54 protein-coding genes and 1 pseudogene (2 of these 55 running past the window's edge) are annotated in these 55,469 nt (G+C 69.8%); 27 read left to right on the top strand and 28 right to left on the bottom strand.

What is annotated here, in order from left to right; translation table 11 throughout:
- From ACZ6MZ_RS11695 to ACZ6MZ_RS11680, 4 genes are all read right to left on the bottom strand, one after another.
- Positions 1-135, bottom strand: the 5' portion of a protein-coding gene (locus ACZ6MZ_RS11695; RefSeq protein WP_384190310.1) for an RlpA-like double-psi beta-barrel domain-containing protein. Its footprint begins 69 nt before the window's first position; 135 of the gene's 204 nt are visible here — the first part of the coding sequence; the start codon lies at positions 133-135; the stop codon falls past the left edge of the window.
- Between the two features lie 410 nt (positions 136-545).
- A complete protein-coding gene (locus ACZ6MZ_RS11690; protein ID WP_469351320.1) occupies positions 546-1,157 on the bottom strand; it encodes a TetR/AcrR family transcriptional regulator in 612 nt (203 codons plus the stop codon).
- 8 nt (positions 1,158-1,165) lie between these two features.
- The gene (locus tag ACZ6MZ_RS11685; RefSeq protein WP_384337148.1) at positions 1,166-1,528 is read right to left on the bottom strand and encodes a DUF1304 domain-containing protein; all 363 of its coding nucleotides are present in this window, start codon (positions 1,526-1,528) and stop codon (positions 1,166-1,168) included.
- Positions 1,529-1,629: 101 nt separating this feature from the next.
- Complete coding sequence (locus ACZ6MZ_RS11680; protein WP_469351318.1) at positions 1,630-2,346, bottom strand: TetR/AcrR family transcriptional regulator; 717 nt, start codon at positions 2,344-2,346, stop codon at positions 1,630-1,632.
- 161 nt (positions 2,347-2,507) lie between these two features.
- On the opposite strand from ACZ6MZ_RS11680, the gene ACZ6MZ_RS11675 reads away from it, so the two are divergent.
- A complete protein-coding gene (locus ACZ6MZ_RS11675; RefSeq protein WP_469351316.1) occupies positions 2,508-3,464 on the top strand; it encodes an NAD-dependent epimerase/dehydratase family protein in 957 nt (318 codons plus the stop codon).
- Positions 3,465-3,608: 144 nt separating this feature from the next.
- Here ACZ6MZ_RS11675 and ACZ6MZ_RS11670 read toward each other — a convergent pair whose 3' ends face one another.
- On the bottom strand, positions 3,609-4,439 hold the full coding sequence (locus tag ACZ6MZ_RS11670; RefSeq protein WP_469351314.1) for an endonuclease I family protein: 831 nt from the start codon (positions 4,437-4,439) through the stop codon (positions 3,609-3,611).
- A 374-nt stretch (positions 4,440-4,813) separates the two neighbouring features.
- On the opposite strand from ACZ6MZ_RS11670, the gene ACZ6MZ_RS11665 reads away from it, so the two are divergent.
- The 4 genes from ACZ6MZ_RS11665 (at position 4,814) to ACZ6MZ_RS11650 (ending at position 10,794) form a co-directional block, all read left to right on the top strand.
- Positions 4,814-6,094, top strand: coding sequence for a ricin-type beta-trefoil lectin domain protein (locus ACZ6MZ_RS11665; RefSeq protein WP_469351312.1), 1,281 nt, complete (start codon positions 4,814-4,816; stop codon positions 6,092-6,094).
- A complete protein-coding gene (locus ACZ6MZ_RS11660) occupies positions 6,091-7,488 on the top strand; it encodes a ricin-type beta-trefoil lectin domain protein (RefSeq protein ID WP_469351310.1) in 1,398 nt (465 codons plus the stop codon). The genes ACZ6MZ_RS11665 and ACZ6MZ_RS11660 overlap by 4 nt, the downstream gene beginning before the upstream one ends.
- Positions 7,489-7,586: 98 nt before the next feature.
- Positions 7,587-9,749 carry an RICIN domain-containing protein gene (locus ACZ6MZ_RS11655; RefSeq protein WP_469351778.1) on the top strand — a complete coding sequence of 721 codons (2,163 nt, stop codon included), beginning with the start codon at positions 7,587-7,589 and terminating at the stop codon, positions 9,747-9,749.
- Positions 9,750-9,909: 160 nt separating this feature from the next.
- Positions 9,910-10,794 (top strand): NAD-dependent epimerase/dehydratase family protein, encoded by an 885-nt coding sequence (locus tag ACZ6MZ_RS11650; RefSeq protein ID WP_469351308.1) that lies wholly within the window; start codon positions 9,910-9,912, stop codon positions 10,792-10,794.
- Positions 10,795-10,884: 90 nt separating this feature from the next.
- Here the strand turns inward: ACZ6MZ_RS11650 and ACZ6MZ_RS11645 are convergent, their stop codons facing one another.
- Positions 10,885-11,367, bottom strand: a complete 483-nt coding sequence (locus ACZ6MZ_RS11645; protein WP_469351306.1) for a hypothetical protein — start codon at positions 11,365-11,367, stop codon at positions 10,885-10,887.
- Between the two features lie 179 nt (positions 11,368-11,546).
- Between ACZ6MZ_RS11645 and ACZ6MZ_RS11640 the strand changes: the two genes are divergently transcribed.
- The 9 genes from ACZ6MZ_RS11640 (at position 11,547) to ACZ6MZ_RS11600 (ending at position 22,952) form a co-directional block, all read left to right on the top strand.
- Positions 11,547-12,566, top strand: a complete 1,020-nt coding sequence (locus ACZ6MZ_RS11640; protein ID WP_384190289.1) for a LacI family DNA-binding transcriptional regulator — start codon at positions 11,547-11,549, stop codon at positions 12,564-12,566.
- Positions 12,567-12,891: 325 nt separating this feature from the next.
- Complete coding sequence (locus ACZ6MZ_RS11635) at positions 12,892-14,250, top strand: ABC transporter substrate-binding protein (RefSeq protein WP_469351304.1); 1,359 nt, start codon at positions 12,892-12,894, stop codon at positions 14,248-14,250.
- A 171-nt stretch (positions 14,251-14,421) separates the two neighbouring features.
- Positions 14,422-15,360 (top strand): carbohydrate ABC transporter permease, encoded by a 939-nt coding sequence (locus ACZ6MZ_RS11630; RefSeq protein ID WP_469351777.1) that lies wholly within the window; start codon positions 14,422-14,424, stop codon positions 15,358-15,360.
- Between the two features lie 29 nt (positions 15,361-15,389).
- Positions 15,390-16,277 carry a carbohydrate ABC transporter permease gene (locus tag ACZ6MZ_RS11625; RefSeq protein WP_389792681.1) on the top strand — a complete coding sequence of 296 codons (888 nt, stop codon included), beginning with the start codon at positions 15,390-15,392 and terminating at the stop codon, positions 16,275-16,277.
- A gap of 57 nt (positions 16,278-16,334) precedes the next feature.
- Entirely contained in the window at positions 16,335-18,845 is a 2,511-nt protein-coding gene (locus ACZ6MZ_RS11620) for a CBM35 domain-containing protein (protein ID WP_469351302.1), read from the top strand.
- A 71-nt stretch (positions 18,846-18,916) separates the two neighbouring features.
- Positions 18,917-20,548, top strand: coding sequence for a glycoside hydrolase family 13 protein (locus tag ACZ6MZ_RS11615; RefSeq protein WP_469351300.1), 1,632 nt, complete (start codon positions 18,917-18,919; stop codon positions 20,546-20,548).
- A gap of 617 nt (positions 20,549-21,165) precedes the next feature.
- Positions 21,166-21,939, top strand: coding sequence for a polysaccharide deacetylase family protein (locus ACZ6MZ_RS11610; protein WP_469351297.1), 774 nt, complete (start codon positions 21,166-21,168; stop codon positions 21,937-21,939).
- 143 nt (positions 21,940-22,082) lie between these two features.
- Positions 22,083-22,502, top strand: a complete 420-nt coding sequence (locus ACZ6MZ_RS11605; RefSeq protein ID WP_384190273.1) for a MerR family transcriptional regulator — start codon at positions 22,083-22,085, stop codon at positions 22,500-22,502.
- A gap of 132 nt (positions 22,503-22,634) precedes the next feature.
- Complete coding sequence (locus tag ACZ6MZ_RS11600) at positions 22,635-22,952, top strand: UBP-type zinc finger domain-containing protein (protein WP_384337162.1); 318 nt, start codon at positions 22,635-22,637, stop codon at positions 22,950-22,952.
- A gap of 78 nt (positions 22,953-23,030) precedes the next feature.
- On the opposite strand, the gene ACZ6MZ_RS11595 is transcribed toward ACZ6MZ_RS11600, so the two are convergent.
- The 7 genes from ACZ6MZ_RS11595 to ACZ6MZ_RS11565 all read right to left on the bottom strand — a co-directional run bounded on the left by ACZ6MZ_RS11595 (position 23,031) and on the right by ACZ6MZ_RS11565 (position 29,840).
- Positions 23,031-23,801 (bottom strand): VOC family protein, encoded by a 771-nt coding sequence (locus ACZ6MZ_RS11595; RefSeq protein ID WP_384192513.1) that lies wholly within the window; start codon positions 23,799-23,801, stop codon positions 23,031-23,033.
- Positions 23,802-23,958: 157 nt separating this feature from the next.
- A complete protein-coding gene (locus tag ACZ6MZ_RS11590) occupies positions 23,959-24,480 on the bottom strand; it encodes a DUF4232 domain-containing protein (RefSeq protein ID WP_469351295.1) in 522 nt (173 codons plus the stop codon).
- 186 nt (positions 24,481-24,666) lie between these two features.
- Positions 24,667-25,776, bottom strand: coding sequence for an ABC-2 transporter permease (locus ACZ6MZ_RS11585; protein WP_469351293.1), 1,110 nt, complete (start codon positions 25,774-25,776; stop codon positions 24,667-24,669).
- A gap of 88 nt (positions 25,777-25,864) precedes the next feature.
- Positions 25,865-26,689 (bottom strand): sulfite exporter TauE/SafE family protein, encoded by an 825-nt coding sequence (locus tag ACZ6MZ_RS11580; RefSeq protein ID WP_469351292.1) that lies wholly within the window; start codon positions 26,687-26,689, stop codon positions 25,865-25,867.
- Between the two features lie 89 nt (positions 26,690-26,778).
- A complete protein-coding gene (locus tag ACZ6MZ_RS11575; protein ID WP_384330005.1) occupies positions 26,779-27,990 on the bottom strand; it encodes an MFS transporter in 1,212 nt (403 codons plus the stop codon).
- Positions 27,991-28,052: 62 nt separating this feature from the next.
- Positions 28,053-29,240 (bottom strand): PLP-dependent cysteine synthase family protein, encoded by a 1,188-nt coding sequence (locus tag ACZ6MZ_RS11570; RefSeq protein WP_469351775.1) that lies wholly within the window; start codon positions 29,238-29,240, stop codon positions 28,053-28,055.
- A 186-nt stretch (positions 29,241-29,426) separates the two neighbouring features.
- The gene (locus tag ACZ6MZ_RS11565) at positions 29,427-29,840 is read right to left on the bottom strand and encodes a hypothetical protein (RefSeq protein WP_389677844.1); all 414 of its coding nucleotides are present in this window, start codon (positions 29,838-29,840) and stop codon (positions 29,427-29,429) included.
- Positions 29,841-29,977: 137 nt separating this feature from the next.
- Between ACZ6MZ_RS11565 and ACZ6MZ_RS11560 the strand changes: the two genes are divergently transcribed.
- Both ACZ6MZ_RS11560 and ACZ6MZ_RS11555 read left to right on the top strand, forming a co-directional pair.
- Positions 29,978-30,781, top strand: coding sequence for an SAM-dependent methyltransferase (locus ACZ6MZ_RS11560; protein WP_384192500.1), 804 nt, complete (start codon positions 29,978-29,980; stop codon positions 30,779-30,781).
- Positions 30,782-30,803: 22 nt separating this feature from the next.
- A protein-coding gene (locus tag ACZ6MZ_RS11555; protein ID WP_469351289.1) for an IS5 family transposase occupies positions 30,804-31,693 on the top strand; the annotation gives its coding sequence in 2 pieces (ribosomal slippage) (positions 30,804-31,161 and positions 31,161-31,693; 891 coding nt in all).
- A 603-nt stretch (positions 31,694-32,296) separates the two neighbouring features.
- Here the strand turns inward: ACZ6MZ_RS11555 and ACZ6MZ_RS11550 are convergent.
- The 3 genes from ACZ6MZ_RS11550 to ACZ6MZ_RS11540 form a co-directional block, all read right to left on the bottom strand.
- Complete coding sequence (locus ACZ6MZ_RS11550) at positions 32,297-33,139, bottom strand: hypothetical protein (RefSeq protein WP_469351287.1); 843 nt, start codon at positions 33,137-33,139, stop codon at positions 32,297-32,299.
- Between the two features lie 98 nt (positions 33,140-33,237).
- Entirely contained in the window at positions 33,238-33,723 is a 486-nt protein-coding gene (locus ACZ6MZ_RS11545) for a hypothetical protein (RefSeq protein ID WP_469351285.1), read from the bottom strand.
- A 370-nt stretch (positions 33,724-34,093) separates the two neighbouring features.
- Positions 34,094-35,119: a chitinase gene (locus ACZ6MZ_RS11540; RefSeq protein WP_469351283.1), complete on the bottom strand. Its 1,026-nt coding sequence runs from the start codon at positions 35,117-35,119 to the stop codon at positions 34,094-34,096.
- A 310-nt stretch (positions 35,120-35,429) separates the two neighbouring features.
- On the opposite strand from ACZ6MZ_RS11540, the gene ACZ6MZ_RS11535 reads away from it, so the two are divergent.
- Positions 35,430-35,999, top strand: a complete 570-nt coding sequence (locus ACZ6MZ_RS11535; protein ID WP_469351281.1) for an NUDIX hydrolase — start codon at positions 35,430-35,432, stop codon at positions 35,997-35,999.
- A 47-nt stretch (positions 36,000-36,046) separates the two neighbouring features.
- Here the strand turns inward: ACZ6MZ_RS11535 and ACZ6MZ_RS11530 are convergent, their stop codons facing one another.
- Complete coding sequence (locus ACZ6MZ_RS11530) at positions 36,047-36,748, bottom strand: YoaK family protein (RefSeq protein WP_469351280.1); 702 nt, start codon at positions 36,746-36,748, stop codon at positions 36,047-36,049.
- A gap of 259 nt (positions 36,749-37,007) precedes the next feature.
- On the opposite strand from ACZ6MZ_RS11530, the gene ACZ6MZ_RS11525 reads away from it, so the two are divergent.
- The 3 genes from ACZ6MZ_RS11525 to ACZ6MZ_RS11515 all read left to right on the top strand — a co-directional run bounded on the left by ACZ6MZ_RS11525 (position 37,008) and on the right by ACZ6MZ_RS11515 (position 39,954).
- Positions 37,008-38,270 carry an FAD-binding protein gene (locus ACZ6MZ_RS11525; protein WP_469351278.1) on the top strand — a complete coding sequence of 421 codons (1,263 nt, stop codon included), beginning with the start codon at positions 37,008-37,010 and terminating at the stop codon, positions 38,268-38,270.
- A 362-nt stretch (positions 38,271-38,632) separates the two neighbouring features.
- Positions 38,633-39,385 (top strand): serine hydrolase, encoded by a 753-nt coding sequence (locus ACZ6MZ_RS11520; protein ID WP_469351774.1) that lies wholly within the window; start codon positions 38,633-38,635, stop codon positions 39,383-39,385.
- A gap of 74 nt (positions 39,386-39,459) precedes the next feature.
- On the top strand, positions 39,460-39,954 hold the full coding sequence (locus ACZ6MZ_RS11515) for a DUF5954 family protein (protein WP_384192486.1): 495 nt from the start codon (positions 39,460-39,462) through the stop codon (positions 39,952-39,954).
- A gap of 24 nt (positions 39,955-39,978) precedes the next feature.
- Here ACZ6MZ_RS11515 and ACZ6MZ_RS11510 read toward each other — a convergent pair whose 3' ends face one another.
- Positions 39,979-40,707, bottom strand: coding sequence for a class I SAM-dependent methyltransferase (locus ACZ6MZ_RS11510; RefSeq protein ID WP_469351276.1), 729 nt, complete (start codon positions 40,705-40,707; stop codon positions 39,979-39,981).
- A 185-nt stretch (positions 40,708-40,892) separates the two neighbouring features.
- On the opposite strand from ACZ6MZ_RS11510, the gene ACZ6MZ_RS11505 reads away from it, so the two are divergent.
- From ACZ6MZ_RS11505 to ACZ6MZ_RS11495, 3 genes are read left to right on the top strand one after another with little or no spacing between them, the layout of a single operon-like run.
- Positions 40,893-41,774 (top strand): ABC transporter substrate-binding protein, encoded by an 882-nt coding sequence (locus tag ACZ6MZ_RS11505; protein WP_389792743.1) that lies wholly within the window; start codon positions 40,893-40,895, stop codon positions 41,772-41,774.
- On the top strand, positions 41,771-42,667 hold the full coding sequence (locus tag ACZ6MZ_RS11500; protein ID WP_469351274.1) for an amino acid ABC transporter permease: 897 nt from the start codon (positions 41,771-41,773) through the stop codon (positions 42,665-42,667). The genes ACZ6MZ_RS11505 and ACZ6MZ_RS11500 overlap by 4 nt, the downstream gene beginning before the upstream one ends.
- Complete coding sequence (locus ACZ6MZ_RS11495) at positions 42,664-43,446, top strand: amino acid ABC transporter ATP-binding protein (RefSeq protein ID WP_469351273.1); 783 nt, start codon at positions 42,664-42,666, stop codon at positions 43,444-43,446. The genes ACZ6MZ_RS11500 and ACZ6MZ_RS11495 overlap by 4 nt, the downstream gene beginning before the upstream one ends.
- An 83-nt stretch (positions 43,447-43,529) precedes the next feature.
- Here ACZ6MZ_RS11495 and ACZ6MZ_RS11490 read toward each other — a convergent pair.
- Positions 43,530-43,646: pseudogene (locus ACZ6MZ_RS11490) on the bottom strand (cytochrome P450); the annotation flags it as partial.
- Positions 43,647-43,671: 25 nt separating this feature from the next.
- Positions 43,672-43,944: a hypothetical protein gene (locus tag ACZ6MZ_RS11485; RefSeq protein WP_469351271.1), complete on the bottom strand. Its 273-nt coding sequence runs from the start codon at positions 43,942-43,944 to the stop codon at positions 43,672-43,674.
- Between the two features lie 421 nt (positions 43,945-44,365).
- Between ACZ6MZ_RS11485 and ACZ6MZ_RS11480 the strand changes: the two genes are divergently transcribed.
- Positions 44,366-45,472 (top strand): DUF475 domain-containing protein, encoded by a 1,107-nt coding sequence (locus ACZ6MZ_RS11480; RefSeq protein WP_469351269.1) that lies wholly within the window; start codon positions 44,366-44,368, stop codon positions 45,470-45,472.
- A 9-nt stretch (positions 45,473-45,481) separates the two neighbouring features.
- On the opposite strand, the gene ACZ6MZ_RS11475 is transcribed toward ACZ6MZ_RS11480, so the two are convergent.
- From ACZ6MZ_RS11475 to ACZ6MZ_RS11455, 5 genes are all read right to left on the bottom strand, one after another.
- Positions 45,482-46,204 (bottom strand): VOC family protein, encoded by a 723-nt coding sequence (locus tag ACZ6MZ_RS11475; protein ID WP_469351267.1) that lies wholly within the window; start codon positions 46,202-46,204, stop codon positions 45,482-45,484.
- A 165-nt stretch (positions 46,205-46,369) separates the two neighbouring features.
- Positions 46,370-47,179, bottom strand: coding sequence for a SigB/SigF/SigG family RNA polymerase sigma factor (locus ACZ6MZ_RS11470; protein WP_469351265.1), 810 nt, complete (start codon positions 47,177-47,179; stop codon positions 46,370-46,372).
- 148 nt (positions 47,180-47,327) lie between these two features.
- Complete coding sequence (locus ACZ6MZ_RS11465) at positions 47,328-49,241, bottom strand: glycoside hydrolase family 15 protein (protein ID WP_469351263.1); 1,914 nt, start codon at positions 49,239-49,241, stop codon at positions 47,328-47,330.
- Between the two features lie 63 nt (positions 49,242-49,304).
- The gene (locus ACZ6MZ_RS11460) at positions 49,305-50,075 is read right to left on the bottom strand and encodes a beta-glucanase (protein ID WP_469351261.1); all 771 of its coding nucleotides are present in this window, start codon (positions 50,073-50,075) and stop codon (positions 49,305-49,307) included.
- A gap of 164 nt (positions 50,076-50,239) precedes the next feature.
- Complete coding sequence (locus ACZ6MZ_RS11455; RefSeq protein ID WP_469351260.1) at positions 50,240-50,902, bottom strand: DUF6629 family protein; 663 nt, start codon at positions 50,900-50,902, stop codon at positions 50,240-50,242.
- 587 nt (positions 50,903-51,489) lie between these two features.
- On the opposite strand from ACZ6MZ_RS11455, the gene ACZ6MZ_RS11450 reads away from it, so the two are divergent.
- The 3 genes from ACZ6MZ_RS11450 (at position 51,490) to ACZ6MZ_RS11440 (ending at position 54,100) form a co-directional block, all read left to right on the top strand.
- Entirely contained in the window at positions 51,490-51,840 is a 351-nt protein-coding gene (locus ACZ6MZ_RS11450; protein ID WP_389792759.1) for a helix-turn-helix domain-containing protein, read from the top strand.
- A gap of 303 nt (positions 51,841-52,143) precedes the next feature.
- Positions 52,144-52,347, top strand: coding sequence for a cold-shock protein (locus tag ACZ6MZ_RS11445; protein WP_033176054.1), 204 nt, complete (start codon positions 52,144-52,146; stop codon positions 52,345-52,347).
- 160 nt (positions 52,348-52,507) lie between these two features.
- On the top strand, positions 52,508-54,100 hold the full coding sequence (locus ACZ6MZ_RS11440) for a DEAD/DEAH box helicase (protein ID WP_469351259.1): 1,593 nt from the start codon (positions 52,508-52,510) through the stop codon (positions 54,098-54,100).
- Positions 54,101-54,179: 79 nt separating this feature from the next.
- Here ACZ6MZ_RS11440 and ACZ6MZ_RS11435 read toward each other — a convergent pair whose 3' ends face one another.
- From ACZ6MZ_RS11435 to ACZ6MZ_RS11425, 3 genes are all read right to left on the bottom strand, one after another.
- Positions 54,180-54,557 carry a hypothetical protein gene (locus ACZ6MZ_RS11435; RefSeq protein ID WP_384193444.1) on the bottom strand — a complete coding sequence of 126 codons (378 nt, stop codon included), beginning with the start codon at positions 54,555-54,557 and terminating at the stop codon, positions 54,180-54,182.
- Positions 54,558-54,640: 83 nt separating this feature from the next.
- Positions 54,641-54,949: an SCO5918 family protein gene (locus ACZ6MZ_RS11430; RefSeq protein ID WP_389785514.1), complete on the bottom strand. Its 309-nt coding sequence runs from the start codon at positions 54,947-54,949 to the stop codon at positions 54,641-54,643.
- A 162-nt stretch (positions 54,950-55,111) separates the two neighbouring features.
- A protein-coding gene (locus tag ACZ6MZ_RS11425) for a DUF6056 family protein (protein ID WP_469351257.1) crosses the window boundary here: on the bottom strand, positions 55,112-55,469 show its 3' portion. It continues 1,148 nt past the right edge of the window; the window shows 358 of its 1,506 coding nt (coding positions 1,149-1,506); its start codon lies beyond the right edge, outside the window; the stop codon is at positions 55,112-55,114.

Below are 55,469 nucleotides of genomic sequence, written 5' to 3'. Positions count from 1 at the left end.
CAGGTCCAGGACGCGGTTGGTGCGGCACGCGCCGTTGCAGCACGCGGCCTCCCCGCACCACTCCTTGGTGCGCGGTCCGCAGTCGGTGATCGTGATGCACACCGTCGCACCGGAACACTGGTGCTTGACGTTCATCACGGCACCGCAGCCTCTTCGGGGGATGTTCTCGCCGCACAGGTCGGGCCGGGTGATGTCCCAGCAGGCCTGTGACGCGTTGGGCCAGGCGCCGTGGTTGGCGCTGGACCGGCAGTTGCCGCAGGCGCCGCCTCCGGCGCTGCCGCACGGACCCCACGAGGATCCGCAACAGAACCAACTCGTTTCACCAGCCCACAGGCTGGTCGATCCGCAAGCCATCGTGTCGCCTCCATTTGACGAGAGCATGACAAAAATGCGCGAAGGTCGTGCGCCGAAACAGCCCAATGATGAGGGTGTCTACGCGCGTTGGCTAGAGGGCCCGGAAGTCGGGGGTGGGACGATCTCGCTGATGCGGAAGGAAAACGGCTCCGGCCGTTCCTGCCCGTCGGCCCGCCGCGATGTCCGGCGCCCTACTCCGTGGGCAGGCGGTGGAGCGCCACCAGCAGCCGCCAGATCCGCACCGCGATTCCATCCGGGGTGTCCTCGATCAGACCGTGCAGCCAGTCCGCCAGCACCCCCGTGAAGGTGGCGGCCACCGCCGAGGCGATCAGCTCCGGGGCGGGCGCCCCGGCCAGGGCGCGCTCGGCGCGGCTGCGCTCGCGCAGTTCGCGGTGGAGCAGTTCGCCCAGTGGGCCGCCGCCCCCCGGTCGCAGCAGCGACCGGTAGAGCGCGGCGTGCGGGGTCAGGCCGGTGAAGAACGAGCCGAGCGCGGGCGGCGGTACGCGCGGATCGGGGACGCCCCGCCACGCGTGCAGGGCGTCCACCGCGTCCCGTACCACCTCCGCACAGGCGTCGACGGCCAGCGCCCGCAGATCGGTGTAGTGCAGATAGAACGTGGCCCGGCCCATCCCCGCGCGGCGCACCAGCTCGGCCACACCGACCTCTTCGAGCGGCCGCTCCGCGCAGGTGTCGAGGAGCGCCTGCCGCAGTCTGGCCCGGGTCCTGGCCGTACGGGGATCGCCCGCGGGTCCGCCGCCCCCGCCGGGTGTGTCCGCCGGCGCGCCGTTCAATTCGCCGCTCATCCCGTCGCTCATCCCGCCGCCAGGACGGCGGCCAGGGTGATCGCGCCCGGCAGCGCCTGGACGAGCAGGATGCGCCGGTTCGCGGTGACCCCGCCGTACACCCCGGCGACGACCACGCAGATCAGGAAGAATATCTGGACGCGGTACCCCGTCGGGTCGGCGGCGATCAGGCCCCAGAACAGACCGGCGGCCAGGAAGCCGTTGTAGAGACCCTGGTTGGCCGCGAGGGGCGCGGTCGCGCGGGCCATGTCGGCGTCGAATCCGGAGAGCCCGCGACCGGGCTTCCGCTCCCACAGGAACATCTCCAGCACCATCACGTAGACGTGGAACACGGCCACCAGGCCGACCAGGATATTCGCGGCTGTCTGCATGATCGGATCTCCTACGCTCGCTCAACTGGACAGGTGTCCATGAAGTATAGACACCTGTCCAGAAGATGGAAGCCCGCAGCCGGGCACCCCACGGACAGGGCCTACGGCAGCCGGAAGGCGTCGGCCAGCGCGTCGAGTTGGGCCGTCAGCAGCGTCCCGGCCCGATGTCCCATCCCCGCGTACTGGCCGGACACCTCCAGGCTGACCGCGCCGTGCAGCTGGGTCCAGGTCAGGACGGCTCCGGCGAGCGCCGTGCCGGAGCCCGGGTCCTGCGCCCCCAGCCCGGTGTGTTCCCCGAGCCAGTCGGCGACCGCCCCGTCCCGGCGTACCCACGCGTCCATCTCGGCGACGACCGGGCGTACGGCATCGGTGGGCGAGGCCCCGGCGAACACCCGCAGGAGCGGCCCCAGGGCGGCCCGCGCCCGCAGCAGGGTGTCCGGGGGAGCGGCGTATCCCGGGACGGGTGTGCCCTGGATCAGCTGGTAGCGGTGCGGCTCGGCCACGGCCCAGTCGCGGTACGCGCCGGCGAGGACATGCAGCGCGGCGCGGGCGTCCTCGCGCGGCGCGCTGTCCGCGGCGTGCTCGATGGCCAGGGCCACCTCGTCGTACGCGTCCCTGATCAGGGCGCTGAGCAGATCGTCACGGCCGGCGAAGTACCGGTAGAGGGCGGGGCCCGAGAGGCCCATGTCCTTGGCGATGCGGGTCAGCGCCACCGACTGCACACCCCCCTCGGCGAGCTGCTGGAGCGCGGCCGCCTTGATCTCCGCGCGGGTCTGCTCGCGGTAGCGCGCCCGGGGGGTCTGAGCCTGGCCGGCCATGGCGTCCTCCTGTGTCCGTGACGGTGTCTAACGGATGTTACAGGTCATAGTTCAGCCACTTGCAATGCACCGTAGCAAGAGTTACGGTCCATAACAGAAGCGAGGGTGTGTCAGCCCACCAGGGTTTGCGCGCCACTCCGTCCGATCGAGAGGGAATCGCCATGTCTGCCGCCGAAAACAACCTCCATGTCGTGCTGGGCGCCGGCCCCGCCGGCACCACACTCGCCGCCGAGCTCGCCCGCCGCGGTCACGCCGTACGGCTGGTGGATCGCGCGGGGTCGGGCGACGCCCCGGAAGGCGTCCAGCGGTTCGCGGCCGATGTGAGCACGCCGGAAGGGGCACTGGCCGCCGTGGCGGGCGCCGCCGTCGTGTACCACTGCGTGAATGTCGGCTATCACCTCCAGGTCGAGGTGATGCCCCGGATCCAGCGGGCGGTGCTGGCCGCGGTGGAGAACACCGGCGCGCGCCTGGTCGTCCTGGACTCCCTGTACCCGTACGGCGAGACGCGGGGCGACGTGATGACGGAGGACACCCCCTGGCGGGCGACGACCCGCAAGGGCCGGATGCGGGCACGGCTCGACGAGGTCTATCTCGCGGCGCACCGCGAGGGGCGGGCCCGGGTCGTCCTCGGCCGCTCTGCCGACTTCGTCGGTCCCGGAGTGCTCAACTCGACGCTGGGCGGGGCGGTCTTCCCGGCCGCTCTGACCGGCGGCGAGGTCCTTGGTCTCGGTGATGTCGACCTGCCGCACAGCTATACGAACATCGGCGATGTGGCGGCCGGGCTGGCCACGCTCGGTGAGCGCCCGGAGGGCGACGGGCGGGTCTGGCATCTGCCCACCGCGCCCGCGGTCACCACCCGCGAGATCCACACGATGATCCAGGAGCGGGTGGGCGGTCCCTTCACGACGGTCGTGCTCGCCGAGGCCCGCCCCTTCGGGCCGTTCGACGACGTCTTCATGAATGAGTACGCGGAGATGTTCTACCAGCACACCGAGCCGCAGATCGTGGACTCGTCGGCTTTCGAGCGGACCTTCGGCGTACGGCCCACCCCGCTGTCCGTGACTCTGGACTCCACGCTCGACTGGTACCGCGGCCTGCTCGCCCTCCCACGGGGCTGACGCGGCGTGCCGGGGCAAGCCGAAGCCCCCAGGAGAAGCGCGTCCTGGGGGCTCGGGCCAGCATTTCCCCGGTGGGGGCGCTTGGAGTTAACCCGGCACAGTCTGGCACCGGGGATGATCAGGTACGGGCGTGCCGCGCCGCGCTCACCAGATGGACTCGACCCATTCGGGGTGGTCGATGAACGGGTTGCGGTTGTGCTGGTACTGGTCGAATATGACCTGGTTGCGGCGCTGCTCGAAGGAGTCCGGCGGGTCTTCGTCGTTCCACTGCTTCAGCACGGACAGTTTCCCCATGGCGGGGCTGGAGCCGTTGTTGACCCTCTCGTTGGGCTCGAGGTTGGCCCAGGAGTCGTCGCCCTCGTACCGCACGGCCATGTAGAGGATCATCCGGGCGACATCGCCCTTCACCGCGTCGCGCGGCTCGAAGGAGTCGGAGTCGGTGTAGTTGCCGGGCGCCCCGGAGACCGAGCTCCCGCCGTTGTCGAAGTCCTTGTTCCCCCGGATGGAGTTCACCTGGACGTCTTCCGGCCGCAGGTGGTGGATGTCGGTGCCCGGGCCGGCCGAGGTGCCGAAGTTGCCGTGGGACTGGGCCCAGACGTGCTCACGGTTCCACTGGCCCACGTTGCCGCCGTTGCTCGACTTCGACTGGGACCTGCCGGTGTACAGCAGGATCACGTTCGACGAGTTCGCGGGGTCCTGGTCCGTGACCTTCAGCGCATTCCAGACCTGGTCGTAGCTGATCTTCGACTGGGTCTTGATGATCGTGTGCAGGCTCGCCTTGAGCTGCGGTCCGGTCTTGCCGAGGGCGGCCTGGTAGTACGTGTCGTCCAGAGCGGCCGTGGCCGAGGCCGAAGCCGTGGGGGCGGCCGCGGACGGGGTGACGGCCGGTGCGGCGGCCGCGGTGGTGGCGAGCACCGCGGTGGCCGCGCAGACGGTCAACAACGTGCGTCGGGTGAGACGTTGGCGACGGGCCATGTGAGGGCTGTCCTCTCCGGGGGACCATCTCGGCGCGCGGTCACGGGGTGGGGACGGGCGCTGTCGTGGTCGTGAGGTAACGGTTCAGCGGGAGCCTTCCACAGGACCCGTGGAGCTTGTGTGAACATCAGGCGTCAGTCATGTGCAGGTCAAGTCAAGGCGGAGATCGGTGGCCGGTCGCCCGGTTGCGGAGGGTCTGCGTTCATATGGATGAGCGGCGGACACAAATCTGCCCAACTTTGGTCCATACCAGCTTCTTGACGGCCCCTTGGACCCTTACTTAAATCAAGTATTGAATTAAGCGCCTGAGATGGTCCCCCTGGATGTCTCGGCGTGCAATGTCATGCGCATGACCCCCCATGTGAAGTGATGTGATGACTGTGCGAACCCCCCTGGGGCGCCGACTGGCCCTGTCCGCTCTCGCTCTCCTGTGCTGTTCCGGTGTGCTGGCAGCCGTGCCGGCAGGAGCCGCCGCCGCGCCTGAGCCGCGTACGAAAGCGGCCGCCGCGGCCGCCGCGGTGACGTTCACCGACGACTTCAACGGTCCCGCGGGATCGGGTGTCGACGGCGGCAAGTGGCAGATCGAGACCGGCGACAACGTCAACAACCACGAGCGGCAGTACTACACCGCCGGCAACAACAACGCCGCGCTCGACGGCCAGGGCAACCTGGTCATCACCGCGCGCAAGGACAACCCCGGCAACTACCAGTGCTGGTACGGGCGGTGCGAGTACACCTCGGCGCGGCTGAACACCTCCGGCAAGTTCACCTCGACGTACGGACGGGTCGAGTCGCGGATGAAGATCCCGCGCGGCCAGGGCATCTGGCCCGCGTTCTGGATGCTCGGCAGCGACATCGGCAACGTCGGCTGGCCCAACAGCGGTGAGATCGACATCATGGAGAACGTCGGCTTCGAGCCCGGCACCGTCCATGGCACCCTGCACGGCCCCGGCTACTCCGGCTCGGGCGGCATCGGCGCCGGCTACACCCTGCCGGGCGGACAGGCGTTCGCCGACGCGTTCCACACCTTCGCGATCGACTGGTCGCCCAACTCCATCAAATGGAGCGTCGACGGCAACGTCTACCAGACCCGGACGCCCGCCGACCTCGGCGGCCGTCAGTGGGTCTTCAACAAGCCGTTCTTCATCATCCTGAACCTCGCGGTCGGCGGCTACTGGCCCGGCGACCCGAACGGCAGCACCCCCTTCCCGTCCCAGCTCGTCGTCGACTACGTGCGCGTCAGCACGAACGACGGTGGATCGGGCGGATCGGGCGGCATGATCACAGGTCTGGGCGGCAAGTGCGTGGACGTGGCGGCGGCCAGTTCGGCCAATGGCACTCCGGTGCAGCTGTACGACTGCAACGGCTCCGCCGCCCAGCAGTGGAGCGTCGCCGCCGACGGCTCGCTCCGTGCGCTCGGCAAGTGCCTCGACGTCAAGGACAACAGCACCGCGGACGGCGCGCAGCTCCAGATCTGGGACTGCAACGGGAGCGCCAATCAGCGCTGGGCCCTCCCGGACGCCCGTGACGTCGTGAACATCCAGGCCAACAAGTGCATGGACGCGACCGGCAACAGCTCCGCCAATGGCACCCGTCTGCAGATCTGGACCTGCACGGGAGCCGGCAACCAGAAGTGGACGGTGAACCGCTCATGACCTCCGTACGCAGACCCTGGAAGCGCCTCAGATCCCTCGCCCTGCTGGCCGCGCTGCCCCTCGCGCTCGGCGCCTCCCTCCTCACCACGCCCACCCCCGCCACCGCGGCGGTCGCCGCGGTCGGCACGATCACGGGCCTGGGCGGCAAGTGCGTGGATGTGGCGGCGGCCAGTTCGGCCAATGGCACTGCGGTGCAGCTGTACGACTGCAACGGCTCCGCCGCCCAGCAGTGGGACGTCGCTTCCGACGGCTCGATCCGCGCGCTCGGCAAGTGTCTCGACGTCAAGGACAACAGCACCGCGAACGGCGCCCAGCTCCAGATCTGGGACTGCACCGGCAGTGCCAACCAGCGCTGGAGCGTCTCGGCGGCGCGGGACATCGTGAACACGCAGGCCAACAAGTGCGTGGACGTGACCGGTAACAGCTCCGCGAACGGCACCCGTCTGCAGATCTGGACCTGCACGGGAGCGGCCAACCAGAAGTGGACCGCGCCCTCGGGCGGCGGCGGCAACCCCGGGCCCAGCGGACCCATGGCCGTCGCGCCGTACCTCTACAACGGCTGGGGCAGCCCGCCGAACCCGACCACGGTCATGAACGCGACCGGCGTCAAGTGGTTCACGCTGGCCTTCGTGCTCAGCAACGGCTACTGCAACCCCCAGTGGGACGGTGGACGGCCGCTGACCGGTGGTGTGGACCAGCAGACCATCAACACCGTGCGCGGCGCGGGCGGCGATGTCATCCCGTCCTTCGGCGGCTGGAGCGGCAACAAGCTGGAGAGCTCCTGCTCCAGCGCGGGTGAGCTGGCCGCGGCGTACCAGAAGGTCATCAACGCGTACGGCCTCAAGGCGATCGACATCGACATCGAGGCCGCGGCGTACGACAGCCCCACCGTCCAGCAGCGGACCGTGGACGCCCTGAAGACCATCAAGGCCAACAACCCCGGCATCAAGGTGTACGTCACCTTCGGCACCGGCCAGAACGGCCCGGACACCAGTCTGATCAATCGCGCGGCCTCCGCCGGCCTGACCGTCGACAGCTGGACGATCATGCCCTTCAACTTCGGCGGCGCCGGGCAGAACATGGGCACCCTCACCACCCGTGCCACCGAGGGTCTGAAGACCGCGGTCAAGAACGCGTACGGGTACAGCGACGACCAGACGTACCGCAGCATCGGCATCTCGTCGATGAACGGCATCACCGACAACAACGAGACGGTGACCGTCGCGGACTTCCGCACCATCCTCGCCTACGCCCAGCAGCACCACCTCGCCCGGCTGACCTTCTGGTCGGTCAACCGCGACCGGCCCTGCACCGGCGGTGGAGCCGACACCTGCTCCGGCGTGAGCCAGCAGGCGTGGGACTTCACCCGCGTCTTCGCCCAGTACACCGGCTGACCGGGCGAGGAGACACCGTGAACACACTCTCGTACGGCGGCGGAACCCTTCGCCGCCGCCGCTACCGGCGCCTGTCGCCGGTCACGCTCGGGCTGACCGTGCTGGCCCTGGTCCTGTCGCTGGTCTCTCTCGACCAGCGGGAGGCCGCGGCGGGTACGGCCGCCGCCGCGGCCCTGCCCACCGGGTGGGTCACCGTCACCAACAAGGCGAGCGGCAAGTGCGTGGACGCCCGCGCCGCCGCGACCGGCAACGGCACCGCGGTGCAGCAGTACGCCTGCAACGCCAGCCTCGCCCAGAACTGGAGCCTCACCGCGACCAGCGGCGGCTATGTCAGGTCCGGCAACCGCAACGCCGATAGCCAGGTCTGGGACGTCAAGGACGTCTCGGTCGCCGATGCCGCCGCGATCCAGCTCTGGACGTACAGCAACGGCAACAACCAGCAGTGGCTGCCGGTGGCGGAGGCCGACGGCGCGTACCACTTCGTCAACCGGAACAGCGGCAAGTGCCTCGATGTGCCGAGCGCCTCGACCGCCGACAGCGTCCAGCTCCAGCAGTACACCTGCAACGGCTCCACCGCCCAGTCCTTCCGGGTGGAAGCCGCGGACCCGGCGCCGCCCGCGGGCACGCCGGATCTTGGCCCCAATGTCGTCGTCTTCGATCCCTCGATGCCGGCCGCCTCGATCCAGAGCCGGGTGGACGCCACCTTCCGGCAGCAGGAGACCAACCAGTTCGGCACCCAGCGGACGGCCTTCCTGTTCAAGCCCGGTACGTACGACGCCAATGTGAATGTCGGCTTCTACACCCAGGTCGCCGGCCTCGGGCTCTCCCCGGACGACGTCAACATCCGGGGCGCCGTCCATGTCGAGGCCGACTGGTTCCCGCCGCAGAACGCCACCCAGAACTTCTGGCGCAGCGCCGAGAACCTGTCCGTCACTCCCACCACGGGCACCGACCGGTGGGCGGTCTCGCAGGCCGCCCCGTACCGCCGGATGCATGTCCGCGGCGATCTCGCGCTGGACGACGGCGGCTGGGCCAGCGGCGGATTCATGGCCGACACGAAGGTGGACGGTCAGGTCAGGTCCGGCAGCCAGCAGCAGTGGCTGTCGCGCAACACCGAATGGTCGAGCTGGAACGGGTCGAACTGGAACATGGTGTTCGTCGGAGCGCAGAACGCGCCCGCGAACAGCTTCCCCAGCCCGCCCTACACCACGGTCGACCAGACCCCGCAGATACGGGAGAAGCCCTTCCTGTACGTCGACGCGGCCGGCGCCTACAAGGTGTTCGTCCCCGCGCTGCGTAACAACTCCAAGGGAACGACCTGGTCGGCCGGTGCTCCGGCGGGTACGTCGATCCCGCTGGACCAGTTCTACATCGCCAAGCCCGGCGCGACGGCCGCGGACATGAACGCCGCACTGGCACAGGGCAAGAACCTGCTCGTCACGCCCGGTGTCTACCACCTCAACCAGACCCTGAAGGTCACTCGGTCCGACGCCGTCGTCCTCGGGCTCGGCCTCGCCACACTCATCCCGGACAACGGCATCACCGCGATGTCGGTCGCCGATGTGGACGGAGTGAAGGTGGCGGGTCTGCTCATCGACGCGGGCCCGGTGAACTCCCAGCGGCTGATGGAGGTGGGCCCCGACGGCTCGAACCAGAGCCACGCGGCCAACCCGACCTCGCTGCACGATGTGTTCTTCCGCATCGGCGGCGCGGGCGTAGGCAAGGCGACCACCAGCCTGGTGGTGAACAGCCGCAATGTGATCGGTGACCATATGTGGATCTGGCGCGCCGACCACGGCAGCGGGGTCGGCTGGACCACCAACACGGCGGACACCGGTCTGGTCGTGAACGGCGCCGATGTCACGATGTACGGCCTGTTCGTCGAGCACTACCAGAAGCATCAGACGATCTGGAACGGCAACGGCGGCAAGACGTACTTCTACCAGAACGAGATGCCGTACGACCCGCCCAACCAGGCGGCCTGGATGAACGGAAGCACTCAGGGATACGCCGCCTACAAGGTGGCCGATTCCGTGACCAGTCACCAGGCGTTCGGACTCGGCAGCTACTGCTTCTTCAACGTCAACAGCAGTGTGACGGCGGAGCGCGCGTTCGAGGTGCCCAACAATCCCAATGTCCGGTTCCGCAACATGGTGTCGGTGTCCCTGGGCGGCACGGGGACCATCCGGCATGTCATCAACGACAGGGGAGGTCCGTCGAACTCGGCCACGAACGTGGCCAATCTCGTCAGCTACCCCTGACGGATGATCCGCATGCCCCGGGCACCCGCGCGACGTGGGGTGCCCGGGGCATCCGGCGTTCCGTGGCTCCCCGCGGAGCGTGCCCGGGCGAGCCGGGCCCGCTCCGCGGGGTGAAGCTGGAGGAGTCACCACACTCCGCGCCCGGCTTCAGGAGGCAGCTATGCCAGTCACCAAGGTCTTCGTCACGGGCGGCTCCGGCTATGTCGGCCGCCACACCGTCGCGGCGCTGCTCGGGCGCGGTATCACCGTCACCGCTCTGGCCCGCAGCGACCGGTCCGCCGAGACCCTCTCCCGGCTGGGCGCGGAGCCCGTACGCGGCACGCTCACCGACACCGAGGTCCTGCGTGAGGCGGCATCCCGCGCGGACGGCGCGATCCACCTCGGCGTGGACTATTCGGAGGGGACGGCGGCCGCCGACCGCATGGCCGCCGACGCCCTGCTGGACGGCGTGGGCGGCGGGCCGTACGTACACACCGGCGGGGTCTGGGTGTACGGGGACACGGACGGCGTAGTCGACGAGGACGCGCCGAAGAACCCGCCGGCGGTCACCGCGTGGCGGCTCGCCACCGAGAAGCACATCCTCGCGCGCGCGGCCACCGGGGCGCACCCGGTGATCGTGATGCCGGGCGTGGTGTACGGCGACGGCGGCGGGCTCGTCGAGATGTACTTCGCCGGCCCGGCGCGGGAGACCGGGGCGGTGCCTCTGATCGGCGACGGCGGCAATCACTGGGCGGTCGTCCATGTCGAGGACATCGCCGAGCTGTATGTCCTGGCCCTGGACGCGGCCGCCGGATCGCAGTACGCCGGCGTCAGCGAGGAACACCCCACCCTGGCCGGGATCGTGGAGGCCATCGGCCACTCCGCGGGCTGCCCCGGCCGTACGGAACCGCTGACGCCGGCTCAGGCGGCCGACCGGATGGGCCCGATCGCTGAAGCCTTCGCGCTCGACCAGCGGATGACCGGAGCCCGCGCCCGCCGCGAACTCGGCTGGAAGCCCCGGCACACGGACGCGCTCACAGAGCTGGCCCGCCCGCTCCCCGCCTGACCCCGCGGGGAGGACGGACTCGCTTCACAGGGGAGTGCGATCCGGGTGTCCAGCGGTGCGTAGCGTTCTCCAGGGGGCCGGCGGAGGCGTTCACTCAGGGGCCGGTTCGACCTCCAGGAAGCGCCGTCGCCGGGGGCCGCGGTACAGGAGCGCTTCCCAGCCCAGGCGCTCCAGTGCGGCCGCGCACCCGGTCAGCGCGCGTTCCTCGTCCTGGGCGGCTCCGCTGCCGTGCGGGCCGAGCCACTCCACGTGTACGGCTCCGGCCCGCTCACCGGGACGTACGCGGAAGCCGGTGGCCGTCCGCTGCCCGGCCTCGTCCGTGGCCGACGGCGCCAGGCCGGACGCCTCCAGCGCGAGCGCGACGGCCCGTACCGGTCGCTGCCGCTCCCACTGCGCCGGAACGGTCGCCGGATCACCGGCCCCGGTGTTCGTCAGACGGCGGATCTGCAGCAGCCCTTCGAACGCGACCCGGACCTCCGCGGCCCGCGCCCGCGCCGTCACACCGGACACCGGACCGTCGCCGGTCGCCGCCCGGAAGCCGCCTGACCGTTCCGTCTCTTCTTCAGCTGCCATCGTCGGTGCCGCCGTCGCCTCTCCGCCGCGCGGGCCCTGTCCCTGTCCGTCTGTCCCTGTCCGGCCTGTCCCCCGAAGACTCTCTCAGCCGGCCGGTGTTCCGGGTGCCCGCCAAGGAATGTCTGCAATTTGCGTAACTGATCTTCATTTTTTGCGTGGTCGGTTGGTAGGTTGGTGGTGTGAAGAAAAGACTCTCTCAGGTGGCCGAGTTCGCCGGCGTCAGCGAGACAACAGCGCGACGGGTGCTCAACGGGGCGACGGATGTGGCGCCCGCGACCCGCGACGCGGTGCTGACCGCCATGGATGTCTGCGGTTTCGAGCGGCCGCGCCAGTTGCAGCGGGAGCGGGCCGCCTTGGTCGGGCTCGTGGTGCCCGACCTGCAAAATCCGATCTTCCCCGCGTTCGCGGAAGCGCTGGCGGGGCTGCTGAACAAGCGCGGTCTCATCCCGGTGCTCTGTACGCGGACGGCCGACGGGGTCTCGGAGGCGCACTACATCGACATGATCCTCAAGCAGAACATCGGCGGGATCATCTTCGTCGGGGCCAGTTACGCGGACGCGGGACCGGAGCAGGGCCGGGCCCTGCGCGAGCGCCAGGTGCCGATCGTGCTGGTCAACGCGGCGGACGAGAACTTGGGTGTCGCCCAGGTGTCGATCGACGACGCGGCCTCGGCGGAGCAGGTGCTGGGTCATCTCGCGTCGCTGGGCCATGAGCGGATCGGCATGATCCTGGGCCCGGTCGGCCATGTCCCCTCGGCCCGCAAACTCGCCGGCTATCAGGCCTTCTACGGTCGCGGGAACGGCCTGGAGGGGGACTGGCGCAGGCTGGTCGCGCACGGGCTGTTCTCGATGGAAGGTGGCGCGACGGCGCTTCCCCGGCTGCTGGCCGCGGGGGTCACGGCGGTGGTCTGCGCGAGCGACGCGCTGGCTCTCGGCGCGATCAGGGCCGCCCGCCGCCAGGGGCTGCGCGTGCCGCAGGACCTGTCCGTCGTGGGATTCGACGACTCCCTGTACATGGTGGCGACCGACCCGCCGCTGACCACGGCCCGCCAGCCGGTCCAGGCGATGGCCGCCGCCGCGGTCGCCTCGCTGACCTCCCAGATGAAGGGGCACGCGACGGTGGGGGAGCTGATGCTGTTCGACACCGAACTGATTGTGCGCAGCTCAACGGCGCCCCCGGCCCGTCCCGGGCGCGATTGACGACACCGGCGGCGGCGCTCGCCGCCGCCGGCCGCCACTGAGGGGCCCGGCCGTCCGCCGGGCCCCTCTTCGCTGTCCGCGACCACGGTGGGCGAAGCCCCGGCCGTCTCCGGTTCTGTGACGGTGTGTTACGGGCGCAAGCGTCAGAGATTAAGTTCTTGCGCAGAGTCATTGACTTCTTGCGGCGGGAACTTTTACTGTCAGCGCCGTTGAGACGACGCAGGGCACCAGCCCGTCGCACGTCTCACGCAAACCGTTTGCAGACCTCGCTGCCCGCGACCGGGCGAGGCGTCTGCTGTCGTTGTCAGGAAGGCATGGGATCCCCATGGTTGGCATAGCAAGACGTCAAGCGCTCGGCCTGGCCGTGGCCACCGCGCTGTCCCTCGGTCTCGCCGCCTGCGGCAGTCCGGCGGAGCCCTCGGGGGTGGGCAAGGACGGCGTGGTGACCATCAGCGTCAACGGCATGCCCACGAAGACCCAGCCGGCCGACCGCAAGGACTTCGAGGACCTCGTCAAGGAGTTCGAGGCGAGCCATCCGAAGATCAAGATCGATGCCCGTGAGGGCCAGATGGATCCGAAGACCTTCGCGGCGAAGCTGGCCGGCGGCCAGCTGGAGGACGTCTTCTACGTCTACTTCACCGACCCGGCCGGTCTGATCCAGCGTCACCAGGCCGCCGACATCACCCCGTACCTGAAGGGCGTGCCGTACCTCCAGGACGTCCGCCCCGAGCTGCAGGACGTCTTCAAGGGCGCCGACGGCAAGATCTACGGTCTGCCGACCGGCAACTACTCGCTCGGTCTGCTCTACAACCGGGAGCTGTTCAAGAAGGCCGGGCTCGACCCGGACCGGCCGCCGGCCACCTGGGACGAGGTGCGTACGGCCGCCAAGAAGATCAGCGGACTCGGCGACGGCACCGTCGGCTACGCCGACTACAGCAAGAACAACCAGGGCGGCTGGCACCTCACCTCGTGGATCTACTCCATGGGCGGCGAGGTCGCGACGCAGCAGGACGGCACATGGAAGGCCGCGTTCAACAGCGACGCCGGCCGTAAGGCGCTGCAGGCGCTGCACGACATGCGCTGGACCGACAACAGCATGGGAACCCGCCAACTGCTGGAGATCGGCGACGTCCAGAAGATGATGGGCGCGGGCAAGCTCGGGATGTACATGGCCGGCCCGGACAACATCCCCACCATCGTCAAGCAGTTCGAGCGGGAGTACGACGAGTACGGTCTCGCCGCGCTGCCCGGCACCGCGACCCTCGGCGGCGGCGACGGCTTCATGTTCAACCCCAAGGCCTCGCCGGAGAAGATCAAGGCCGGTCTTCAGTGGATCCAGTGGAAGTACCTCAACCCGGACCGCGAGGAGAAGAACGTCAAGAAGTTCTCCGGCCTCGGCGTCCCGGTCGGCCTGCCGCAGCCGAACCTCTTCGGCGGCGCGGCGCAGGCCAAGAACGACGCCATCCACGCCAAGTACGCCAATGTGCCGCAGCAGAACTACAAGCCGTTCGTCGACCGCAGCCCGGAGGTCGCGGTGAAGGTCGAGCCGCCGAACGCCCAGCAGCTCTACACCGTTCTGGACGGCGTCATGCAGGCCGTGCTGACGAAGAAGGACGCGGACCTCGACGAGCTTCTCGCGACCGCCGCGAAGAAGGCCGACACCATCCTCGCGACGGTCAGGTGAGCTGACCGACCCGGCCGGGGCCGGCGGAGCACAGCCCCGCCCGCCGGCCCCCCATCCGGACCCCCGCACCGGCCCGCAGGAATCGAGTTCACCATGACGGCCCACCCGCTGACCCCCGCACGCGACGCGTCCGCCCCGGCGGCGGACACGGAGAGCGAGACGCCCGGGACCATGAAGCCCCGGAGCACGGCGCCCCGTAAGGGGACACCCCGGAAGACGACCGCACCCGCCGCGCCCGGCCGCAGGTCACGCCGTATCCGCGAGAACCTGGTCGCGTATCTCTTCCTGGCCGCCGGCCTCGTCTGCTTCGCGCTCTTCGCCTGGTACCCCATCGTGCGCGGCGTGCTGCTGGGCTTCCAGCAGGTCACCTTCGCGGAACCCGCCCGGTGGGTGGGCCTCGACAACTTCCAACGGCTCTTCGAAGACCCGCTGTTCGTCACCGCCTGGCAGAACACCGGCTGGTTCACGCTGCTCGCGCTCGTCTTCGGGTTCGCCGCGCCCTTCGCCACCGCCGTCGTCCTGAACGAGCTGCGCCACGGCACGGCGTATCTCCGGATGACCGTCTATCTGCCGGTGATGCTGCCCCCGGTCGTCACCATGCTCCTGTGGCGCTGGTTCTACGATCCGGGACCGGGGCTCTTCAACAGCGTCCTGGAGGTCTTCCACCTCCCCGCCCAGCAGTGGCTGGAGTCCGAGAACCTGGCGATGGTCTCCCTGGTCCTGGTATCGACCTGGGCCAACATGGGCACCACCACGCTGATCTACCTCGCCGCGCTCAGCGGTATCCCCGGCGAGCTGTACGAGGCCGCCGAACTCGACGGGGCGTCGATCCGGCAGCGCCTGTGGCACGTCACCGTCCCGCAGATGCGCTTCATCCTGATGATCACGCTGCTGCTCCAGATCATCGGCACGATGCAGGTCTTCGTCGAGCCGTTCGTGCTCACCGGCGGCGGTCCCGACGACGCCACCGTCACCGTCCTGCTGCTGCTCTACCGCTACGCGTTCGTCTACAACGACTTCGGCCTGGCCAGCGCCATGAGCACGCTGCTCTTCGTGGTGCTGGGTCTCTTCGCGGGCGTCTATCTACGCCTGACCCGCACCAAGGGCTGACCCGCATCAAGGGCTGAAAGGAACCTCCCATGGCCGCCGAGACCGCCGTACGCACCCTGATAGCGCCGACCGAGATGAACCGCCGCACCGGCAGGTTCCTCCACCGCTTCGTCCTCACCGCGACGCTGACCGGATTCACCCTCGCCTTTGTCTTCCCCCTCTACTGGATGGCGACCGGCGCGCTGAAGTCGTCCGCCGAGCTGGCCGACCCGGACCCCGGCCTCCTGCCGCAGACCTGGCATCCGGAGAGCTATACCGAGGCCTGGACGAACGTCGGACTCGGTCAGTACTTCCTCAACACCTTCGTGCTCGCCGCCGGCGCCTGGCTGTTCCAGCTGGTGGTGGACGTCGCCGCCGCCTACGCGCTCTCGAAGCTGCGCCCGGCGCTGGGGAACGTGGTCCTCGGCATGATGCTGGCGACCCTCATGCTGCCGGTCTCGGCGCTGCTCGTGCCCACCTATCTGACCGTCGTCGATGTCCCGCTGGTCCATCTCAATCTCATCAACACGCCCTGGGCGGTCTGGCTCCCCGCCTGCGCCAACGCCTTCAACATCTTCATTCTGAAGCGGTTCTTCGACCAGATCCCCGCCGAACTCCTGGACTCCGCGCGCATCGACGGCGCGGGCACACTCCGGGTCCTGGTCTCCGTCGTGCTGCCGCTCTCCCGCCCGGTGCTCGCCGTGGTCTCCATCTTCGCGGTCGTGGGGGTCTGGAAGGACTTCCTCTGGCCGATGCTCGTCCTGCCCGACCCGGCGAAACAACCGATCACCGTGGCGCTCAACCGGCTGTCCCTGGACATGCCCGCCAACCAGCTGCTCGCGGGCATGGTCATGGCCAGCATCCCGCTCCTCGTCCTCTTCCTGATCTTCCAGCGCAGCATCATCGCGGGACTCACGGCGGGCAGCCTCAAAGGCTGATCCCCGCCCCCGGATCCCGCCTCCCCCCTCATGCCCCTCATGGAAGGACACACCGTCGTGTCATCTGCACCGAGAACGCGACCGCCATCCCTACGACTGATCCCGGCTCTGCTCCTGTCCCTGCTGTGCGCCCTGCTGTACGGGCCGCTGGCCGCGTCCGCCCACGCCGCCGACGCCACGCTCGAAGCGGAGTCGGCGGCGCTCTCCGGCGGCGCGGCCGTCTCCACCGAGCACCCCGGCTACACCGGCAGCGGATTCGTCGGCGGCTACACCGACGGCAACAAGGGCCGCGCCTCCACCTCGTTCACCGTCCGCTCGGCGGCGGCCGGCGCCGGATCCGTCGCGATCCGGTACGCGAACGGCACCACGGCCACCATGACGCTCAGCCTGTACGTCAACGGGGCCAAGGTCCGTCAGATCAGCCTCCCGGCCACCGCCAACTGGTCCACCTGGACCACGCGCGACGAGCCGCTCACCTACCAGCAGGGCGCCAACAGCGTCGCCCTGACCTTCACCACCGCCGACAGCGGCAACATCAACCTCGACAACATCACGCCCACCACCCCCACGGGCACCACGGACCCGCCGCCCTCCACCCTCACCCATCAGGCCGAGAGCGGCTACTTCTCCGGCGGCGCCGCCGTCGCGACCAGCGCCACCGGCTATGACGGCAGCGGCTACCTCACCGGCTTCACCACCGCGGGCGCCCGCTCCGTGTTCTCCGTCAACGCGCCGTCCGCCGCGACCTATCCGGTGGTCGTGCGCTACCGGACCCCCGACAGCGCCGCCGCCACCATCAGCCTCACCGCCAACGGCACCAAGGTCCGCCAGCTCTCGCTGCCCGCCACCGCGGGCGCCTGGAAGTCCGTCTCCACCGACGCGCCGCTGCGCGACCGGCTCAACACCCTGACCCTGCGCACCGAGCCGGGCGACAACGGCAATCTGCAGCTGGACGGCATCACGGTCACCGGCTCGTCCGCGAACAGCTCGCGCGGCGCGACCGTCCCGTACACGGCGTACGAAGCGGAGAGCGGCTCCACCAACGCCTCCACCATCGGCCCCGACCGCACCTACCTCACCGTTCCCTCCGAGGCCTCGGGCCGCAAGGCCGTCGTCCTCGACCAGACCGGCGAGTACGTCCAGTTCACCCTGACGAAGCCCGCCAACGCGCTCACCCTGCGCTACTCGGTGCCCGACAACACGCCCGCCGCCACCCTGAGTGTCTACGCGGGCGCCAGCCATGTCCGTGATCTCGATCTGACGTCCAAGTACAGCTGGGTGTACGGCGCGTATCCGTACACCAACGATCCATCCCAGGGCTCGGGCCACCACTTCTTCGACGAGGCCCGCGCGACGATCGGGAGCTTCCCGGCCGGCACCGTACTGAAGTTCCAGAAGGACGCGGGCGACACCGCCGCCTCGTACACCCTGGACCTCGTCGAGACGGAGACCGCACCGGCCGCCCTGGCCATGCCGGCCACCGGCTTCGTCTCCGCCACCACCCTGGGCGTCACCGCCAACGACGGCAGCGACGACACCGCCGCCCTCAACTCGGCCGTCTCCACCGTGAAGTCGCAGGGCAAGGGGCTGTGGCTGCCCGCCGGTACGTACAACATCTCGGCACACGTCAACCTCACCGGGATCGCGCTGCGCGGCGCCGGCGAGTGGTCCACCGTCCTGCGCGGCAGCAACGGCAAGGGCGGACTCTTCGGCCGGGGCGGCACCAGCACCGTCCAGGACCTGACCATCGCGGGCGATGTCAGCTACCGCGACGACGCCAACTTCGACGCGGCGATCGAGGGTGACTTCGGCAACGGGTCGACGTTCCAGAACATCTGGATCGAGCACACCAAGGTCGGCCTCTGGATCGACGCCCCCACCAACGGCCTGTACGCGAGCGGCCTGCGCATCCGCGACACCTTCGCTGACGGGGTCAACCTCCACAAGGGCACCGCCAACACCGAGCTGTGGAACTCCAGCATCCGCAACACCGGCGACGACGGTCTGGCGATGTTCTCCGAGGGCCAGGCGGTCAGCAACAGCGCCTTCCGCTTCAACACCGTCCAGGTCCCTCTGCTCGCCAACACCGTCGGCATCTACGGCGGCAACGCCAACCGGGTCGAGGACAACATCCTCGCCGACACGGTCACCGCCTCTGCGGGCATCGCGATCAGCAGCCGCTTCGCGCCCGTTCCGTTCAGCGGCACGACCTCGGTCCAGCGCAACACCCTCCAGCGCACGGGCGGGTTCGAGCCCAACTGGCAGAGCAAGTTCGGCGCGCTCTGGATCTACGCCGACTCCTCCGACATCACCGCCCCGGTCCTCGTCCAGGACATCGACATCCTCGACAGCACCTACAGCGGCGTCCTGCTCTCGTACCAGAAGACGATCAGCAATCTGACGCTGAAGAACATCAAGATCCAGAACACCGGCGCCTACGGCATCGAGATCATCTCCGGCGGCTCAGGCACCTTCTCCGGTGTCACGGTCACCGGCGCGGCCTCCGGCGGCCTCAGCAGCACCGGCGGCTTCACCATCACGCGCGGCGCGGGCAACAGCGGCTGGTAGCCACCCCCACGCGCGCCTCGGTGCGGGCCCGCACGGACGGGCCCGCACCACCCATCGAGCAAGGAGCTCCTGTGACCCACTGGTGGCGGCATGCCGCGATCTACCAGATCTACGTACGCAGCTTCGCGGACGGCAACGGCGACGGCATGGGAGACCTGGCCGGCGTCCGGGACCGGCTGCCCTATCTGCGGGAACTGGGCGTCGACGCCCTGTGGTTCACCCCCTGGAACACCTCCCCGATGGCCGACGGCGGTTACGACGTCGCCGACTACCGGGACATCGACCCCCTCTTCGGCACCCTCGCCGAGGCCGAGCGGCTCATCGCGGAGGCACACGACCACGGTCTGCGGGTACTGGTCGACCTGGTCCCGAACCACTGCTCCGATCAGCACATCTGGTTCCAGGAGGCAGTGGCGGCAGGCCCCGGCTCACCGGCCCGTGAGCGCTTCTGGTTCGTGCCGGGCCGCGGCGAGGACGGAAACGAGCCGCCCAACGACTGGCAGTCGTACTTCGGCGGCCGCGCCTGGACCCGGATCACCGAGGCGGACGGCACGCCAGGGCCCTGGTACCTGCACATGTTCGCGCCTCAGCAGCCCGATCTGAACTGGGAACACCCGGAGGTACGGGCCGAGTTCGAGGACATCCTGCACTTCTGGCTGCGGCGCGGGGTCGACGGCTTCCGTATCGACGTCGCCCACGGCCTGGCAAAGAAGGCGGGGCTGCCCGACGTCGGCCACGCCCCCGACGTCACCGACCTGCCGTACCAGGACTGCGACGACGTCCACGACATCTACCGCTCCTGGCGCAAGATCCTCGACGGCTACGACGGCGACCGGATCTTCGTCGGGGAGGTGTGGCTGCCCACGGCCGAACAGTTCGCCCGCTATCTGCGCCCCGACGAGCTGCACTCGGCCTTCAACTTCGACTTCCTGTGCTGCGCCTGGGACGCCACCGCCCTGCGCGGCGTCATCGACTCGACCCTCGCCGCGCACGGTCCGGTCGGAGCGCCCCCCACCTGGGTGCTCTCCAACCACGACACCATCCGGCACGTCACCCGCTACGGCCGCGAGGACACCTCCTTCGACATGGGTGACAAGCGCCTGACCGACCCGAGCGACCGGGCCCTGGGCCGCCGCCGGGCGCGGGCCGCCGCGCTGTTGACCATGGCGCTGCCCGGCGGGGTCTACGTCTACCAGGGCGACGAACTGGGACTGCCGGAAGTGCAGGACCTTCCCGACGAGCTGCTCCAGGACCCGACCTTCGTACGCTCCGGGGGAGCGGACCGGGGCCGGGACGGATGCCGTATCCCGCTCCCGTGGCGCGGCGGCAGCGACTCGCTCGGCTTCTCACCCGACGGTGCCACGGCGGATCCCTGGCTTCCGCAGCCGGGCGACTGGGCCTCGCTGACGGCCGACGCCCAGGAGGGCGATCCCGAGTCCTTCCTCACGCTCTACCGTGCGGCCCTGGCCCTGCGCCGGGCGCGGCTGACCGGTCTCCCGGAGACGCTGTCCTGGGTGGAGACCGGTCCGGGGACGGTGTGCTTCGACCGGTCCGACGGCTTCCGCTGCCTGGTCAACACCGGTGCGGCGGCGCTCCCGCTGCCGGCCGGGGCGACCGTACTGCTGAGCAGCGCGCCGCTGGACCGTACGGCGGACGGCGTGACCATGCCCGGGGACAGCTGTGTGTGGCTGAGCATGGCGTAGGGCGCGGCAAGAGACCCCGACCGGACGGGGGGCGCCGATCGGGGCCGTTGAGGAAGGGTGCGGATGGCGGTCGCCTCGCGGCGGTAGGCTCCGTGGGGCTTCAGCCTAACGATCTTCCCCACAGGCAATTCTTATGTGGGGCCCGGGGACACAGTTCCATCCACACCCTCACACCCTTCAACGGTGTGCGACGGGCGAATGTTCCCGAATGTCGCTGTCGGCCACGTGTCCGACGACCAGTGCCGCGCGGGGTGACGGTTCCCCCGCCGGCACCGGTCACCGGGTCGGCATCGAGCCGCGGAGTGGCGGCGGGATAACGGGGAGCCGGGCCGGTGGGCCCGATGACATTGATGAGCTGCGGGTTTGGCTCCAGGCGGCTTCGTCCGAGCCGCTATACACGCCGTGTATACGTCGTGTGTATAGTGCGGGTTATGCCATGCGGCCATGCCCTGTCCGGGCCACTGATCCGCGTGGCATAGCGGCCGACCGACCCTGTGCCGCTCTCACCGGCGGCGCCCGTGTGCCCGCCGGCTCCCACACACGCCCCGCGCCGGGCTCCGTGCTGCCCCTGTGCGGCCCTCGCGGCGGTGGCTCACCCGTCGGAAGAGGGATGTGTCATGCCATGGAAGATATCGACGGTCCGGCGCCGGACGGCCGCCGCTCTGGTGGCGGTCGCGTCATGGAGCCTGGCGCTGAGCGGCTGTACGTCGTACGACACCACCTCGCCCCGTGACGCCAGGAGCCACCCCTCGGACGACGCGAAGGGGGAGAGGGGCGCGGTCGACTGCGGTAAGGAGCGCTGTATAGCCCTCACCTTCGACGCAGGGCCGGCCAAGGACACGCCCCGGCTGCTGGACATACTCAAGGAGAAGAAGGTGCCCGCGACCTTCTTCCTGCTCGGCAAGAACCATGTGGTCAAACACCCCGACCTCGTCCGCCGGATGGCGGCGGAGGGACATGAGGTGGCCAACCACACCTGGACCCACCAGATCCTGACGGAGCGGGACGCCGACGAGGTACGCGAGGAACTCTCCCGCACGCAGAACGCCATCGAGAAGATCACCGGCCGCAAGCCCACGCTGATGCGTCCGCCACAGGGCCGTACCGACGACCAGGTTGCGGAAGTGAGCCGCGACCTCGGCCTCGCACAGATCTTGTGGAGCGCCACCGCGAAGGACTACTCGACGACGGACTCGGCCCTCATCAAGAAGCGCGTCCTCGACCAGGCGGACCGCGACGGCATCATCCTGCTGCACGACATCTACGCCGGCACCGTGCCCGCCGTCCCCGGAATCATCGATGAGCTGAAGAAGCGCGGCTACACGTTCGTCACGGTCCCCCAGCTGATGGCGCCGGGAGTGGCGGAGCCGGGGAAGGTGTACAGACCCTGACGGCGGGCACCGCCCCGGGCCATACGGACGGCCGTGCGGCGCGGCTGCCCCGGCTCCGGGCGAACCGACTCTAACGTCAGGGTAGAGATCGGCGGCCCGCAGCGGCGCCGCGGGCACGGAGCGGAAGGGTCAGGACCCCAGGCGTGAACTCCCAGCACATGCGAATCGGTGAGGTGTCCGCACGCACCGACATGTCTCTGCGCACCATCCGGCACTACGAGGAGACCGGGCTCGTCACCCCCTCCGCCCGCTCGCAGGGCGGCTTCCGCCTCTACACCGAGTCGGATGTGGCCCGGCTGATGGTCATCCGGCGGATGAAACCACTCGGATTCTCGCTGGACGAGATGCGCACCCTGCTCGCGGCCACGGACCGGCTCGACGCCGACGAACCGCCGGACGCGGACGAGCGGGACGAACTGCTGGCGCGCGTGGGCGTCTTCGAACGGGCCACCGCCGACCGGATGGCCGACCTGCGGACCCAGCTGGCACGGGCCGAGGAGTTCGCCGCCACACTGCGCCGACGGACCGCGCGGGTCACGCGGGGCGCGCGGCTCGGCGGCTGACCGCCCTCGGCGCGCACGCGACCCGGCGAGCTCCCCGGCAGCCCTGTCGGCGGTGGCGGCGGCACGGGACGGGTCGTACGGTGAGAGGGCGAGTGACTCGATGACCCGCGGGGTCGGACGGGTGGCAGCGACATGACGAACAACGAAGAGCGGCTGGGCGGGATCATCTGCAGTCACCTCGCGGAGGTCGGGCCGGTGACCGCGGACAGCAAGGACAGCTGCCCGGAGTGCGTCGCCCTCGGAGACAGCTGGGTGCATCTGCGGGAGTGCCAGGGCTGCGGGCACATCGGCTGCTGCGACTCGTCCAAGAACAAACACGCGACGGCGCACTACGGCGCGTCCGGGCATCCGCTGATCCGCTCCTACGAGCCCGGCGAGGGCTGGTGGTGGTGCTACGAGGACCAGGTCGTCTTCGAGGTCGAGGGCGTCCCCCCGGTGCGCACGGCCTGACCCCTGCCACCACGACCCGGGCCACTACGCGACGAGACCCGGGCCGCTACGGCCCGGGTCTCGTCGCGGCGGGGTGGTTCAGCCCGACGTGACGGTGAACAGAGCACCGTCCGGATCGCGCAGCGTCGCCTCCCGCGGATCGGGCGTTGTCCCGTCGGAGGAGGTGACGAGCGCGCCATCGGCCTTGAGCGCCGCCGCGACGGAATCGGACACCTCGGGCACCCGGAAGTAGACGTGCCACCGCGGCCGGATCTGCGGGTCGGGCGTGGCCTGTACGGCGCCGCCCCGGATCTTGGCGACCACCTGGTCGTCCTGCCGCAGCACCGCGTGATCGCCTTCGTGTGCGAGCGTGAAGCGGCCCTCGGCCTCCGGCGCCCAGCCGAGGACCTGGCTGTAGAACCGGGCCGCGTTGGCCATGTCGCGGGTGCGCAGCTCCAGCCAGGCCGGCGCGCTGCCGCGTCCCACCGTCCAGTCGGTGCGCACGGCGCCTTCCCAGATGCCGAACGCCGCCCCGTCGGGGTCGGTGGCCAGCGCGGCACGGCCCGACTGGAAGGCCAGCGGACCCACCGCCACCGTGGCGCCCCGTTCCCTGATCCGGGCCGCGGCCTCGTCCACATCGGCGACGGCGAAGTACGGCGTCCAGGAGACGGCGACCTGCAGCGAACCGGCCAGCGCCCCGATGCCCGCGACGGGCAGCCCGTCGGTCAGCGCGACACAGAAGTCGTCCCCCAGCCCCGCCGGCCGGTAGGTCCAGCCCAGGACGTCACCGTAGAAGGCCTGAGAGGCGGACAGCTCACGCGAGAGCAGGGTTACCCAGCATGGAGCCCCAGCCACCGATTGTGAGTCCATCTTGTCCTGCTCCACACCGCTCACTCCGCCCTCGTCCGAACTGCTGTTGCCACTACGTGTTGCCGCGATTCGCTGCCTTTACTCTGCCAGGCCGCAGGCCACTTGCCCGCCGCGGGCAGTCGCGCCGGGGTCCGCCGGGCGCGGACCCCGGCACGGGTCAGCGCCCGGCGTTCGCGAGCACCGCGTCGGCCTTGGCGCTGGTGGGCTGCCACAGAGTGGTGACCGGCTCCCAGACCCGGATGCCTGCGGGCCACCCCAAGGAGGCCGCGTAGAAACGCGCGCCGAGGTGCGACGGGTCACCCGCGACGGTGATGTACGCGACCGTACGGTCATCCTCGGCGGCCGGGTCGACCGTCCGCACCGCGGCGTACGCGGACGTGCCGGCGGCGAGCCGGTAGGGGGCGCTCTCCGCCGGCGGCACGGGCTGGGCCGCGCCGTCCAGGTCTCCGAAGGTGACGGTGGGGATGCGGTCGACAACGCAGGCGCGGCCGCCCTCGTTGGTGATGCTGATACGGACCACGTTCGCCGCGCCGGACCGGGTGGCGGTCACGTCGATGGAGCTCTCGCGGCACAGGGCGGTGGCCGCCGGCGCGGAGACGGCGGCCGAGGCGCCGGTGGCTGTCAGGAGCACGGTGAGGGCGGCCGCCGCCGGGGCGGCGAGGGCGGGACGGATGCGCATGGGTGTTTCCCCGTTTCGGTCGATCGCTTCGACGGCAACACAGCGCCGGACACGAGTGGTTCCAGCATTGGTCGTGCCGTGATGCCTGCCTGGAATGACACGCGGCGGGGCCCGGTGGTTGTACGAACCGACAACATTCGATCACCGAATGCCCCTCCGTCATCCGTGTGGGTGACGGAGCCTCAGTCACGATCCCGCGACCGCGCCCCCGCCGTCGGTGCCGTCGCTGGTGGCCTGCTCGGGGGTCCGCTCCCGGCCGCCGGGATGGCGGTGGCGCCAGAACCAGAACACGGACGTGGACACGAGGGCCCAGCCCGCCATGACGGCGAAGGGAAACACATGCTGCGCGTCGCCGAAGTACACGGCGGTGTGCTGGGCGTTGACCGAGGCGCCCGGCGGCAGCCAGCGGCCGATGTGGCCGAGCACCGACGGCAGCAGCGGCCAGGAGACCGCTCCTCCTGAGGAGGGGTTGCCCAGCAGCACCATCAGCCCCCAGGTCGGGAGCATCGCCCAACGCCCCATGAAGGTGTTGAACATGGTGAAGACCATTCCGGAGGTGAACATCGTGAACGCCAGAATCAGCCACGACTCGACGAAGGGAAGCCTGAGCGCGCCGAGCCACCAGTCCACCACCGCGGCGATGGTGAAACCGCCGAGCAGGGCATAGGCGAGGGTGAAGGCGATCCGCTCCGCCGGGTTGAGGCCGCGCGCGTGGACGCTCGCCTGAATGGCGCCGACGAATCCGATGATCACGGCCGCGAGCGAGATGTAGAAGAGCGCCAGCCCGCGCGGATCTCCCTTCTGGAGGGGTTTGATGTCGCGGATCCGCACGGGGATCTTGGCGGACCCGGCCACGGTGGCCGCCGTTTCCGTGAGCACTTGCGCCACGGACGCTCCGGCGGCGCCGGCCACATCGAATTCGACGCCGCCGGGACGGAACGTCAGGATCGCGAACACTTCCTGTTGTTCCACCGCGTGGCGGGCGGCCGCGTCCGTGGCATAGCGATGGAGTTCGAGCGAGGCGTTGAGCCCCTTCTGCATGCCGTGCACGAAGGCGGTGGCGGGTGCGGAGCCGGTGGGCCCCACCACGGCGGCGGGGATGCGGCGCGGCGTCGGGTTCGCCATGTTGTAGGTGTAGGAACCGGCGAAGAGCCCGGCCGCCGCGGCGAGGATGAACAGCAGGACGACGGCGGGCAGAAAGGGCGACGCGGTGAAGGCGGCCCACCTCTCCGCGATGGTCCGATGTCCGCCGCGCGTGGCGCCGGAGCGTGGGTGATCCTCGTGATCCGCGTCCATGAAAGCACCGTAAAGCACGCATATCGGAATGCTGATGTGCTGCCTGCGCGCCCGGCCGGTGGCGGGCGGGGGAGGCCGTTGCGGGGGCTCAACGCAACAGCAGCTGAAGGCCGCCGAGGACGGTCGCCGCGATCACCAGCCGCTCGAAGAGCCGTTGGTCGATCCGGTTCACACAGAACTTGCCGAGGAAGGCGCCGGGTATGACGAAGAGCACCAGAACGGCGTCCAGCAGCAGGGACCGCCCGTCGATCAGGCCGAGACCCACACTGAACGGCACCTTGGAGGTGTTGACGATCAGGAAGAACCACGCCGAGGTGCCCAGGAAGCCCAGCTTCTGAAAGCCCGCGGAGAGCAGATACAGCGACATGACGGGGCCGCCCGCGTTGGCGACCATGGTGGTGAACCCGCCGAGCACACCGTACGAACGGGCCTTCAGCCGCCCGCCGGACGGCCCGGGAACGGCGGACGGCCCCGCTGTCTCCCGCGCTTCCTGCCCGTCCCGCCCTTCCTGGTCGTCCTGTCCGTTTTTGCCGTCCTTCGCGCAGTCCGCCGCGCCGCGCCGCCGCCACATCGTGACTCCGGCCATCAGCAGCAGAATCGCTCCGATCGAGGTACGGACAGCGGCGTCATCGGCCCAGAGCAGGAACACCGTGCCCACCACGACACCCCCGGCCACCGCCGGGAAGAGCCGCCACAGGGTCGGCCAGTGCGCGTGCCGCCGGTACGTGAGCACGGCGAGCACATCGCCCGCTATGAGAATCGGCAGCAGCACGCCCGTCGACTCACGGGCCGGCAGCACGGCCGCGAATACGGCCAGGCTGACCGTATTCGCGCCGCTCACCGCGGTCTTCGAGAAGCCGACGAGCGTCGCCGCCGCGGCGAGCGCGGCCCATCCCCACCAGGTGATATCCATACCGGCAACCGATGCTATGCCTCGCGCCCGGCGCGGTGCGGGGCGGGCACCACGCGCGGGCGCCGGGCGCGGAGAGCGAACGGCAGACGTCAGACGGGCACCGGCCGCGGTACGGGGGCCTCCAGCCGGCCACTGCGGGCCAGCGCGAACACCGCTCCCGCGCAGGCCAGTCCGGTTCCGGTCAGCGCGGTCCAGGGCAGCCACAGGGCGTGCTCGCGCTCCGCGACGTCCCAGAGCGCGCCGGTGGCCAGATTGCCGAGCGTGATGCCCAGCCCCGAGACGGTGTTGTAGAGGCCGTAGTGGGTGGCGACCAGGCGGTTGCCCGACAGGGCGACGACCGTGTCCATCTCGAAGGGGTAGACCACCGCGCTCCCGACGGCCAGTCCGACCACCGCCGCCACCAGGGCCGCGAGAACCCCCAGGCGCGTCATGCGCCCGTCCCCGGCCGGCACCAGCGCCAACGGAAGGAACGCGAGACCCATGACGGCGAGCCCCCGTACCAGCGCCCCGTGCGGACTCCAGCGGCGCGTGGCCCAGCCCGTCAGCCGCAGCTGCCCCACCACCGCCACGGCGGCCGAGATCACGAACAGCGCGCCCGTCGCCTTCGCACCGGCCGGCCCCAGCGCGTCGGCGGCGGCCAGCGGCAGTGCCAGATAGACCTGGAAGGTCAGTACGTACGAGCCGATCATCGCGACCGAGAACAGCAGGAACGGCCGGTTGGCCAGCACCGTACGCCACTGCGCGGGCAGCCCCGCCGGACCGTCGCCGACGCTCCCACCGCCGCCGCGCGCCGGCAGCGAGCGCCACTGGAGCAGGGTCAGTGCGGCGAAGACCAGCGCCGCGACCGTGCACACCAGACGGAAGTCGGCGGCGAGCAGTACGAGCCCGACCGGCGGGCCCAGCAGCATCCCGGCCTGGTAGTAGACATTGAACGTCGCGAACGCCTCGACCCGTCGCTCTCCCGCCTCGGCCGCCAGATAGGCGCGGACCGCCGGGTTGAACAGAGCGCCGGCGAACCCCGTCGCCGCCGAGGCCACGATCAGCGCGGGCAGCTGGTCCACCCAGCCCAGCAGCGCGAACCCGCCCGTGCGCAGCAGACACCCCGCCATGATCGGCGCCTTGTAGCCGAAGCGGTCGGCGAGCGTGCCGCCGATGAGGAACATGCCCTGCTGGGAGAGGTTGCGGACACCGAGCACCAGGCCGACCGCCCAGGCGGCCAGCCCGAGTCCGCCGGCCAGATGCGCCGCGAGGTAGGGCATGAGCATGTAGAAGGCGAGATTGATGGCGAACTGATTCGCCATCAACAGCCGTGCCGCGGGCGGAAAGGAGCGGGTGGAGGCCCACAGGCCCGCCGTCGGAGCCTTCACCGGGCCGCTCCGGCGGCCGGGGCGGCGACGCTGCCGGCAGATCCGGTCGCGGCGAGCGGGTCCACCACCGTGGTGCAGCGCGTCCACCGGGTGACGGTGTGATCGCCGGGATGCGCGATCTCCTGCGGATGGTCGGCGGGCCGGTGTCCCAGCAGCCGGTGCTCACGGCAGTACGCGTCGTCGTACACGGTCCCGATGTACCGCTGCGGACCGTCGGGGAAGACCGCCACGATCCGCTCCTCCGCCGGCCGGACGGCGGCCAGCCACCGCGCGACCAGGGCGACCGCCCCCACACTCCAGCCGCCGGTGGCGTAGCGCGCCCTGGCCAGCGACCGAGCGGCCCAGACCGCTTCCGGGGCGGCGACCCAGTGCACCTCGTCGAAGAGGCCGTACGCGACATTGCGCGGATGGATACTGCTGCCCAGGCCGCGCATCAGCCGGGGCGCGGCGGGCTGGCCGAAGATGGTCGAGCCGGTCGTGTCGACCCCCACGACCCGCAGGTCCGGGAAGAAGCCGCGCAGGACCGAGGCGATCCCGGCGGAATGCCCGCCTGTCCCGACACTGGCGACCAGCGTGTCGATGCGGCCCAGCTGGGCCACCAGCTCATGCGCCAGCGGACGGTACGCGGCCACATTGTCCGGGTTGTGGTACTGGTCGGGGCACCACGCGTCCGGATGGACGGCGAGGAGCTCCTCCACCCGGCGGCGCCGCGCCTGCTGCCAGCCGCCGACCGGATGCGGTGTCCGTACCAGCTCGATGTCCGCGCCGTACGCGGTCAGCAGACCGGTCATCAGTGGTTCCATGCCGGGATCAGTGACCACGGTGACCGGGTGGCCGAAGGTCACTCCGGCCAGGGCCAGCCCCAGACCGAGGGTGCCGGAGGTGGATTCCACGATCCGTGCCCCGGGCAGCAGTTCGCCGCGCTCCCGGGCGCGCGCCACCATGTACAGGGCCGTACGGTCCTTGATCCCGCCGGGGTTGCTGCCCTCCAGCTTCGCCCAGAAGCCGCGGCCGGACGCCGTGAACGGTTCACCGACCCACAGCGTGGGGGTGTCGCCGACCAGCGCCGCCGGGCTGTGCGCCGGCTGCAAGGGCGAGGTCAGCAACTGGGCGGGGGAGTCGGGCACCCGCGCGGGGGCAGGTGCGGTGCACATGGGGGCGGAGGCCACAGGGGCGAGGGACATGGGGGTCGAGGACACATGGGCGGGGGAGATGCCGAATGAGTTCATTGCGCTGTTCTCCTGAGGCCGGGCGCGCGAAGGCGCACCCCGGCCGGGATGGTGGGAAGAACGGTCAGCGAGCCGGCGGGGCCACCGACAGCACGAGCGCGCGGAGCCGCTCGCGCGCCGTCAGAAGCCCGCGGACCGTCATCAGTTCCGCCACACACCCAGGGCCGCACGCCGCCGGTGGTCCGTGCCCCGTCCCGCGCCGGCGCCGGCGCCGTAGCGCCCCGAGCGGGCGGGAAGGGTCACGGGATTCCGTACGACGGCGTCCTCGGCGGTCGTCCCGTGTGCCGCGGGCGGTACGGCGGACTCGTCCGTACGCTGCGTCAGGACGCTCGGTTCGTCCACATCGGTGCAGGACGCCGCCCCATGAGCGGCCCGTCCGGTACAGGCGATCAGCACCACGGGCGCCGGCGCGTACCGAGGCGGCGCCGAGGAGGCCGAGGAGGCAGGGCCGTGCGCGCATCCCAGGACATGGAGCAGCGCGGTCAGTACGGCGAACAGGGCGACGAGGGACCTCGCCCCACGCCTGCTGATCGCATGTCCGGCCGTATCGCTCACGTGACGCAGCGTATGCGATCGGTCGCCTAAAGTTCTCGTGAGGTTCTCGGGGACAGGCGCACGTTTCTGGACGATGATCAGTTCGAGAGACTGAGCCAAGAGACTGAGCCGAAAGACCGAGCCAAGAGGTGGATGCAATGAGTGTGGAGCGGCCGGCGGCCTTCGATTCGGGCGTGGCCCATCCCGCACGGGTGTACAACGTCTGGCTGGGCGGCAAGGACCACTACCCGGCCGATCAGGAGGCCGCCGAGCTGGCGGCCGCGGCCAATCCCGGAATCGTCCCCGCCGTCCGCGCCAACCGCGCGTTCCTCGGCCGGACGGTCCGTCATCTCGCGGGCGAGGTGGGGATCCGGCAGTTCCTGGACATCGGCACCGGCATTCCCGCCGCGCACAACACCCATGAGGTAGCCCAGTCCGTCGCCCCGGACTCCCGGGTCGTCTACGTGGACAACGACCGGATCGTGCTCGCCCACGCCCGTGCACTGCTCGTCGGCACGCCCGAGGGACGGACCGACTACATCGAGGCCGACGCCCGCGACGTGGAGACCATCCTCGCCGAGGCGGCGCACACGCTGGACTTCAGCCGGCCGGTGGGTCTGATGCTCGTGGCGATCCTCCAGTACATCCCGGACGCCGACGACCCGTACGGGACCGTGGCCCGCCTGCTGGACGCGCTGCCGTCGGGGAGCCATCTGGTGATCTCCCATCCGGCGTCCGACATCACCGCCGACGAGGTGGCGCAGTCGATGCGGGTCTACAACGAGCGCGCCGCCGCGCACGGCGCCGCCACGCCCCGTACCCATGACGAGGTGGCGCGGTTCTTCGACGGTACGGAGCTGCTGGAGACCGGAGTCGTATCCCTGCCGCACTGGCGGCCGGGACCGCACGACGTGGTGTCCGACGCCATCCCGATGTGGGGCGGAGTCGCCCGCAAGCCCTAGGCCGTGTCTGATAATTGATCTTGTGGCTGGTCGAGGTGAACTGACGGAAGCGGCGTGGGAGCGAATACGACTGTTGCTTCCTGCGACGGATAGACGAGGTCGGCCCTGGTGGGATCACCGGCAGGTCATCGACGGAGTGTTGTGGCGGTTGCGTACCGGGGCTCCGTGGCGTGATCTGCCGGAGCGATACGGTCCGTGGCAGACGGTCTATGAGCGGTTCGCCCGCTGGGAAGCGGACGGCACATGGGCCAGGCTGCTGGAGCACGTCCAGGTCCGTGATGATGCGGTGGGCAAGATCGAGTGGACGGTTTCGGTGGACTCCACGATCAACCGGGCCCATCAGCACGCGTCCGGCGCCCGTAAAAAGGGGAGCCCTGCGAGGACAAACTGGAAGATCCGCAACGCTCGGCGGCGCGGCAGGCCCTCGGCCGGTCCCGGGGTGGCCTGACCACCAAGGTTCATCTCGCGGTCGATGGGCGGGGCCTGCCGTTGTCTGTCGTCCTGACACCCGGAAACGTCAACGACTCGACGGTGTTCGACACGGTCCTGGACGGTATTCGCGTGCCCAGGACAGGGACGGGAAGACCCAGAAACAGGCCCGATCGCGTTCTGGCGGACAAGGCGTACTCATCACGGGCCATCCGAGCCGGCCTGAGACGTCGCAGGATCAAGGCCACCATCCCCGAACGTGCCGACCAGGTCGGCAACCGACGGCGGCGCGGCACCTGGGGCGGACGCCGTCCCGACTTCGAACCGGAGGCATACAAACACCGCAACGTCGTCGATCGCTGCTTCGCCCGACTCAAGCAGTTTCGCGCAGTCGCAACCCGGTTCGACAAACTTGCCACCCGCTACATGGCGGGATTGCACCTCAGCTCGCTCATCCTCTGGCTCCGCGAAACCACACCATGATCAAGCGTTATCGACTACCTGGGCCGGTCTGCGAAAGCCGCCCCAGTGACCCTCAGTACACCGAGCCGCGACATGAGCTGAGTCTCTTGCTGTGATGTGACGGCAATCCACAGGGCTGTTCCCGTGTCGTCGGCGCTGAAAAGCGGCTGTCCCTGCCGCCATGCCTCGGCATGGATTGTGTATGGGGCCAAAGCCAGCAGTACATCGAACTGTGCGTCGTCGTGGACATCAACATCGATCCCCATCCCGGGATCGCTCTTCGCTGAACGAAGGCCACGGCCAAAGCGCCCTCTGCCATCAACAAGGCCCGCTCGTAGGCGGGTACGACTTCCCGCGGCCAGGCTTCATCGCTGTAGGCATCAATGTGAGCGGTCTCGATACTGTCCCGCAGGACAAGAAGTGCCTCACGATGCGCGTGCACCACGTCTGCAGCACCCAACCCACTCCGAAGAAACAGCTCGCGACGTGCGCCATCGTCATCACTGATCATACAGCTGAGCTTCTCACCCGACGTAGCTCCCGATATCGCAGGGCTACAGCCATTTATCAGACACGGCCTAGGACCATCGCCCGGATTGCGGGTGTCCCCCGGGCCCCCGGCGCTCAGACCTCGCCCGCGTCCTCGAAGACCACCCGCGGGTCAGGTCGGGCGGGGGCGTTGTCCGGCATTCCCGGGGGGAGCACCGGTGCGAGGGCGCGGAACACCGCGTGCATACGGTGCTTGTCGTATCCGGCGAGCGTCTCGGTGGCTTGGAGCAGCAGCCCGCCGCCGGGCAGTTCCCGTACGGCATGGAACGCGCCGGTCGCCTCCAGGGCCCGGGCGCCCCCGAGCCGGGCGGCCAGTTCGGCGGGGACGCCCGTGACCCAGGAGTAACCGCGCAGCAGCGTGCGGGCCTCCCGCAGGGACTTGCGCTGAGGACGGCGCAGGACGGCTTCCAGGTCCGTGGTGTCGTGGAAGTTGAGGTGGTCGATCCGCGCGAAGGCCGGGTTGGCTCCGTCGAGGGCGGTGGCGAGGAAGTCGACCAGGCCCGAGCAGTACGCGGGGTCGCTGATCCGGTCTGCGGCGAAGACCGCCACCGACAGTTCGGAGTGACTGCCTCCACGGCCCACCCGCGTCGCCTCGATGCGGCCGAAGTGGTCGACCCAGGAGCCGTCGTCCGGGTGGGGCTCGTGGAAGGCGGCCGAGGCGTGCAACGGCAGTCCCCGCAGTGCGTCGGCGAGGTCTCGCCAGTTGGCGCGGACGTCGGGGACACGGAAGTCGCGCCCGCCACTGAGCGACTCCGCGACAACCGCCTTGGAGCCCGCCAGCTCCCTGCTTTCCGCAGGGAAGAGGGTGTCAACCGCGGTGCGGAACCACTGGACGAGGAGGTCCCCGCGCGGCTCGGCTGCCAGTTCGTCGAGCGTGGCCCACAGGGTCACGTCCATGGTGGGTGTCTCGTCGTCCACCGGTGTCTCCCTTTCCGGGTAAGGACCCGTGATGTCGTGCCGGCCCAATCCACTAGAGACCGGGTCGGCGGAGCCGAGGCCCGTGGAACAGGCCCGGGTCAGCCCGCCAGCAGGCCTCCGGTCATCCCGTTGACGAAGGACCCGACCGTGAACAGCACACCCGCGAAGACGGCCGCTCCCGCACCCGCCTTCTGCGTCTCCGGGGAGACCTGGATTCCGCCGCCCGGGCTGCTCCCGTTGGCGGACCCGGTGGCTCCCGGCACGGGTTCAGGCATCGGGGCGTCCACGGTTCCGGGGGCGGGCTCTTCCACTGGTTGCCGGGCCGTCGCGCTCGGCTTCGGCAGGGGACTGGGCTTGGGTGTGGGAGGCCGCCGGTCGGTCCGGCCGTAGAAGCGCATGCCCGGGAAGTTCGCCTCGGACCAGACCTTCACCGTACCTTCCCGGGAGGCCGCCCGGCCGGAGAGCAGGCCCTGCCCCCGCTCGACCTGTCGCTCGTCATTCTCGTCGTCGAGGTAGTCCCTGCCCGGGTGCCGTTGCCGGCGCCGGGGCGCGGGGGCGGCAACGGCACCCGGGCCCGGGGGCATTCGGTGCAGGGGGAACGGCTGGATTCCCTCCACTGGTCTGCGGTGGGCGGGATTCCTGGGCGGGCCCCCGAAACCGATGGACCAGTCGCAGATGGCCCAGCCGTTGGAGGGCCAATGGGTTTGTGCCTGGCGCCTCTGAGACTCCGTACTCCCCGTGCACTCGCTTGTCAGAACGTGATCGCCGTAAGGTGCAACGCCCTGTGGTCCTTGCTAAACGGGTGTCCCCGTTGGCCAGCAGACTTCGGCGACATCAAGCCACACCGCGTACCGGCCCGTGCCTCGGTAACGTTGCCGGGTTACCCAGAGCCAGTTCAGAAACTGGTACTCACGGAGTCCGGGGGCCGTCCGTAACCGCCTCGGTCGGCTTGGCTCAGCCCGTGAACTCGGCGAAGATCCGGCTGAACTCCCAGCGCTCCTGGTCGACGCCGGAGCAGGTGTCGTCGTTGGGGTACACACCCGGGCACGGCCGGTCGCGGTTGACCGACCAGAAGGAGAGCCGTGCCAGATGGTGCTCCTGGGCGTAGTCCTTGATGGCCGTGAAGTCGTCGGTCGTCACGGTCTCTTCGACATCGGTGATGCCGTTCATCGAGGACAGCCCGCTGTGGCCGTACGCCTCCGCGTCGCTGTAGCCGTAGGCGTCCTTGACCGCGTTCTTGAGCCCGTCGGTGGCCTGCTTGGTCAGCTCGGCCATGTTCTGGCCCGCCCCGCCGAAGTCGAACGGCATGATCGTCCAGCCGTCGACCTCCAGACCGGAGTCGGCGGCGCGCCGGATCATGCTGCCGTCGGGGCCGGACTGGTTACTGGGGAAGGTGACGTACGTGACGAGGCCCGCGTTGTCGGCCTTGACCTGCTTCAGCGCGTCGATCGTCTTCTGCTGGACCGCCGGGTCGTTGTAGGCGTCGCCCTCGATGTCGATGTCGATCGCTTTGAGGCCGTAGGCGTCGATGACCTTCTGGTACGCACCGGCCAGTGCGCCGGCGTCCGCGCACCGCTGTTCCAGCTTGGCGCCGCTCGCGCCGCCGAAGGAGGGCACGATATCGCCGCCCGCGCCGCGCACCGTGTCGACGGTCTCCTGGTCGACGCCGCCGGTGAGCGGACGGCTGCCGTCCCAGCGCGGGTCGCAGCTGCCGGCATCCAGGACGAATGCCATCGTGAACCAGCTGACCCCGGTGGCGTTCATGACCTCGATGGGGTCCGGCGGATTTCCCCAGCCGTTGTACAGGTAGGGCGCGACGGCCTGCGGCGCCGCGGCGGGCCGTACGCCGTCGGTGGCCGTGTAGGCACCGGCCGACGCGGTGGTACCGATGGCAACGGCGGCCGCGCAGACCGCGATGGCGGATCCGCGCAGGAGGCGCCGCTTCCTGGATCGCGATCCAGGGCGTGCTGAGGTGCTCATGTGGGGGGCCTTCCTGTGTGGGGGAGGGAAGGTGTGGAGCGGGCGGGCCGCGCGTCCGCCGACCTGATATGGATGGCGGAGATCGCCCAACTGGCCCTGCTCCATGATTAATTCAAGGCTTGAGTTAACTCGTGAGGCAGATGAGCGTCAAGGGGGTGGATGGCTATGGCATGTATGCGTTTCCTCAAGGCGGCCACCGTCGCGCCGGCGGTCAAAACGGGAGGACACCGGTCGCCGTGATCCGTAATCTTCTCGGTGCTGTACGACGACCGAGCGGGATTCTCACGAGTTGACGGGCATGGAAAAGCACATGGAAGCTGTCGGCCGACCGATCGTCGAGCTGCTGGCCCGGTACCGCACGCAGGACCACGCCGAGGCCGCCGACGTCGGCCGCGTACGTGAACTCGCCGAGACCGCCGCCGACCCGTGGCTGCGCTCGATCCCCCTGCATGTGACGGCATCCGCCCTGATCGTGCACCCCGGGAGCGGACGGGTGCTGATGCGCTGGCACGAGCGGCAGCAGTCGTGGCTGCAGGTGGGCGGTCACGGAGACCCCGGCGAGACCGATCCCGTCGCCGTCGCGCTACGCGAGGCGGGCGAGGAGACCGGCCTCGGCGACCTGGCGCCCTATCCGGACGCGTCAGTCGTGCAGGTGGTGATCGTGCCCGTCCCCGCCAGGGGCGAGGAACCCGCGCACGAACACGCCGACCTGCGTTTCGTCCTGGCCACGGCCGAACCGGACACGGCACGCCCGGAGACGGCCGACGCCCCTCTGCGCTGGCTGACCCTGTCGGAGGCGAAGGAGGCCACGGCCGAGGACAATGTCCGCGAAGGGCTGCGACGCGTGGAGAAGCTGCTGACGGGGACACCGCGCGACTGACGGCTGGACGGGGGGCGGCGCGGTCCTGTTCTCCGTACGGGCCGGTCTCACCCGGCGGTCCCGGCCGGCGGGGCGTCCGGCAGGGGCGCCAGGACGAAGACGCAGGCGGCGCTCGTGACCAGCGTGGCGGCCAGAGCCACCACACCCGCCACCGTCACCTTCAGCAACAGCGCACCGGTGGCCGCTCCGCCGAACATGGCCAGCAGCGAACCCACCCTGCGATGCGGCTTGGCGCCGGTGCCCGCCCCGAGCACACTCTCCGCGCTGAGCCCGGTGAGGGTCTGGGTGAGCACGGTCGTCGTGAGATCCCTGGGCGCCAGCAGGCGGACGGTCGCGTTCTGCAGACCGCAGCAGGCGCCGAGCAGGGCGATGACCCCGAACTTGAGCCCGCCCCCGGCCCGCAGAACCCCGGTGCCGAGCAGGACCGCCGTCAGGACGAGTCCTGCGGCCTGACCGCCGAAGGCCACGCCGAGCCAGAGCCGTGGCCGGTGGCCGAAGTTCTTGCTGAGCTGGCCGCCCAGGAACGCACCCAGTACGAAGGCCCCCATGGCCACGATCGGCGCGACCACGGGCAATCCGGAGTTGTGCGACACGGAGAACCCGAGAAAGACGACGTTGCCGGTCATGTTGGCGACGAAGACGTGCCCCAGCCGCAGATAGCTCACCGCGTCCACCAGGCCGGTCGCGAAGGTCATGACCAGCAGCGCCCCCACGGCCCACCGCCGCGACACGGGAAGATTCTCGGGCACGGGCCACCTTCCTTCCTCCGGGCTTTCCGCGGGCTTCCCCACGGAGCTCTTTCCGAGGCGTACGGCCCTGCTCACACGTCGTAACCGAGTCAACACACTAGCCCCGGCGTACGCGCTCACCCGTTCTCACCAGGCGTGTCAGCGCCGACGGTGACATCCGGCCGCGGTGCCCCGTTGTCCGGGCTCGCATGCCAGAGTGGCGCGAGCGACAACGTGAGGGGCATGGCCGCCATGCCCGGACGCAGCGGAGGAGAACACAGTGCCTGTGACGAACTGGGCCGGCAACATCACCTTCAACGCGGCGCGCGTGCACACCCCTTCGTCTGTCGAACAGCTTCGGGAGATCGTCGCCGGCAGCCGTTCGGTACGCGCGCTGGGCAGCGGCCATTCGTTCAACAGGATCGCGGACACCCGCGGCGACCTGGTCTCCGTGGCGGGGCTGCCCAGGACCGTCGAGGTCGACGAAGCGGCCGCCACGGTGACGGTCGGCGCGGGCCTGCGGTTCGCCGAGTTCACCGGCGCCGTGCACCGGGCGGGACTGGCCCTGCACAACCTCGGCTCGCTCCCGCACATCTCGGTCGCCGGAGCCTGCGCCACCGGAACGCACGGATCGGGCGTCGGCAACGGCACGCTCGCCTCGGCGGTACGCGCGCTGGAACTCGTCACCGCGGACGGCGGGACGCTGACGCTCGAACGGGGCGAGGAGGACTTCGCGGGGACGGTGACCTCCTTGGGCGCGGCCGGCATCGTCACCCGTATGACGCTCGACCTCGTGCCGGGCTACGACATCCGGCAGTGGGTGTACGAAGGGCTCCCGTACGGGCGGCTGCGCGAGCGGTTCGACGACGTACTCTCCGCCGCCTACAGCGTGAGCCTCTTCACACGCTGGCGGACCGACGAGATAGAGCAGGTGTGGCTGAAGCAGCGGACCGGTGACGGCGATCCGGGGCCCGCGCCCGACGCCTGGCTCGGTGCCGTGCTCGCGGACGGCCCCCGGCATCCGGTGCCCGGCATGGCCCCGGAGACCTGCACGGAACAGTCCGGGGTCGCCGGGCCGTGGTACGAACGGCTGCCGCACTTCCGGCCCCAGTTCACCCCGAGCAGCGGGGAGGAGCTGCAGAGCGAGTACTTCGTCGCCCGGGAGGACGGTCTCGCCGCCTTCGACGCACTGGCCCGGATCAGGGACCGGATCGCGCCGGTCCTGCAGATCGGTGAGATCCGCACCATCGCGGCGGACGACCTGTGGCTGAGCCCGGCGTACGGGCGCGACTCGGTCGCCTTCCACTTCACGTGGTTCCCGGACACCGCGGCCGTGACGCCGGTGCTGGGGGCCATCGAGGAGGCGCTCGCGCCGTTCGCCGTCCGGCCGCACTGGGGAAAGCTCTTCACGACGAGCCCGGAGCGGGCCAGAGAGCTGTACGAGCGGTACGCGGACTTCGAGAAGCTGACCGCGAGGCTCGATCCGCGGGGCACATTCCGTAACGATTTGATAGAGCGCTTCTTCCCCGGCGGCCGCGGATAGCGGGGGTGTCGCGCGTCGGATGCCGGGCGTCTCAGGTTTTTGTCACGGAGCGTTTACCTGGGAGATAGCCGCTTCTCAGTTTGTCTTTCTACCCTCGCGCCATGTCCAGGCCCAGGTTCTTCCCGCACGCCCTTACCTATGTCCGGCGCCGTCCGTCGCTCTGCGTCTCCGCCGCCCTGGTACTCCTCATGGCCGGATGGGCGGTGGCGGGCGGTCTCCATGTGATCGCCCGGGGCGACTCACGGGCCGTGCCGATGCTGTCGCCCTTGCCTTCGCCTTCACCCTCGGCCTCACCCTCGCCCTCGGCCTCAGCCTCACCACCGCCTTCACCCTCGCCTTCACCCTCGGAATCCGTGGGCACCATGCGGTTGGACGGGGTCGGCCAGTCGACCGAGGCGGATCCCGATCAGGTCCTGGCCGAGCGGCTGGCACCGATTCTGAAGACCACGACGGCCTCCCTGTCGGTGGCGGTGCTCGATCTGGAGGACGGCCGCCAGGCGCGGTACGGCGTACGCGCCGGGACGACGTACGACACGGCGAGCATCGTCAAGGTCGACATCCTGGTGGCTCTGCTGCTCAAGGCGCAGGACCAGGACCGCCGGCTCACGGCGCAGGAGAAGACCTACGCGGTCTCGATGATCCGGGTGAGCGACAACGCGTCGGCGGACGCGCTGTGGAGCGCGATCGGCGGGGCGCCCGGTCTGGACGCCGCGAACCGCCGGCTCGGGCTGACCGGAACGACGGCCGGGAGCAACGGGCTGTGGGGGCTGACACAGACCACCGCGACGGACCAGGTGGCGCTGCTGTCCGTCGTGTTCGGCGAGGACTCCGAACTGGCCGCGGCGTCGCGGACCTATGTGCGGGAGCTGATGGGCGGGATAGCGGAGGGCCAGGACTGGGGTGTGTCGGCCGCGGGCACGGCCCCGGAGCTGAAGAACGGCTGGCTGCCGCGGACCGCGACCGGTCTGTGGGACATCAACAGCGTCGGGCGGATATCGGTGGACGGGCACAGCTGTCTGCTGGCGGTGCTGTCGGGAGGCAGTGTCAGCAAGCAGGCCGGGGTCGCGCTGGTGGAGAAGGCGGCGAAGGCGGCGGCCGCGGTGATTTCGGCCTAAGGTTGGCGGATTTACGTCGGAATGATCCTCCTATCCGTACCTCGCGGACCGCGGAAATGCGGCAGGCTGGTCGCGTGAGCGCGAACTCGGACGAGGCAGCAGACGAGGTATTCGACGATGCGGCGGCCAGGCGGCTGCTGGAGCTGGGACAGCGTGAGGAGGCGCTGCGACGTAAGTATCCGGTGGACGGGCCTGTCTGGGAGCGCATGTCGGTCTCGCACTACACGGCGTACGCCGCGATGCTGCACGAGGACCGGGGCTGGCGGCAGCTCTTTCCGGCCGTTCCCGCCGAGGACGAGGCGCGGATGGATCTCCGCGACGTACTGCGCGTACGAGCCGCGGACGGGGGAGAGTTAGGCCCGCGCTTCGCACGCGCCGCCGATGCGGTCGCGCACGGCGAGGACCAAGTGATCATCGGCGGGGATGTGTACCGCATGGTGCGGGTCGAGCAGACGATCATCATGACCGGCCATGGCCCACAGCCACCGCAGCCTCGGGACCAGGAGTTTCCCGAAGTGCTCGACGAGCGTCCCGGGCCCAGAGGGCCGGGGCTGGCACTGGACGAATAGGGCGCCGGACCCGCCTTGACCGGGTCATGCCCGGCGTGCCACCACCAGGACGCAGCGGGGGGTGCCGTCGGGCAGGTGGCCGAGGTCCGTCAGCGGGCGGAGCCCGGTCGCGAACCCTGCCCGGGCCAGTTCGTCCAGCACATCCGCAAGCCGGAACGTGCGGTAGTACATGACGAAGCTCGGGTGCCACAGCAGATTGCGCAGACGCATCGCCGTGTCGAAGCCCCAGAGCGCCCAGTAGAGCTTCGAGCCGACCCGGGGCGGGGCCGGGACCGGAAAGACGAACCGGCCGCCCGGCCGGAGCGCCGCGTGCGCCTGGGCGAACAGCGCGGGCAGCTCACGGGGGAGGAAATGGCCGAACGCCCCGAAGCTCACGGCCAGATCGAAGGCCGGGGCGAAGGGGAGAGCGCGCGCGTCGGCCCGTACCCAGTCCACCACCGGTGCGCCCGGGACAGCCGGAAAGGCGGATCTCGCGGCGGCGAGCATGCCCGCGCTGAAGTCGACGCCGGTGACCCGCTCCTCGCACAGCTGGCGCAGCACCCCCACGCCGGCGCCGGTCCCGCAGCAGATGTCGAGCCCCGTACGGAACGGCCCGAGCGGCCGGACGGCGCTTACCACCGCGTCCAGCAGCTGGTCAGGCGTCCGGAACGGCGTCCGGTCGAATTTCGGAGCCAGCAGGTCGTAGCCGTGCTCGATGGACGAGAGCGCCTGCACGGCGAGTTCGCGAAGGGTCGGGCCCTGAGGGGTGAACATCAATGATCAGAGTAACGACCTCACCGGACCCGTCGACGGGGCCCTGCCCGAATCGGCAGCGGTCTCAGGAGACGCTGACCCACCTGGTCCTGCCGCGCGTGGTGTGGTCCCCCGCCGAGCAGCCTTCATGAGATCGCAATGCTGTGATCTCGACAGATACCCCCCTGAAGTGCGACTCTCCCGCCATGCGCCTCACCGCCCGGAGCCTTCTCCCCGCCCTGTTCGTCATCGCCCTCACCGCCGCCACGGGCTGCGCCCCGCAGGAGACGTCGTCCACCGACACGTCGTCCGCCGGCGCTTCAGCCTCCGCGTCGTCCTGCGACAAGGGCGGGCCGGCCACCCAGGTGAAGGGGAAGCTGACGGTCGGGACGGACAAACCGGCCTACGCGCCCTGGTTCGTGGACGACGATCCGGCGAGCGGCAAGGGCTTCGAGTCCGCCGTCGCGTACTCCGTCGCCAAGGCCCTCGGCTACGAGAAGGACCAGGTCGTCTGGCAGACCGTGCCGTTCAACAACGCGTTCGCGCCCGGTGAGAAGAACTTCGACTTCGACATCAACCAGGTCTCCATCAGCGCCGAGCGCAAGCAGGCCGTCGACTTCTCCTCCGGCTACTACGAGGTCCGCCAGGCCGTCGTCGCGCTGAAGAAGTCCCCGTACGCCAAGGCCACGAGCGGCGCGGACCTCAAGGGGGCCAAGCTCGGCGCCCAGGTCGGCACCACCAGCCTCGACACGATAAACGAGGTCATCAAGCCGTCCCAGCGGCCCGCCGTCTTCCAGAAGAACGACTTCGCCAAGTCCGCCCTGCGCAACGGCCAGGTGGACGCGATCGTCGTCGACCTGCCCACCGCCTTCTACATCACCTCGGCCGAGGTGCCGGACGCGCGGATCGTCGGCCAGTTCGCCGACTCCGGCGGCGCCGCCGAGCAGTTCGGACTCGTCCTCGACAAGGGCAGCGCGCTCACGGCCTGCGTCACCCGGGCCGTCGACGGGCTGCGCGAGGACGGCACCCTCGCCGCCCTGGAGAAGCAGTGGCTGTCCGACGCCGTGGACGCCCCGGTGCTCAAGTGACCTCGGAGACCGTCCACGAGCGGAAGGACGCGGACAGGGACGAGGACGCGTACACACCGTCGGCGCGGCGGATCGAACGGGAGCGGTACAAACGCGTCCGCGCCCGCCGTGCCACCGCGGTCGCCGCGCTCTCCACCCTGGTGACGGGCGTCGTGCTGTTCCTCGTCATCACCGGCTCTCCCGGCTGGCAGCGCACCCGTGAGACCTTCTTCAGCGCCGAGTACGCCCGCATGGCGCTGCCCCAGGTCCTCGACGGCCTGCTGCTCAATCTGCGGCTGCTCGCGATCTGCGGAGTGTGCGTCCTCCTGCTCGGACTGCTGCTGGCCGTCGCCCGTACCCTGCGCGGCCCGGTCTTCTTCCCCGTCCGCGCGCTGGCCACCGCGTACACCGACTTCTTCCGTGGGCTGCCCCTGATCATCTGCCTGTTGATGGTCGTCTTCGGAGTGCCGGCGCTGCGCCTGCAAGGCGTCACCACCGATCCCGTGCTGCTCGGCGGCACCGCGCTCGTCCTGACCTACTCCGCGTACGTCGCCGAGGTCTTCCGGGCCGGCATCGAGTCCGTACACCCCTCCCAGCGGGCGGCGGCCCGTTCGCTCGGGCTGTCCAGCGCCAAGACGCTGCGGTACGTCGTCCTTCCGCAGGCGGTACGGCGCGTGGTGCCGCCGCTGCTCAACGACCTGGTGTCGCTGCAGAAGGACACCGGCCTCGTCTCCATCGCCGGCGCCGTCGACGCCGTCTACGCGGCCCAGATCATCGCCGGAAAATACTTCAACTACACGCCGTACGTGGTCGCGGGACTCGTCTTCGTCGCACTGACGATCCCGATGACCCGCTTCACCGACTGGGTCACGGCCCGGATGGACCGCCGGCGCGCGCAGGGAGGAACCGTATGACGGCCGACCACACCCCTCCGAAGGCCGGCGACGCCCCCGTGCTGCGCCTGGACTCCGTACGCAAGACCTTCGGACGGGACCGGGTCGTCCTGCGGGACGTCACCCTCGACGTGGCACCGCACACCGTGACCGCGCTGATCGGCGCCTCGGGCTCCGGCAAATCGACCCTGCTGCGCTGCGCCAATCTGCTGGAGGAGATCGACGACGGCGCGATCTTCCTCGACGGCGAGGAGATCACCGATCCGCGGGCCGACCCCGACGCGGTGCGTCGCCGCATCGGCGTCGTCTTCCAGTCGTACAACCTCTTCCCGCACATGACCGTCCTGCAGAACATCACCCTCGCCCCGCGCCGGGTCCTCGGTGTCCCGCGCGAGGAGGCGGAGGAACGGGCCCGCGAACTGCTCGTCCGCCTCGGCCTCGGCGACAAGGCGGCGGAGTACCCGGACCGGCTCAGCGGCGGCCAGCAGCAGCGCGCCGCGATCGTACGGGCCCTCGCGGTGCGCCCGCGGCTGCTGCTCCTCGACGAGATCACCGCGGCGCTCGACCCCGAGCTGGTCGGTGAGGTGCTGTCGGTCGTACGGGACCTCAAGGGCGAGGGGATGACGATGGTGCTGGCCACGCACGAGATGAGCTTCGCCCGCGAGGTCGCGGACCAGGTGTGCTTCCTGGACGGCGGTGTGGTGCTGGAGCGGGGCACGCCCCAGCAGGTGTTCGGCGACCCGCGGCAGGAACGTACGCAGCGGTTCCTGCGGCGGATCGTCGAGGCCGGCAGGCTGTGACCCGGCCGGGCGTCTCAGCGTCGCGCCCCCAGCCGCGCCGGCAGCGTCGCTCAGCTCGTACTGCTCGATCTGACTGGCGGTGAGGTGACCAGGGTGCGCAGCCGGCGGTGCTCCTGGCCGTCGGCCGTCACCCTATTGGTGACCTTCACCATGCCGATGAGCGGCCGGCCGTCCGCTGTCTCGCCACGGACGATGGCGTTCCCGTGGGGATCCGGGCCGGACGGCTCATGAGGCGGCGCCCGCTCTTTCCACGGCGTGCATCGCGCCGAGGCTTGTCACATAGGCGACAAGGCCGATCAGCGCGTCCACCGACGGGATGTGTTCCCGCGCGTCACACGTCACCACGGACGTCTGCTCCGGCGCCACGGCCGCGCCGGCGCTGACGCGTGTGACGGGGAGCACCGACGCGGCCAACGCGGCGAGGGTGACCAGCAGAGCCGCCGGCCAGAGCAACTGCCCCCGGCGGGAGCGGGGGGCGGGCGCGGGGGAACGTGCCATGGAGAACCTTCGAGTTGTCTGAAAATCATGGTCCGGCGGGCCGTCACCCGGGGTGGTCACGGGAAGCGGAGCCGGTGCGGTGCTGGTACGACGGCCAGAGGTGGGGGCGTCAGGCGGCGGGCTCCATCCGCCCCGCCGCGGCCATGCACCTTGATCATGTAATGAACTACCTCTTTACCGGGGGTTGTTGGGGGATCGTATATCCGGCAGTCATATCCGGAAGTCGGTTCCCGGCCACGCCGCGGTCACCCCCGCGGCGCACGGCCGGGTCGTACCCGGTGAGGCATGGCGGGTGATTCGTGGGGCAGCGGAGAGTCGTGTTCACTTACGGTGAGATCCAGTCGGGGCCCCGCGGCGAGGGCCCCACGGTGCCCGCGCGTGCGGGAAGCGGGGCCTTCGTACACGGCGAAATGGGCGGCCAGTGGTTCTGAAGACGTTCAGGTGGGCGTTCCTCGTCACCGCGCTCGGCCTGGCGGCCGGGGGCCTCTACGACGGATGGGCCGCCTTGGGGATCGTCGCGGTCCTGGCCGTCCTCGAGATCTCGTTGTCCTTCGACAACGCGGTGATCAACGCCGGAATCCTGAAGAAGATGAGCGCCTTCTGGCAGACGATCTTCCTCACGATCGGCGTGCTGATCGCGGTCTTCGGGATGAGGCTCGTCTTTCCCGTCCTGATCGTCTCCCTCACCGCCAAGATCGGCCCCGTCAAGGCGGTGGAGCTGGCCCTGAACGACAAGGAGCGCTATCAGCAGCTGGTGACCGACGCGCATCCGTCGATCGCCGCCTTCGGCGGTATCTTCCTGCTGATGATCTTCCTCAACTTCGTCTTCGAGGACCGGGAGATCAAGTGGCAGGCCTGGCTGGAGCGGCCACTGGCCAAGCTCGGCAAGGTGGACATGCTCGCGGTCTGCATCGCGCTCATCGTGCTGCTCATCGCGGCCATGACGGTCGCCACCCACGCCCATCAGCACGGCGGCCAACACGCCGACAAGGCTCAGACCGTGCTGACCGCCGGGCTCGCCGGCCTCATCACCTATCTGATCGTCGGCGGTCTCTCCAGCTTCTTCGAGAACCGGCTCGAAGAAGAGGAGGAACGCGAAGAGGCGGAGGAACGCGCGGAGAGGGCCGCCGGCAGGAACGGCTCCGGGGCCGCCCTCACCGGCAAGGCGGCGTTCTTCATGTTCCTCTACCTGGAGGTCATCGACGCGTCGTTCTCGTTCGACGGTGTCATCGGTGCCTTCGCCATCACCAACGACATCGTGCTCATGGTCCTCGGTCTCGGCATCGGCGCCATGTACGTCCGGTCGCTCACGGTCTACCTGGTCCGGCAGGGAACCCTCGACGACTACGTCTACCTGGAGCACGGCGCGCACTACGCGATCGGCGCGCTCGCCGTGATCCTGCTGGTCACCATCCAGTACCAGGTCAGCGAGATCATCACCGGACTGGTCGGCGTCGTCCTGATCGGCTGGTCCTTCTGGTCCTCGGTCCGCCGCAACCGCCGCGAAGACCGGCCGGACACACCCTGAGGTGTGCCGTCAGCCGGTGGTGATGGTGAACAGACCGCCGTCGGGATCGCGGAGAGTGGCTTCACGTCCGGCGGCGGAGGTGGCCGGGGGAAGGACGACGGTGCCTCCGGCGGCGCTCGCGGCCTTGACCGAGGCGTCCACGTCCGGCACATGGAAGGACACATGCCAGCGGGGCCGGATCTGCGGGTCGGGCGCGCTCTCCACCGCTCCGCCGCGCAGCGCGGCGACCGTGTGCGAATCGTCGCGTACCAGCACCTGCCCGTCCTCGTAATGGACCTCGCAGCTGTCCTTCTCGTCCGAGCCCCAGGTGAGGACCTCGGCGTAGAAGATGGCGGCGGCGAACGCGTCCCGGGTACGCAGCTCCAGCCGGGAGGGCCCGCTGCCCAGCCCCACCGACCAGCCCGGGATGATCCTTCCCTCCCAGAGGCCGAACACGGCGCCGTCCGGGTCGGCGGCGAGCGTGGCCCGGCCCGTGTTCATGCTGAGGGGCCCCACGGCGACGGTGGCACCCCGCTCGCGTACCCGGGCGGCGCTCGCGTCCGCGTCGTCGACGGCGAAGTACGGAGTCCACGCGACCGCGGCCTGGAGGCTGGGAGCCAGCGCCCCGATGCCGGCCACCGGCGATCCGTCGGCGAGCGCGACGGTGAAGTCCTCGCCCAGCGAAGTGGGCCGGAAGGTCCAGCCCAGGGCCGTGCCGTAGAAGTCCTGCGCGGCCTGGAGATCACGGGCCATCAGACTCACCCAGCACGGGGCCCCGGATACGGACTGACGTGACGCCGACATGGCTCTGGACCACTCCATTCTTCCTGGTGGGGGCCGCCCTGGCCGCCGCTCTCCATACTTCACCCCACCGTGCCGCTCCGCGCGCCGGTACGCACGTGGCCCGTGCGGGACGCCTCAGGCCCGGGCCTGGGGGAGCATCCCGGCGCGCAGCCGGGTGAGGATGCGGGTGAGCAGCCGGGACGCGTGCATCTGGGAGATGCCGAGCGCGGCGCCGATCTCGGCCTGCGTCATCTCCGCCCCGAAGCGCATCGCCAGGATCCGGCGGTCGCGGTCGCCCAGTTGGGCCAGCAGGGGCTTGAGGACGTGCAGGTTCTCCACGGCTTCGATCGCCGGGTCCTCCTCGCCGAACCGGTCCGCGTACGCGGAGCCCTCGCTGTCCCCGGGGCGGCCGGGCAGATCCAGGGATCCCGCGGTGTGGCCGTTGCCGGCCTTGATCGCCTCACCGACCTGCTCGCCGCTGAGCCCGAGGTGCTCCGCGAGTTCGGCGTGGGTCGGCTCGTGGTCCAGGCGCTGGGAGAGCTCGGTGGTGGCCGCGGTGAGGGCGACGGCCCGCTCCTGCAGCGCGCGGGGGACATGCACCGCCCAGCCGTTGTCGCGGAAGTGCCGCTTGATCTCACCGGTGATGTAGGGGACGGCGAAGGTCGCGAACTCCACCTCGCGCGAGAGGTCGAAGCGGTCGATGGCTTTGATGAGACCGATCGTCCCGACCTGGACGATGTCCTCCATGCCCTCGTGCCGGCGCCGGAACCTGCGCGCCGCGAACCGCACCAGGGTCAGGTTCAGTTCGACGAGGGTGTTGCGCGTGTACTGGTGCGGGTACGTGCCCTCCTCCAGGCCGCGCATCCGGTCGAGCAGCACCCTGGACAGCGCCTTCACATCGGTCGGCGCCGCCTCGGCCGGCCCGGTCACCGCCCCGTGTGACATCCGCGTCTCCTCCGCATGGCCGTGATCATCCGGGCCCGCCCGCCCCGGGCGACCATGTTCACGCCGACAACGTCCCCATCCCGGCCAAGGACCACCCGGGTGGGTGCACACCGGCACCGCGCCGTGGCGGTGGCGTTGACCCGGCTCCTCAGCCCATCGCGCGGTCGAGGTTGATCGCCGAGCTGATCAGGGCGAGATGTGTGAACGCCTGCGGGAAGTTGCCCAGATGCTCGCCGGTCAGCCCGATCTGCTCGGCGTACAGGCCGACATGGTTGGCGTAGGTGAACATCTTCTCCAGTGCCAGCCGCGCCTGCTCCACCTCGCCGGTGCGGGCGAGTGCTTCCACCCACCAGAACGAGCAGATGGAGAACGTGCCCTCGGTGCCGTCCAGGCCGTCCGGGGCCTGCTCGGGGTCGTACCGGAACACCAGGCTGTCCATCACGAGCCGGCCGGCGATGGCGTCGACGGTGGACCGGAACCGCGGGTCGACCGGTGAGACGAACTTGACCATGGGCATCAGCAGCAGGGAGGCATCCAGGATGCACTCCGGATGGTGGTCGGCGTCAGCGGCGAGACGCTGCACGAAGGTGCGCGCCCGCGGATCCCAGCCACGCGCCATGATCTCGTGGTAGATCTTGTCGCGCGTGGCGCCCCAGCGGTTCAGATCGCCCGGCAGACCGCGCTGGCGGGCCATCCTGATCATGCGCTCGAACGCGACCCAGCACATGAGCCGCGAATAGGTGTGGTGCTGTTCCCCCGCCCGGGTCTCCCAGATGCTCTGGTCCGCGCTGTCCCAGTTCTCCAGCAGCCATTCCAGGATGGCGCACAGATCGATCCAGCTCTCGTGCGAGATCCCCACGCCGTACTTGTTGAACAGATAGACCGAGTCGATCAGCTCACCGTAGATGTCCAGCTGGCGCTGGCCGCTGGCGTTGTTGCCGGTACGCACCGGATACGAGCCCCGGTAGCCCTCCAGGTGCCCGAGTGTCTCCTCGGGAAGACTGGCGTGCCCGTCGATCGAGTACACGACGTGGAGCGGGCCGTCGTCGCGGTCGGTCGCGGCGCGCAGCCGCTCGGTCAGCCAGTCCATGAACCCCTGCGCCTCCTGTGTGAACCCCAGCCGCAGCAGTGCGTACAAGGAGAACGCGGCGTCCCGGATCCACACGTACCGGTAGTCCCAGTTGCGCGCGCCGCCGACCTGCTCGGGCAGCCCGAGCGTCGGCGCGGCGACGATGGCGCCGCTCGGCTCATGGGTCAGCAGCTTGAGGGTCAGCGCGGAGCGGTGGACCGTCTCGCGCCAGCGGCCGGTGTACGTGGACTGGCTCAGCCAGCGACGCCAGAACACCACGGTGGCCTCGAAGAGCTCTTCCGCGGCGGCCGCCTCGTCCGTGCCCGCGCCCGTCCCCGAGGCGGGGTCCTCGTCCTCGCCGTCCGTCTCGAGGACGAACAGCGCGGTCTCGCCCTCGGTGAGGTCGAACTCCGCGTGGGCGTCGGTGTCGTCGAGGTCCAGATCGATGGAGGACCGCACGGAGAGCGTGAGCGTCTCGCTGGCGAACCGCACGCCTTGCGGCATCCGCTCCAGCCGGTGCCGCTCGCGGCCGTAGTCCATCCTCGGCGCGATCCGCACCGCCAGGCGCATCCGGCCACGCACATTGACCACCCGGCGCACCAGGCGCTGCCGGTGCCGCGGGTCCTGTTCCCGCAGGACCGGCATGAAGTCCTGGACCTCCACGATGCCGTCGGCGGTGAGCATCCGGGTGATCAGGATGTTCGTGTCGGGGAAGTAGAACTGATTGCGGGTGGCGACCTGACACACCGGCACGATCTCCCAGAAGCCGCCACGGTTGGTGTCGAGCAGCGATCCGAACACGCTGGGGGAGTCGAAACGGGGAGCGCAGAACCAGTCGATGCGACCGTCGGTACCCACCAGCGCGGCGGTACGCAGGTCCCCGATCAGTCCGTGCTCGGCGATGGGCAGATAGTCCTCACTCTGCTCGTCACGCTCGCGCTCGCCCTGCGTCGGATCGCAGGGTTCGGTGGTGTCCTGATCGTGGTCGTTCATCCTTTCGAGTCTCGCTCACCGGACGGAGACGCGCATGTCGGTGCGGGCTTCCCGCCACGGGCGTCACGGGCGGTAGATGCGCAGGCCCTCGACCTCGTACGACATGGCTGTCACGCCGCGCTCCGGCGCCGGGTGGTACCGGCCGGCGCAGACGGAGAGATTCACGATGAGGTAGGCGTGCCAGTCACGGCCCACGCCCTTGGTGTCGGCGAAGGCGCGGACGCCGTTGACCCACCAGACGACGGACCTCGCCCCGAACTCGACCTTCAGGTCCAGCCACGCGCCGGGCCGGATCGACGCGTCGGTGTAGTAGCTCCCGCTGCCGTTCACATGATTCGACAATTCCAGCAGGTTCGGGTTGTCGGGGTGGTACTCGAAGACATCGATCTCGTTCCTGCCGTCCCGCCAGGTCCAGATGGCGGGCCATGCCCCGATCTCGGTGGGCAGCAGCACGCGGGCTTCGAGGATGTCGCCGGCGCGGACGGTGAATTCCTCGGCGCTGCCCTCGGTGGTGAGCAGACCGGTGTTCCACTTGCCGTCGGGACGGCGGGACGCCCGGAAGACACCGCTGCGGCTGTAGTCGGCGTCGGGCACGAGATAATCGAGCTTGTTGTCCCCGGGATTGACCGGACCGCCGCCCGGATACGCCCATGAGCGGCCGGCCACCCACTGTTCCGGCGACGAGAAGTCGGCCGTGAACCAGGGCTCCCCGGTCGGCACCGGCGGACCGCCGGGCGTTGGCACGGTCGGTGCCGGCACGGTCGGTGTGGGCCTGGGCCTGGGCCGGAGCTTCTGTGTGAGCCACTCCAGCAGCTCGGATCCGCGGTGGCTCATGGCGTTCCTCTTCCCCGAGGCTGAGGACATCTCGTGGCGGACGGGCCCCCGACTTCCCAAGGAAGTCCGGATCCGCCGCTGTTGGACAGGCTAGGGAGGCATGCCCGGCCCTGGGGCCGACGCGCCGTCCCTCATCCGGCTGACACCCGAACGAGTGAAGCCCGTCAGCTGTCGGCCGCTCGGGGAGAGGCGCTCCGCGATGCCTGCCGTCGCACCCGGGCGAGCATGAGGACGGAGGCCACCGCGGCGAGGGCGCACCAGGTGGAGACGAACTCCAGCCGCCAGAGCGCCGCGCAGAGTAGGGCTCCGGCCGCGACCACCACGCCCAGCAGCCGTACCAACGGATCGCCCCCGAGGAGCAGCGAGCCGATGGTGGCGAGGAGATAGCCCGCGACGATCAGCGGGACGATCAGCGGGGCGTCCGGCAGATCGAGGGCATAGCCGACGGTGTGGCCGCGGACGTCAGCCGTCACCGTCCCGGTGGCGAGGCAGTACGCGAGGGCCGCGGCGGTGACGAGCCCCGCGACGGCCGGCACCACCAGCCGGCGCCGCGCCCATGGCGGCGCGGCGAGCAGCACACCGAACGGCACCCACACCGCCAGCACGGGCAGGGCGATGACGGCCCAGGCCAGGGTGGCGGGGCCGGTGCCCCCGCCGGAACGCCACACCACGGATTCGACGATCTGGTGAGCTCCGAGGAGCAGCGGCAGCGCGGCGAGCGGCAGATCGTGGGCCTGGCGCCGCCGCACCACGCACGCCACACAGGCCACACCGATCGCGGCGATACCGGCGCCCGCCACGAGATCGGCCGTCGCACTCCAGCACATGACGCCATCCAGAGCACCCGGTAGTCACGAATCGTCGGTCGACGCATGTCACCGTACGGGGCCCGATCTGATTCTGCCGTCCTGACACGGAGAAATCTGTTGCGGCCGCAGTAGACATGCGGCGCTGACGTGGTTAGAGTTTCTCGTGTAGCCAACGAAGTCAGTGATCGCGGCAGAGACGTACCGGCACGAGCGGTGCACGGCACGGCAGTGGAGTTCTGGGGCCATGAGGTGATGGAGGTCCCAGGGCTGATTGCCGGGCCGGACGGCCCCAGGGCCGTCGAGTGGCACCGCGAGAGAAACGCAGGGTACGTACCAGCCGGAACACCCGGAGATCACCAGATCAGAGAGGAGTGGAACACCATCAGGATGGTCCGAGCGGGTTGCAGTCCGCTCGGGTACCGCAGGTCCCGGATTGGCAGGTGGTTTACCGTCACGCATCCGCGATCCCCGCACCTCCCACCCCTCGGGCGGACGTGCGGAAACAGACAGCCGGCGCACAGAGCCGGTAGATGGTGTTGAACCCCTCGGGGCCCTGGTGCCATACGGCACCGGGGCCCCTCGATGCGTCCCAAGAAGAGGTGCAAGTGCCCCCAGATACCCAACCGCGCGCCACCGACCGTTTTGACGATGATGACTATCCCGCCTACACCATGGGCCGGGCCGCGGAGATGATCGGCGCCACGCCCGCCTTCCTCCGGGCCATCGGCGAAGCCCGTCTGATCACCCCGTTGCGCTCCGCCGGCGGCCACCGCCGCTACTCCCGGTACCAGCTGCGCGTCGCCGCCCGGGTCCGCGAACTCGTCGACCAGGGCACCCCGGTCGACGCCGCCTGCCGCATCGTCATCCTCGAAGACCAACTCGAAGAAGCCCTGCGGCTCAACGAGACGCTGCGCGAGGCCCCCGCCGACCCGGGAGGGGCCGGCACCGGTCCGTGACATCCGAGCACCGGAAGTGAATATCTATTGCCGCTGGTGCAGAAATTGACTCCATGCGTGGTGAGAATTTATGGCGTGACAGGCAGAGCGATAACACCTGCCGTGCCCGGCCGCTTGCACCGTGCTACTGTTGATCTCAGTTGCAGTTGTGGTTCCCAAAGACTTCAAGTGCTCTCGTCGGCGTTCCGTGTCGATGAGCGCGCTTTTGTATTTCCGGTGCTTTCTTCCGGACGGGATAATCATGCGGCGATGCGGGGTTCGCACAGTGCGGACCTCCGGGCAATGCCCCGAAGGAGATCAGACATGGCCAGTGGCACCGTTAAGTGGTTCAACGCGGAAAAGGGTTTCGGCTTCATCGAGCAGGACGGTGGCGGCGCTGACGTCTTCGCCCACTACTCGAACATCGCCGCCTCCGGCTTCCGTGAGCTGCAGGAGGGCCAGAAGGTGAACTTCGACGTCACGCAGGGCCAGAAGGGCCCGCAGGCCGAGAACATCGTTCCCGCCTGACGCTGAACCGTACAACGTAGCTGGGGCCCGCTCCTTGGGATGCGGGCCCCAGCTACGTTGCTTTTTGTATGGCGTATTTATTCGGCTCGATCTTGCGATTCTTTGTGCGGTTGTTCCTGCCAGGAATTCTCGATACGTGCCGCATCGAGAAAGGTTCTCAGTGAACCGCACAGCACGCACGAACGACCGTTATTCCCGTACTCGTAGCGGCGGGTCCGCCGGCTCCGGCGGCTACGGGGGCTCCGGTGGCTCCGGCAGGGGTGGCCGCTTCGGTGCCCAGGCCTCGGGCCGCTCGGGTGGACAGGGCCGTTCGGGAGCCCCCGGCCGCTCCGGTGGAAACGGGGGCCGGTCCGGCGGCAACGGCCGTCGCCCCGCGGCGCTCCAGGGAGAGTTCGCTCTTCCGGTCACCATCACTCCGGCTCTGCCCGCCGTCGCGTCTTTCGCCGAACTGGGCCTGCCGCCCGAGCTGCTGAAGATGCTCACCAGCCTCGGTGTGAACGAGCCGTTCCCGATTCAGGCGGCGACGTTGCCGAATTCGCTGGCGGGCCGGGATGTGCTGGGGCGGGGGCGTACGGGGTCGGGTAAGACGCTGGCTTTCGGGCTGGGTCTGCTGGTCCGTACGGCGGGGCAGCGTGCGCAGCCGAGGCAGCCGGTGGCGCTGGTGCTGGTTCCGACGCGGGAGCTGGCCCAGCAGGTCACCGATGCGCTGACGCCGTATGCGCGGTCGCTGAAGTTGCGGCTGGCGACGGTCGTGGGTGGTATGTCGATCGGGCGGCAGGCCAGTGTGCTGCGTGGCGGGGCGGAGATTGTCGTGGCGACGCCGGGGCGGCTGAAGGATCTCATCGAGCGGGGTGACTGCCGGCTGGACCGGGTTGCCATCACGGTGCTGGACGAGGCCGACCAGATGGCCGACATGGGTTTCATGCCGCAGGTCACCGCCCTGCTCGACCAGGTGCGGCCGGAGGGGCAGCGGATGCTGTTCTCGGCCACCCTCGACCGTAACGTCGACCTGTTGGTGCGCCGTTACCTGCACGACCCGGTGGTCCATTCGGTCGATCCGTCCGCGGGTGCCGTGACCACGATGGAGCACCATGTGCTGCATGTGCACGGCGCGGACAAGTACGCGACGACCACGGAGATCGCGGCCCGTGACGGCCGGGTCCTCATGTTCCTGGACACCAAGCACGCCGTCGACCGGCTCACCGAGCACCTGCTGAACAGCGGGGTACGGGCCGCCGCGCTGCACGGTGGCAAGTCCCAGCCCCAGCGCACCCGGACGCTGGCCCAGTTCAAGACGGGTCATGTCACGGTGCTGGTGGCCACCAATGTCGCGGCCCGGGGCATTCACGTCGACAACCTGGACCTCGTCGTCAACGTCGACCCGCCCAGCGACCACAAGGACTACCTGCACCGCGGCGGCCGCACCGCCCGCGCCGGCGAGTCCGGCAGTGTCGTCACGCTGGTCCTGCCCAACCAGCGCCGCGACATGAGCCGCCTGATGGCCGACGCCGGAATCACCCCGCAGACCACCCAGGTCCGCTCCGGCGAGGCCGAACTCAGCCGCATCACCGGCGCCCAGGCCCCCACCGGAGTCCCCGTCACCATCAGCGCACCGGTCACCGAACGCCCCAAGCGCGGCGCTTCCTCGGCCCGTGGCCGCGGGCGGGCCGGCCAGTCCCGCCGGTCCTCCGCCTCGTCCCAGGCGCGTACCGCCGCCGCGCAGCGCCAGTCCCCCCGCAGCAGCGCGGCCTGAGCGAGGAGACGAACGAGCCCCGGTACCAGCTGGTACCGGGGCGGGGCGAGAGGCTCGGAACGGTCGGCTGCGGACGGACTCAGCCGTCGGAGTAGCTGAAGTCTCCTACCGTCCAGGCGCCCACATCCTCGATGGCGATGCGGTACATCCCACCGGTCTCGGGAATGCCGACGCTTCCCTGGAGGATCCTCGCGACATGGAAATGCAGATGGGTGGGCGGCTCACTCCGCTGTCGCACGTGAGGGTCTGAGCCGGCCGACATGAAGATGGCGGAGAACGGTCCGAGACGCTCCGAATCCTCCAGCACCTCGGCGACTCGCTGCCTCCATACGGTCTCCGGCGCCAACCGTCCGGTGATGACGGCACCTTGGACGACCACGGTGAGGGACATCTGATTGCATTGCTCGGACTCCACCGTGGTGGCGATGTCAACAAGCAGATCATCAGGCTTCGACATGGGCGCCGACTCTACTACGCGGGCAGGGCCGTACGTGGTCGTGGGAAGCTCCGCCCTGACGGGGCGACAGTCCCCGGCCCCGGTCAATCGCGTGCGAGAGTCCCGAGGAGCGCTGACGCGGTCTCGAGCGGGCTGAGGGTCGCGGCGGTGGCCGGGACGGGGGCGGCGTGGCAGGTGAAGCCGAGGCGGGTCAGCGCCCTGGTCACCTCACCGGAGGTGAAATCGCGGCGGTCCTGCCGGGTGATCACTTCGCCCACCTGCTTGACGGGGTAGATCCGGCGGCCAATGGCAACGGACTCACCCGTGATGGGTTCGGGCTTGATGCCCTTCATCGACTGCTGCACCTCGCTCTTGACCAGCTCGAAGGGGAAGCGGGCGATGACGCAGCGCATAATGCCTCGGTGGGAAGAAGGGGAAGTCCTGATACCTCAGCATCCCACACGATGCCTCGGTCGGGAAGCCGGGTGTTTCCGCCGGGCGCCCATAAAAGGCCGCGCATAAGCGGTGTCCGGATTGGCGCTGCCGGAAATCAAGGAGCATTTACCGCCCGGCTTTCAGGGAAGCTGCCGCGAGAAGGTGATCTGCTCCAGGTGGTAGTACTTGGCCACGCAGGAGGCCGGCCAGGGCTTGCGTCCGTTGGCGCCGAACGGTTCTCCCATCCCCCTGATCGACAGCGGTGTGTACGGGAGGACCCGCGCGCCGTCCGCCGCCCGCTCACGCAGCCACTGATCCTGGTGATCCCATTTCTGGGCCCGTACGCGCATGTCGTCCCCCAGCTGCCCCAGGGGGGCCACCAGTCCGGCGCACACGATGGCGCACACCGCCGCGCCGGCCGCCGTCGCCACGCCCGTACGCCTCCCGCGCCGTCGCAGCGCACGCCCCAGCAGGGCGCCGGCGCCCATGAGCAGCACG

Source organism: Streptomyces sp. NPDC042201 (genome assembly GCF_055582185.1).
Note: the sequence above shows the minus strand (reverse complement) of the source record. Positions and strands in the feature narration are given on the sequence as shown.

What these genes read in the sequence shown, in the direction of transcription:
- ACZ6MZ_RS11690 (WP_469351320.1), bottom strand. Translation starts at nt 1,157, where the DNA reads ATGAGCGGCGAATTGAACGGCGCGCCGGCGGACACACCCGGCGGGGGC.
- ACZ6MZ_RS11685 (WP_384337148.1), bottom strand. Translation starts at nt 1,528, where the DNA reads ATGCAGACAGCCGCGAATATCCTGGTCGGCCTGGTGGCCGTGTTCCAC.
- ACZ6MZ_RS11680 (WP_469351318.1), bottom strand. Translation starts at nt 2,346, where the DNA reads ATGGCCGGCCAGGCTCAGACCCCCCGGGCGCGCTACCGCGAGCAGACC.
- ACZ6MZ_RS11675 (WP_469351316.1), top strand. Translation starts at nt 2,508, where the DNA reads ATGTCTGCCGCCGAAAACAACCTCCATGTCGTGCTGGGCGCCGGCCCC.
- ACZ6MZ_RS11670 (WP_469351314.1), bottom strand. Translation starts at nt 4,439, where the DNA reads ATGGCCCGTCGCCAACGTCTCACCCGACGCACGTTGTTGACCGTCTGC.
- ACZ6MZ_RS11665 (WP_469351312.1), top strand. Translation starts at nt 4,814, where the DNA reads ATGACTGTGCGAACCCCCCTGGGGCGCCGACTGGCCCTGTCCGCTCTC.
- ACZ6MZ_RS11660 (WP_469351310.1), top strand. Translation starts at nt 6,091, where the DNA reads ATGACCTCCGTACGCAGACCCTGGAAGCGCCTCAGATCCCTCGCCCTG.
- ACZ6MZ_RS11650 (WP_469351308.1), top strand. Translation starts at nt 9,910, where the DNA reads ATGCCAGTCACCAAGGTCTTCGTCACGGGCGGCTCCGGCTATGTCGGC.
- ACZ6MZ_RS11645 (WP_469351306.1), bottom strand. Translation starts at nt 11,367, where the DNA reads ATGGCAGCTGAAGAAGAGACGGAACGGTCAGGCGGCTTCCGGGCGGCG.
- ACZ6MZ_RS11635 (WP_469351304.1), top strand. Translation starts at nt 12,892, where the DNA reads ATGGTTGGCATAGCAAGACGTCAAGCGCTCGGCCTGGCCGTGGCCACC.
- ACZ6MZ_RS11630 (WP_469351777.1), top strand. Translation starts at nt 14,422, where the DNA reads ATGAAGCCCCGGAGCACGGCGCCCCGTAAGGGGACACCCCGGAAGACG.
- ACZ6MZ_RS11625 (WP_389792681.1), top strand. Translation starts at nt 15,390, where the DNA reads ATGGCCGCCGAGACCGCCGTACGCACCCTGATAGCGCCGACCGAGATG.
- ACZ6MZ_RS11610 (WP_469351297.1), top strand. Translation starts at nt 21,166, where the DNA reads ATGCCATGGAAGATATCGACGGTCCGGCGCCGGACGGCCGCCGCTCTG.
- ACZ6MZ_RS11600 (WP_384337162.1), top strand. Translation starts at nt 22,635, where the DNA reads ATGACGAACAACGAAGAGCGGCTGGGCGGGATCATCTGCAGTCACCTC.
- ACZ6MZ_RS11595 (WP_384192513.1), bottom strand. Translation starts at nt 23,801, where the DNA reads ATGGACTCACAATCGGTGGCTGGGGCTCCATGCTGGGTAACCCTGCTC.
- ACZ6MZ_RS11590 (WP_469351295.1), bottom strand. Translation starts at nt 24,480, where the DNA reads ATGCGCATCCGTCCCGCCCTCGCCGCCCCGGCGGCGGCCGCCCTCACC.
- ACZ6MZ_RS11585 (WP_469351293.1), bottom strand. Translation starts at nt 25,776, where the DNA reads ATGGACGCGGATCACGAGGATCACCCACGCTCCGGCGCCACGCGCGGC.
- ACZ6MZ_RS11580 (WP_469351292.1), bottom strand. Translation starts at nt 26,689, where the DNA reads ATGGATATCACCTGGTGGGGATGGGCCGCGCTCGCCGCGGCGGCGACG.
- ACZ6MZ_RS11575 (WP_384330005.1), bottom strand. Translation starts at nt 27,990, where the DNA reads ATGGCGAATCAGTTCGCCATCAATCTCGCCTTCTACATGCTCATGCCC.
- ACZ6MZ_RS11570 (WP_469351775.1), bottom strand. Translation starts at nt 29,240, where the DNA reads ATGTCCCTCGCCCCTGTGGCCTCCGCCCCCATGTGCACCGCACCTGCC.
- ACZ6MZ_RS11560 (WP_384192500.1), top strand. Translation starts at nt 29,978, where the DNA reads ATGAGTGTGGAGCGGCCGGCGGCCTTCGATTCGGGCGTGGCCCATCCC.
- ACZ6MZ_RS11545 (WP_469351285.1), bottom strand. Translation starts at nt 33,723, where the DNA reads ATGCCCCCGGGCCCGGGTGCCGTTGCCGCCCCCGCGCCCCGGCGCCGG.
- ACZ6MZ_RS11540 (WP_469351283.1), bottom strand. Translation starts at nt 35,119, where the DNA reads ATGAGCACCTCAGCACGCCCTGGATCGCGATCCAGGAAGCGGCGCCTC.
- ACZ6MZ_RS11535 (WP_469351281.1), top strand. Translation starts at nt 35,430, where the DNA reads ATGGAAGCTGTCGGCCGACCGATCGTCGAGCTGCTGGCCCGGTACCGC.
- ACZ6MZ_RS11520 (WP_469351774.1), top strand. Translation starts at nt 38,633, where the DNA reads ATGCGGTTGGACGGGGTCGGCCAGTCGACCGAGGCGGATCCCGATCAG.
- ACZ6MZ_RS11510 (WP_469351276.1), bottom strand. Translation starts at nt 40,707, where the DNA reads ATGTTCACCCCTCAGGGCCCGACCCTTCGCGAACTCGCCGTGCAGGCG.
- ACZ6MZ_RS11505 (WP_389792743.1), top strand. Translation starts at nt 40,893, where the DNA reads ATGCGCCTCACCGCCCGGAGCCTTCTCCCCGCCCTGTTCGTCATCGCC.
- ACZ6MZ_RS11495 (WP_469351273.1), top strand. Translation starts at nt 42,664, where the DNA reads ATGACGGCCGACCACACCCCTCCGAAGGCCGGCGACGCCCCCGTGCTG.
- ACZ6MZ_RS11485 (WP_469351271.1), bottom strand. Translation starts at nt 43,944, where the DNA reads ATGGCACGTTCCCCCGCGCCCGCCCCCCGCTCCCGCCGGGGGCAGTTG.
- ACZ6MZ_RS11475 (WP_469351267.1), bottom strand. Translation starts at nt 46,204, where the DNA reads ATGGCCCGTGATCTCCAGGCCGCGCAGGACTTCTACGGCACGGCCCTG.
- ACZ6MZ_RS11470 (WP_469351265.1), bottom strand. Translation starts at nt 47,179, where the DNA reads ATGTCACACGGGGCGGTGACCGGGCCGGCCGAGGCGGCGCCGACCGAT.
- ACZ6MZ_RS11465 (WP_469351263.1), bottom strand. Translation starts at nt 49,241, where the DNA reads ATGAACGACCACGATCAGGACACCACCGAACCCTGCGATCCGACGCAG.
- ACZ6MZ_RS11460 (WP_469351261.1), bottom strand. Translation starts at nt 50,075, where the DNA reads ATGAGCCACCGCGGATCCGAGCTGCTGGAGTGGCTCACACAGAAGCTC.
- ACZ6MZ_RS11455 (WP_469351260.1), bottom strand. Translation starts at nt 50,902, where the DNA reads ATGTGCTGGAGTGCGACGGCCGATCTCGTGGCGGGCGCCGGTATCGCC.
- ACZ6MZ_RS11445 (WP_033176054.1), top strand. Translation starts at nt 52,144, where the DNA reads ATGGCCAGTGGCACCGTTAAGTGGTTCAACGCGGAAAAGGGTTTCGGC.
- ACZ6MZ_RS11435 (WP_384193444.1), bottom strand. Translation starts at nt 54,557, where the DNA reads ATGTCGAAGCCTGATGATCTGCTTGTTGACATCGCCACCACGGTGGAG.
- ACZ6MZ_RS11430 (WP_389785514.1), bottom strand. Translation starts at nt 54,949, where the DNA reads ATGCGCTGCGTCATCGCCCGCTTCCCCTTCGAGCTGGTCAAGAGCGAG.